This is a genomic window from Corallibacter sp. (assembly GCF_048381695.1).
Taxonomy (GTDB): Bacteria; Bacteroidota; Bacteroidia; order Flavobacteriales; family Flavobacteriaceae; genus Corallibacter; species Corallibacter vietnamensis.
Genome location: NZ_JBLXHI010000010.1, coordinates 1 through 57,671, shown reverse-complemented (window position 1 = coordinate 57,671; position 57,671 = coordinate 1). Strand labels below are relative to the sequence as shown.

Annotated in this window: 57 protein-coding genes, 2 tRNA genes and 1 pseudogene (1 of these 60 running past the window's edge); 38 read left to right on the top strand and 22 right to left on the bottom strand. The window is 32.2% G+C overall.

Annotation, left to right across the window (positions count from 1 at the left end; all coding sequences use genetic code 11):
* On the bottom strand, positions 1-583 hold the 5' portion of the coding sequence (tatC, locus tag ACN5J3_RS12320) for a twin-arginine translocase subunit TatC (RefSeq protein WP_417289512.1). It extends 233 nt beyond the left edge of the window; only the first 583 of its 816 coding nucleotides appear in the window; it begins with the start codon at positions 581-583; its stop codon lies beyond the left edge, outside the window.
* Positions 583-1,500, bottom strand: a complete 918-nt coding sequence (locus ACN5J3_RS12315) for a KpsF/GutQ family sugar-phosphate isomerase (RefSeq protein ID WP_418511962.1) — start codon at positions 1,498-1,500, stop codon at positions 583-585. The genes tatC and ACN5J3_RS12315 overlap by 1 nt, the downstream gene beginning before the upstream one ends.
* A gap of 247 nt (positions 1,501-1,747) precedes the next feature.
* Between ACN5J3_RS12315 and ACN5J3_RS12310 the strand changes: the two genes are divergently transcribed.
* The 3 genes from ACN5J3_RS12310 (at position 1,748) to ACN5J3_RS12300 (ending at position 5,718) form a co-directional block, all read left to right on the top strand.
* Positions 1,748-3,949: a RecQ family ATP-dependent DNA helicase gene (locus ACN5J3_RS12310; RefSeq protein ID WP_418511930.1), complete on the top strand. Its 2,202-nt coding sequence runs from the start codon at positions 1,748-1,750 to the stop codon at positions 3,947-3,949.
* 74 nt (positions 3,950-4,023) lie between these two features.
* Positions 4,024-4,956, top strand: a complete 933-nt coding sequence (locus tag ACN5J3_RS12305) for a peptidylprolyl isomerase (RefSeq protein WP_418511929.1) — start codon at positions 4,024-4,026, stop codon at positions 4,954-4,956.
* Between the two features lie 93 nt (positions 4,957-5,049).
* Positions 5,050-5,718, top strand: coding sequence for a tetratricopeptide repeat protein (locus ACN5J3_RS12300; protein WP_418511928.1), 669 nt, complete (start codon positions 5,050-5,052; stop codon positions 5,716-5,718).
* 90 nt (positions 5,719-5,808) lie between these two features.
* On the opposite strand, the gene ACN5J3_RS12295 is transcribed toward ACN5J3_RS12300, so the two are convergent.
* Entirely contained in the window at positions 5,809-6,363 is a 555-nt protein-coding gene (locus tag ACN5J3_RS12295) for a thioredoxin family protein (protein WP_418511927.1), read from the bottom strand.
* A 48-nt stretch (positions 6,364-6,411) separates the two neighbouring features.
* Here ACN5J3_RS12295 and ACN5J3_RS12290 point away from each other — a divergent pair, with 48 nt between their 5' ends.
* The 3 genes from ACN5J3_RS12290 to ACN5J3_RS12280 are packed head-to-tail and all read left to right on the top strand — an operon-like array spanning position 6,412 to position 8,693.
* Positions 6,412-6,747 carry a tRNA-binding protein gene (locus tag ACN5J3_RS12290; protein ID WP_418511926.1) on the top strand — a complete coding sequence of 112 codons (336 nt, stop codon included), beginning with the start codon at positions 6,412-6,414 and terminating at the stop codon, positions 6,745-6,747.
* A 3-nt stretch (positions 6,748-6,750) separates the two neighbouring features.
* Positions 6,751-7,659, top strand: a complete 909-nt coding sequence (locus tag ACN5J3_RS12285; RefSeq protein ID WP_418511925.1) for a bile acid:sodium symporter family protein — start codon at positions 6,751-6,753, stop codon at positions 7,657-7,659.
* Positions 7,659-8,693 (top strand): 1-acyl-sn-glycerol-3-phosphate acyltransferase, encoded by a 1,035-nt coding sequence (locus ACN5J3_RS12280; protein WP_418511924.1) that lies wholly within the window; start codon positions 7,659-7,661, stop codon positions 8,691-8,693. Before ACN5J3_RS12285 ends, ACN5J3_RS12280 begins: the two co-directional genes overlap by 1 nt.
* Positions 8,694-8,763: 70 nt before the next feature.
* On the opposite strand, the gene ACN5J3_RS12275 is transcribed toward ACN5J3_RS12280, so the two are convergent.
* Both ACN5J3_RS12275 and ACN5J3_RS12270 read right to left on the bottom strand, forming a co-directional pair.
* The gene (locus ACN5J3_RS12275; protein ID WP_417289505.1) at positions 8,764-9,150 is read right to left on the bottom strand and encodes a PUR family DNA/RNA-binding protein; all 387 of its coding nucleotides are present in this window, start codon (positions 9,148-9,150) and stop codon (positions 8,764-8,766) included.
* Between the two features lie 111 nt (positions 9,151-9,261).
* A complete protein-coding gene (locus ACN5J3_RS12270) occupies positions 9,262-11,025 on the bottom strand; it encodes an ABC transporter ATP-binding protein (protein WP_418511923.1) in 1,764 nt (587 codons plus the stop codon).
* Positions 11,026-11,168: 143 nt separating this feature from the next.
* Between ACN5J3_RS12270 and ACN5J3_RS12265 the strand changes: the two genes are divergently transcribed.
* The 4 genes from ACN5J3_RS12265 to yajC all read left to right on the top strand — a co-directional run bounded on the left by ACN5J3_RS12265 (position 11,169) and on the right by yajC (position 14,142).
* Positions 11,169-12,272: a Leu/Phe/Val dehydrogenase gene (locus tag ACN5J3_RS12265; RefSeq protein WP_418511922.1), complete on the top strand. Its 1,104-nt coding sequence runs from the start codon at positions 11,169-11,171 to the stop codon at positions 12,270-12,272.
* A gap of 84 nt (positions 12,273-12,356) precedes the next feature.
* Complete coding sequence (gene nusB / locus ACN5J3_RS12260) at positions 12,357-13,301, top strand: transcription antitermination factor NusB (RefSeq protein WP_418509530.1); 945 nt, start codon at positions 12,357-12,359, stop codon at positions 13,299-13,301.
* A gap of 57 nt (positions 13,302-13,358) precedes the next feature.
* On the top strand, positions 13,359-13,844 hold the full coding sequence (locus ACN5J3_RS12255; RefSeq protein WP_417289501.1) for a DUF1573 domain-containing protein: 486 nt from the start codon (positions 13,359-13,361) through the stop codon (positions 13,842-13,844).
* A gap of 4 nt (positions 13,845-13,848) precedes the next feature.
* Positions 13,849-14,142: a preprotein translocase subunit YajC gene (gene yajC, locus ACN5J3_RS12250; RefSeq protein ID WP_344729174.1), complete on the top strand. Its 294-nt coding sequence runs from the start codon at positions 13,849-13,851 to the stop codon at positions 14,140-14,142.
* 57 nt (positions 14,143-14,199) lie between these two features.
* Here yajC and ACN5J3_RS12245 read toward each other — a convergent pair whose 3' ends face one another.
* Positions 14,200-14,784 carry a YdeI/OmpD-associated family protein gene (locus ACN5J3_RS12245; RefSeq protein ID WP_418511921.1) on the bottom strand — a complete coding sequence of 195 codons (585 nt, stop codon included), beginning with the start codon at positions 14,782-14,784 and terminating at the stop codon, positions 14,200-14,202.
* A gap of 196 nt (positions 14,785-14,980) precedes the next feature.
* Here ACN5J3_RS12245 and ACN5J3_RS12240 point away from each other — a divergent pair, with 196 nt between their 5' ends.
* On the top strand, positions 14,981-17,368 hold the full coding sequence (locus tag ACN5J3_RS12240) for a TonB-dependent siderophore receptor (RefSeq protein ID WP_418511920.1): 2,388 nt from the start codon (positions 14,981-14,983) through the stop codon (positions 17,366-17,368).
* A 68-nt stretch (positions 17,369-17,436) separates the two neighbouring features.
* Here ACN5J3_RS12240 and pepT read toward each other — a convergent pair whose 3' ends face one another.
* Positions 17,437-18,681, bottom strand: a complete 1,245-nt coding sequence (gene pepT, locus ACN5J3_RS12235; RefSeq protein ID WP_417289498.1) for a peptidase T — start codon at positions 18,679-18,681, stop codon at positions 17,437-17,439.
* A 120-nt stretch (positions 18,682-18,801) separates the two neighbouring features.
* Here pepT and ACN5J3_RS12230 point away from each other — a divergent pair, with 120 nt between their 5' ends.
* The 5 genes from ACN5J3_RS12230 (at position 18,802) to guaB (ending at position 23,616) form a co-directional block, all read left to right on the top strand.
* Positions 18,802-19,818, top strand: coding sequence for a quinone-dependent dihydroorotate dehydrogenase (locus ACN5J3_RS12230; RefSeq protein ID WP_418511919.1), 1,017 nt, complete (start codon positions 18,802-18,804; stop codon positions 19,816-19,818).
* 2 nt (positions 19,819-19,820) lie between these two features.
* Positions 19,821-20,438 (top strand): LysE family translocator, encoded by a 618-nt coding sequence (locus ACN5J3_RS12225; protein WP_418511961.1) that lies wholly within the window; start codon positions 19,821-19,823, stop codon positions 20,436-20,438.
* A 51-nt stretch (positions 20,439-20,489) separates the two neighbouring features.
* Entirely contained in the window at positions 20,490-21,353 is an 864-nt protein-coding gene (locus tag ACN5J3_RS12220; RefSeq protein WP_418511918.1) for a hydroxymethylglutaryl-CoA lyase, read from the top strand.
* 15 nt (positions 21,354-21,368) lie between these two features.
* On the top strand, positions 21,369-22,070 hold the full coding sequence (locus ACN5J3_RS12215; protein WP_418511917.1) for an Insecticidal toxin complex protein: 702 nt from the start codon (positions 21,369-21,371) through the stop codon (positions 22,068-22,070).
* 73 nt (positions 22,071-22,143) lie between these two features.
* Positions 22,144-23,616 carry an IMP dehydrogenase gene (gene guaB, locus ACN5J3_RS12210; RefSeq protein ID WP_344729186.1) on the top strand — a complete coding sequence of 491 codons (1,473 nt, stop codon included), beginning with the start codon at positions 22,144-22,146 and terminating at the stop codon, positions 23,614-23,616.
* On the opposite strand, the gene ACN5J3_RS12205 is transcribed toward guaB, so the two are convergent.
* The 3 genes from ACN5J3_RS12205 to ACN5J3_RS12195 are packed head-to-tail and all read right to left on the bottom strand — an operon-like array spanning position 23,617 to position 24,614.
* Positions 23,617-23,919, bottom strand: a complete 303-nt coding sequence (locus ACN5J3_RS12205; RefSeq protein ID WP_418511916.1) for a DUF3784 domain-containing protein — start codon at positions 23,917-23,919, stop codon at positions 23,617-23,619.
* Positions 23,920-23,923: 4 nt separating this feature from the next.
* On the bottom strand, positions 23,924-24,166 hold the full coding sequence (locus ACN5J3_RS12200) for a hypothetical protein (protein ID WP_418509538.1): 243 nt from the start codon (positions 24,164-24,166) through the stop codon (positions 23,924-23,926).
* Positions 24,159-24,614, bottom strand: coding sequence for an SRPBCC family protein (locus ACN5J3_RS12195; protein ID WP_418511915.1), 456 nt, complete (start codon positions 24,612-24,614; stop codon positions 24,159-24,161). The genes ACN5J3_RS12200 and ACN5J3_RS12195 overlap by 8 nt, the downstream gene beginning before the upstream one ends.
* A 142-nt stretch (positions 24,615-24,756) precedes the next feature.
* Here ACN5J3_RS12195 and ACN5J3_RS12190 point away from each other — a divergent pair, with 142 nt between their 5' ends.
* From ACN5J3_RS12190 to ACN5J3_RS12140, 11 genes and pseudogenes are all read left to right on the top strand, one after another.
* A complete protein-coding gene (locus ACN5J3_RS12190; protein ID WP_418511914.1) occupies positions 24,757-26,709 on the top strand; it encodes a peptidylprolyl isomerase in 1,953 nt (650 codons plus the stop codon).
* A 1-nt stretch (position 26,710) separates the two neighbouring features.
* A complete protein-coding gene (locus ACN5J3_RS12185; RefSeq protein WP_417289489.1) occupies positions 26,711-27,568 on the top strand; it encodes a peptidyl-prolyl cis-trans isomerase in 858 nt (285 codons plus the stop codon).
* A complete protein-coding gene (locus ACN5J3_RS12180) occupies positions 27,531-28,985 on the top strand; it encodes a peptidylprolyl isomerase (protein ID WP_417289488.1) in 1,455 nt (484 codons plus the stop codon). The genes ACN5J3_RS12185 and ACN5J3_RS12180 overlap by 38 nt, the downstream gene beginning before the upstream one ends.
* Before the next feature lie 8 nt (positions 28,986-28,993).
* A complete protein-coding gene (locus ACN5J3_RS12175) occupies positions 28,994-29,947 on the top strand; it encodes an AAA family ATPase (RefSeq protein WP_418511913.1) in 954 nt (317 codons plus the stop codon).
* Positions 29,948-30,184: 237 nt separating this feature from the next.
* A complete protein-coding gene (locus tag ACN5J3_RS12170; protein WP_417289486.1) occupies positions 30,185-32,962 on the top strand; it encodes a bifunctional aconitate hydratase 2/2-methylisocitrate dehydratase in 2,778 nt (925 codons plus the stop codon).
* A 199-nt stretch (positions 32,963-33,161) separates the two neighbouring features.
* Positions 33,162-35,423, top strand: a complete 2,262-nt coding sequence (locus tag ACN5J3_RS12165) for an aconitate hydratase (protein WP_418511912.1) — start codon at positions 33,162-33,164, stop codon at positions 35,421-35,423.
* 230 nt (positions 35,424-35,653) lie between these two features.
* Positions 35,654-35,974: pseudogene (locus ACN5J3_RS12160) on the top strand (Crp/Fnr family transcriptional regulator); the annotation flags it as partial.
* 96 nt (positions 35,975-36,070) lie between these two features.
* On the top strand, positions 36,071-36,232 hold the full coding sequence (locus ACN5J3_RS12155; protein WP_418511960.1) for a helix-turn-helix domain-containing protein: 162 nt from the start codon (positions 36,071-36,073) through the stop codon (positions 36,230-36,232).
* Between the two features lie 68 nt (positions 36,233-36,300).
* On the top strand, positions 36,301-36,540 hold the full coding sequence (locus ACN5J3_RS12150; RefSeq protein WP_418511911.1) for an anti-sigma factor: 240 nt from the start codon (positions 36,301-36,303) through the stop codon (positions 36,538-36,540).
* 24 nt (positions 36,541-36,564) lie between these two features.
* Positions 36,565-37,167: a hypothetical protein gene (locus ACN5J3_RS12145; protein WP_418511910.1), complete on the top strand. Its 603-nt coding sequence runs from the start codon at positions 36,565-36,567 to the stop codon at positions 37,165-37,167.
* Between the two features lie 67 nt (positions 37,168-37,234).
* A complete protein-coding gene (locus ACN5J3_RS12140) occupies positions 37,235-37,789 on the top strand; it encodes a TlpA family protein disulfide reductase (protein ID WP_418511909.1) in 555 nt (184 codons plus the stop codon).
* Positions 37,790-37,810: 21 nt separating this feature from the next.
* On the opposite strand, the gene ACN5J3_RS12135 is transcribed toward ACN5J3_RS12140, so the two are convergent.
* From ACN5J3_RS12135 to ACN5J3_RS12115, 5 genes are all read right to left on the bottom strand, one after another.
* Entirely contained in the window at positions 37,811-39,220 is a 1,410-nt protein-coding gene (locus tag ACN5J3_RS12135) for an MBL fold metallo-hydrolase (protein WP_418511908.1), read from the bottom strand.
* Positions 39,221-39,285: 65 nt separating this feature from the next.
* A complete protein-coding gene (locus ACN5J3_RS12130; protein WP_417289480.1) occupies positions 39,286-40,077 on the bottom strand; it encodes a sulfite exporter TauE/SafE family protein in 792 nt (263 codons plus the stop codon).
* Positions 40,078-40,150: 73 nt separating this feature from the next.
* The gene (locus ACN5J3_RS12125) at positions 40,151-40,783 is read right to left on the bottom strand and encodes a Crp/Fnr family transcriptional regulator (protein ID WP_418511907.1); all 633 of its coding nucleotides are present in this window, start codon (positions 40,781-40,783) and stop codon (positions 40,151-40,153) included.
* Between the two features lie 79 nt (positions 40,784-40,862).
* A tRNA-Leu gene (locus ACN5J3_RS12120) sits at positions 40,863-40,947 on the bottom strand.
* A 77-nt stretch (positions 40,948-41,024) separates the two neighbouring features.
* Positions 41,025-41,097: transfer RNA gene (locus ACN5J3_RS12115), tRNA-Lys, on the bottom strand.
* A gap of 195 nt (positions 41,098-41,292) precedes the next feature.
* On the opposite strand from ACN5J3_RS12115, the gene ACN5J3_RS12110 reads away from it, so the two are divergent.
* Positions 41,293-41,811: a shikimate kinase gene (locus ACN5J3_RS12110; RefSeq protein WP_418509549.1), complete on the top strand. Its 519-nt coding sequence runs from the start codon at positions 41,293-41,295 to the stop codon at positions 41,809-41,811.
* Here the strand turns inward: ACN5J3_RS12110 and ACN5J3_RS12105 are convergent.
* Together ACN5J3_RS12105 and ACN5J3_RS12100 are read right to left on the bottom strand one after the other, a co-directional pair.
* The gene (locus ACN5J3_RS12105) at positions 41,803-42,306 is read right to left on the bottom strand and encodes a phosphoribosyltransferase family protein (protein ID WP_344729221.1); all 504 of its coding nucleotides are present in this window, start codon (positions 42,304-42,306) and stop codon (positions 41,803-41,805) included. The two genes, ACN5J3_RS12110 and ACN5J3_RS12105, sit on opposite strands and share 9 nt — an antisense overlap.
* A gap of 44 nt (positions 42,307-42,350) precedes the next feature.
* The gene (locus tag ACN5J3_RS12100; protein WP_344729223.1) at positions 42,351-42,722 is read right to left on the bottom strand and encodes an RNA-binding S4 domain-containing protein; all 372 of its coding nucleotides are present in this window, start codon (positions 42,720-42,722) and stop codon (positions 42,351-42,353) included.
* 82 nt (positions 42,723-42,804) lie between these two features.
* On the opposite strand from ACN5J3_RS12100, the gene ACN5J3_RS12095 reads away from it, so the two are divergent.
* Positions 42,805-43,869: an FKBP-type peptidyl-prolyl cis-trans isomerase gene (locus ACN5J3_RS12095; RefSeq protein ID WP_418509550.1), complete on the top strand. Its 1,065-nt coding sequence runs from the start codon at positions 42,805-42,807 to the stop codon at positions 43,867-43,869.
* Positions 43,870-43,922: 53 nt separating this feature from the next.
* On the opposite strand, the gene ACN5J3_RS12090 is transcribed toward ACN5J3_RS12095, so the two are convergent.
* The 4 genes from ACN5J3_RS12090 to ACN5J3_RS12075 are packed head-to-tail and all read right to left on the bottom strand — an operon-like array spanning position 43,923 to position 47,074.
* Positions 43,923-44,510 (bottom strand): outer membrane beta-barrel protein, encoded by a 588-nt coding sequence (locus ACN5J3_RS12090; protein ID WP_418511906.1) that lies wholly within the window; start codon positions 44,508-44,510, stop codon positions 43,923-43,925.
* 47 nt (positions 44,511-44,557) lie between these two features.
* Positions 44,558-45,511, bottom strand: a complete 954-nt coding sequence (locus tag ACN5J3_RS12085; protein WP_418511905.1) for a transketolase family protein — start codon at positions 45,509-45,511, stop codon at positions 44,558-44,560.
* A gap of 27 nt (positions 45,512-45,538) precedes the next feature.
* Positions 45,539-46,228 (bottom strand): hypothetical protein, encoded by a 690-nt coding sequence (locus ACN5J3_RS12080; protein ID WP_418511904.1) that lies wholly within the window; start codon positions 46,226-46,228, stop codon positions 45,539-45,541.
* Positions 46,229-47,074, bottom strand: coding sequence for a transketolase (locus ACN5J3_RS12075; protein WP_418509554.1), 846 nt, complete (start codon positions 47,072-47,074; stop codon positions 46,229-46,231).
* A gap of 168 nt (positions 47,075-47,242) precedes the next feature.
* Here ACN5J3_RS12075 and tgt point away from each other — a divergent pair, with 168 nt between their 5' ends.
* The 9 genes from tgt to ACN5J3_RS12030 all read left to right on the top strand — a co-directional run bounded on the left by tgt (position 47,243) and on the right by ACN5J3_RS12030 (position 57,230).
* Complete coding sequence (tgt, locus tag ACN5J3_RS12070; RefSeq protein WP_344729235.1) at positions 47,243-48,373, top strand: tRNA guanosine(34) transglycosylase Tgt; 1,131 nt, start codon at positions 47,243-47,245, stop codon at positions 48,371-48,373.
* A gap of 3 nt (positions 48,374-48,376) precedes the next feature.
* A complete protein-coding gene (locus ACN5J3_RS12065; protein WP_417289472.1) occupies positions 48,377-49,453 on the top strand; it encodes an LptF/LptG family permease in 1,077 nt (358 codons plus the stop codon).
* Positions 49,440-50,345 carry a DMT family transporter gene (locus ACN5J3_RS12060; RefSeq protein ID WP_418511903.1) on the top strand — a complete coding sequence of 302 codons (906 nt, stop codon included), beginning with the start codon at positions 49,440-49,442 and terminating at the stop codon, positions 50,343-50,345. Before ACN5J3_RS12065 ends, ACN5J3_RS12060 begins: the two co-directional genes overlap by 14 nt.
* Before the next feature lie 149 nt (positions 50,346-50,494).
* Positions 50,495-51,448 (top strand): acetyl-CoA carboxylase carboxyltransferase subunit alpha, encoded by a 954-nt coding sequence (locus ACN5J3_RS12055; RefSeq protein ID WP_418509556.1) that lies wholly within the window; start codon positions 50,495-50,497, stop codon positions 51,446-51,448.
* 168 nt (positions 51,449-51,616) lie between these two features.
* Positions 51,617-53,158 (top strand): replicative DNA helicase, encoded by a 1,542-nt coding sequence (dnaB, locus tag ACN5J3_RS12050; RefSeq protein WP_344729243.1) that lies wholly within the window; start codon positions 51,617-51,619, stop codon positions 53,156-53,158.
* Between the two features lie 49 nt (positions 53,159-53,207).
* Positions 53,208-54,230: an AI-2E family transporter gene (locus ACN5J3_RS12045; protein ID WP_418511902.1), complete on the top strand. Its 1,023-nt coding sequence runs from the start codon at positions 53,208-53,210 to the stop codon at positions 54,228-54,230.
* 44 nt (positions 54,231-54,274) lie between these two features.
* Complete coding sequence (locus ACN5J3_RS12040; RefSeq protein WP_418511901.1) at positions 54,275-55,201, top strand: aminotransferase class IV; 927 nt, start codon at positions 54,275-54,277, stop codon at positions 55,199-55,201.
* Positions 55,185-55,922: a sulfotransferase family protein gene (locus ACN5J3_RS12035; protein ID WP_418511900.1), complete on the top strand. Its 738-nt coding sequence runs from the start codon at positions 55,185-55,187 to the stop codon at positions 55,920-55,922. Before ACN5J3_RS12040 ends, ACN5J3_RS12035 begins: the two co-directional genes overlap by 17 nt.
* 51 nt (positions 55,923-55,973) lie before the next feature.
* The gene (locus tag ACN5J3_RS12030) at positions 55,974-57,230 is read left to right on the top strand and encodes an asparagine synthetase B (RefSeq protein WP_418511899.1); all 1,257 of its coding nucleotides are present in this window, start codon (positions 55,974-55,976) and stop codon (positions 57,228-57,230) included.
* A gap of 71 nt (positions 57,231-57,301) precedes the next feature.
* Here the strand turns inward: ACN5J3_RS12030 and rplT are convergent, their stop codons facing one another.
* Positions 57,302-57,646 (bottom strand): 50S ribosomal protein L20, encoded by a 345-nt coding sequence (rplT, locus tag ACN5J3_RS12025; protein ID WP_344729253.1) that lies wholly within the window; start codon positions 57,644-57,646, stop codon positions 57,302-57,304.
* Positions 57,647-57,671: the final 25 nt, after the last annotated feature.

The following is a 57,671-nucleotide window of genomic DNA, read 5'->3' as shown; positions in this document are numbered from 1 at the left end:
ATATAAGACCAGAAGCTAAAGCAGATGATCTAACTAAAGCAATATATGAGCTAATATCAATTTGGTTATCAACAACATCTGAAATATTGTAATTTGCTAAAAAGTTTATAGACAAAGGTGTTACAATGTAGTAACCAAACAGCACGCCTAGAAAAAATAATAGAGATGTAACAATGATAAAACCACGAGAATGTTTTTGTTCGTTAGGATGTAATCCGGGTTTTAAAAACGACCAAAATTGATAAACAACATACGGGAATGCCACTACCAATCCGGTATAAATTGAAGTCCAAATATCTGCAGAAAATTGTCCGCCCATGGTTCTGTTTTGTATCATCATGGGTAGTGTTTCACCACAAAAACTAGTTTCAACATTTATTAAGTTAGCACATTTACATAGAAAGCTATAGGTAGGAAAAGTCATATCTAACGGTGCAAATATGATGTGCTTAAAAATCTCTTTACTAAAAATAAATGCTACAGTAGCAACAATAAGAATTGCTAAAGTAGCTCTGATAAGGTGCCAACGTAGATCTTCCAGATGATCTAAAAAAGACATGTTGTTGATATCCTTTTTTGCCATTATATAATACCTTCTCTTATTAAATCATGTAAGTGTACAACGCCTGCATATTTGCCATCTTTTTCAACCAATAATTGAGAGATGCCATTAGCTTCCATAGTATCTTTGGCGTCAACAGCCATAGCATTAGCTTTGATACGTTTTGGGTTGGTTCCCATAATATCTTTAGCGGTTAGTGAAGAAAAATCATCAGTTTTTGTAAGCATTCGTCTTAAATCACCATCGGTAATAATACCTACAATTGCATCGTTTTCAACAACAGCCGTTACACCAAGCATTTTTTCAGAAATTTCAATAATGATATCCTTTATATTGGTATTTGGTGTTACTGCAGGTTTTTGATTGGCTTCAGACATGTCGCTAACGCGTAAGTAAAGTTTTTTACCTAAAGCACCACCAGGATGATATTTAGCAAAATCATTACTTGAGAAGCCTCGTAATTCTAATAAGCAAACCGCAAGTGCATCACCTATTACTAACTGTGCAGTAGTACTAGTAGTAGGAGCTAAATTGTTAGGACACGCTTCTTTTTCAACAAAAGCATTCAGAACAAAATCAGCTTGTTTACCTAAAAAAGAATCTGGATTGCCGGTAATGGCAATCATTTTATTTTTTGCATTTTTTATAAGCGGAACAAGAACTTTAATTTCAGGAGTGTTTCCACTTTTAGAAATACAAATAACAACATCGTCTTCTAGAATTAGCCCTAAATCACCATGAATAGCATCAGCAGCATGCATAAAAACAGCTGGAGTTCCTGTTGAGTTTAATGTAGCAACTATTTTTGTAGCTATAATAGCACTTTTACCAATACCTGTGATAATAACACGACCTTTAGAATTATATATAAGTTCTACAGATTTTGAAAAATTTGTATCGACAAGTTGCGATAAATTTAAAATTGCCTGGCTTTCCATCTCTATGGTTTTTTTGGCAATATCTATGATTGAATTTTGACTGTTCAAAATTTAATAATTTTTTAGGTTGATGCTTTTAAAGTTTTTGTTATCTTTAAAATATCGTTGAAAATAGAATAATTTTTTGTTACCTTTTAAGTATGCTACAAAGCTAACAAAAAAATTATGAGGGTTCTTTATATGCATTCTTAATTAATTCAAAAAGTATTGCGTTTTTAGAATCTTAAAAATTAATTAATAGTAATTCATGTCTACAGTACAAACAGACTTGCATGCCGCATTAAAAAAATATTTTGGTTTTAGTAAGTTTAAGGGCCTGCAAGAAGCCGTTATTAAAAGCATTCTTTCAAAACATAACACATTTGTGATTATGCCCACAGGCGGTGGTAAATCATTATGTTATCAATTGCCAGCATTAATGCAAGAGGGAACAGCCATTATTGTTTCGCCATTAATTGCACTTATGAAAAATCAAGTAGATGCCATAAGAGGTATTTCTAATGATGAAGGCGTTGCTCATGTATTAAATTCTTCCCTAAATAAGACTGAAGTTAAGAAAGTAAAGCAAGATATCGTTGATGGTGTTACCAAGTTACTTTATGTTGCTCCAGAATCATTAACAAAAGAAGAGCATGTTGATTTTTTACGTTCTGTAAAAATATCATTCATGGCTATAGATGAAGCTCACTGTATAAGTGAATGGGGACATGATTTTAGGCCAGAATACAGGAATTTAAGACACATTATAAAACGTATTGGAGATGATATTCCTATAATAGGACTAACAGCTACAGCTACTCCAAAAGTACAAGAAGATATTCTTAAAAATTTAGGAATGAATGACGCAACAACTTTCAAAGCGTCGTTTAACCGTCCTAATTTATATTATGAAGTACGTCCTAAAACAAAACAAGTAGATGCTGATATCATTCGTTTCATAAAACAAAACGATGGCAAATCAGGAATTGTTTACTGTTTAAGTAGAAAGCGTGTTGAAGAACTTGCACAAACACTTCAGGTAAACGGTATAAATGCAGTGCCTTATCATGCAGGATTAGACGCAAAAACACGAGCCAAACATCAAGATATGTTTTTGATGGAAGATGTTGATGTTGTTGTTGCAACCATAGCTTTTGGAATGGGAATAGATAAACCTGATGTACGTTTTGTAATTCATCATGACATTCCAAAAAGTATAGAAAGCTACTATCAAGAGACAGGACGTGCAGGTAGAGATGGTGGCGAAGGCCATTGTTTAGCATTTTATGCATATAAAGACATAGAGAAATTAGAAAAATTTATGTCAGGAAAACCAGTTGCTGAACAAGAAATAGGGCACGCTTTGTTACAAGAAGTTGTTGCATATGCAGAAACTTCTATCTCTAGACGTAAATTTATTTTGCACTATTTTGGTGAAGAGTTTGATAACGAAACAGGCGAAGGTGGCGATTTAGATGATAATGTTAGGCATCCTAAAAAGCAACATGAAGCTAAAGAGGATTTGGTATTACTTTTAGAAACTGTTTCAAAAACAAACGAGAAGTATAAATCTAAAGATCTTGTAAATGTTATAATAGGAAAGGAAAATGCGCTAATAAAATCTCATAAAACAAATGAGCAGCCGTTTTTTGGAAAAGGAAAATATAAAGAAAACACCTATTGGATGGCGTTAGTTCGTCAAGTTTTGGTAGCTGGCTACTTAAAGAAAGATATAGAAACTTACGGTGTTATAAAACTTACAAAAGCAGGAGCAGATTTTATTAATAATCCGAAGTCTTTTATGATGACTGAAGACCATGTATTTGATGAAAGTAATGATGATAGTATCATAACGGCATCAAAATCTGGAGGCGCATCGGCAGACGAAAAGCTTATGGCAATGCTAAAGGATTTAAGAAAAAAGAACGCTAAAAAACTAGGCGTACCTCCTTTTGTTATTTTTCAAGATCCTTCTTTAGAAGATATGGCATTAAAATACCCAATTACATTAGAAGAGTTAAGTAATGTACATGGTGTAGGAGATGGAAAAGCTAAAAAATACGGAAAAGACTTTGTGAATTTCATAGCAAAGTACGTTGAGGATAACGATATAGTACGTCCAGATGATATGGTCGTAAAATCTACAGGAAGTAATTCAGCAATAAAATTATACATCATTCAAAATGTTGATAGAAAATTACCTCTTGATGATATAGCTTCAGCAAAAGGTATGGAGATGAAAGACTTTATAAAAGAAATGGAAGCCATAGTATTTTCTGGAACCAAATTAAATATTGATTATTGGATTAATGAAATTTTAGACGAAGATCAGCAGGAAGAAATTCATGACTATTTTATGGAGGCTGAAACCGATAAAATAGATATTGCCATAGAAGAGTTTGATGGAGACTATGATGATGAGGAACTACGCTTATACCGTATTAAGTTTATTAGTGAAGTGGCCAATTAATAAATTATATAAAGGTTTAAATTCTTCTTTCTAAAATCATTCCGTATCTTTGCACTTTATTAAAAAATAATACAATGCAAGACGGTTTATACGCAAAATTTAATACAACAAAAGGTAACATTCTTGTTGCACTAGAGTTTGAAAAAACACCAGGAACAGTAGGTAACTTTGTAGCTTTAGCAGAAGGAAATTTAGAAAATTCAGCAAAAAAACAAGGAACACCTTATTATAACGGATTAAAATTTCATCGTGTTATCCCAGATTTTATGATTCAAGGAGGTTGCCCTCAAGGCACAGGAACAGGAAATCCAGGGTATCAATTTGATGATGAGTTTCATCCAGATTTAAAACATGATGGTCCAGGTATATTATCTATGGCAAATGCAGGTCCAGGAACTAACGGAAGTCAATTTTTTATTACACATGTAGAAACACCTTGGTTAGATGGTAATCATACAGTTTTTGGTAAAGTAGTAGAAGGTCAAGATGTTGTTGACGCAATTGCTCAAGGCGATGTTATAGATAGTTTAGAAATAGTTAGAGTAGGAGCAGATGCTGAAAATTTTAATGCTATAGAAGCCTTTAGAACATTTGAAGGAGCTAGAGAAAAACGCGTTGCAGCAGAAAAAGAAGCACGTGAAGCTGAATTAGATAAATTAGCTGCAGGTTTTGAAAAAACAGACAGTGGTTTACGCTACCAAATTTTACAAAAAGGATCAGGAGTTAAAGCTGAAAAAGGAAAAACAGTAGCCGTACATTACAAAGGCCAATTAGCTGACGGAACAGTTTTTGATTCTTCTTATAAGCGTAAGCAACCGTTAGAATTTCCTGTAGGAATGGGACAAGTTATTGCTGGTTGGGATGAAGGTATTTGCCTTTTAAATGTTGGTGATAAAGCACGTTTAGTAATCCCTAGTGATTTAGGTTATGGTAGCCGAGGTGCTGGTGGTGTTATTCCTCCAAATGCAACATTGATTTTTGATGTTGAACTTGTGGATGTTAAATAACATAAAGCACGTAACAAAATTTATAAAAAATCGTCTCATTAATTAATGAGACTTTTTTTTTGTCCTTATTTTTATTAAATGAAAAACTTATATATGATTTTTTTTAAGAGACATCAATATTTACGTACAACACTTGCCTTGGTTTGTTTGACATTAGTAACAATAAGCTGTTCTAAAAATATCAACTATACAACCCAACATATAAAAGAAACATCTGGACGCTATTTGTATAATCAAGAAGAGTTAATAGAAGTGTTTTATAAGGACAATAACCTTTTTTTAAAATGGAAAGGCGCAGAGCAAATAAAGCCAGTTGCGCTAGATGAGAACACTTTTTTCGTAGCAGATATGTATCAAAAATTACAGTTTGTTAAGCATCCGGAAACCCAAAAACGGTATTTATCTATTATTCCAGAAGACGGTGGTGACTCATCAATAACCTATGATTATTTAAAGGTGTCAGATACATTTAGAACGCCAAGTATGTATTTAAAAGATAAAGTTTATGATAAAGCACTTGAAGGTTATTTAGCAATTCAAAAACAAGATTCAACAAGTACATTCTTAGACGAGCGTGCATTTAATAGCTTGGGTTATTCGCACTTACGTAAGCAGGAACACAAAGATGCCATTGCAATATTTAAAATGAATGTAGCACTGCATCCGGAAAGTGATAATGTTTATGATAGTCTAGCAGATGCATATTTACAGTCAGGAGATAGCTTACAAGCATATACAAACTATGAAAAGCGTTACAACTAAATAGCGGTAACAAACGCGCTAAAAAGTTTGTAGAGACTTATAAAGCTAATAACTAGGTAGGTTTTATTTAAACATCTTTGTTACTTGATGTTATTTCCACTTAATATTACAACCAATACTTGGTTTTTGAGGGTTTGAGTTTTCTTTGTTGTTAAGCAAACAATTTAAAGCATGACGCATATCGCTTCCTGTCACAGGAATATTGTTTCCAGGTCTTGAGTCGTCTAATTGGCCACGATATACTAATTTTGATTCTTTATCAAAAATGTAAAAATCAGGTGTACATGCAGCATCATATTTTTTAGCGATTTCTTGAGTTTGGTCATATAAATACGGAAAAATAAACGCTTGCTCAATAGCATTAGCTTTCATTTTATCAGGAGCATCCTGCGGGTAGTTTTCAGCATCATTACTAGAAATTGCAATGCAATTAATACCTTTACTTTTATAATCTTTTGCTAACTTGGCAAGCTCACTATTTACATGTTTAACAAACGGACAGTGATTACAAATAAACATTACAATAGTACCATGTATTCCTTTTAAATCGTTAAAAGATAGTGTTTTATTAGAAACAGTGTCTAGCAATGAAAATTCAGGAGCTTTTGTTCCTAGCGGAAGCATGTTTGATGGTGTTTGTGCCATAATATGTCGTATTTTATTAATGTTCGTTAAAATTAGTACTTTTAAAAAATGAATTCTATTATAAACTTTGAAGATTTTGTTAAAGTTGATCTTCGTGTCGGAACTATTATTGCAGTTGATGATTTTCCAAAAGCAAGAAAACCTGCTTACCAGCTAACTATAGACTTTGGTGCTTTAGGTGTAAAAAAAACATCAGCACAAATTACAACACTTTATAATAAGGAAGCATTATTAAACAGACAGATTGTAGCTGTTGTTAATTTTCCTAAAAAACAAATAGCAAATTTCATGAGTGAGTGCCTTGTTTTGGGAGCTGTAAATGGAAAAGATGTTATTTTATTAAATCCGGATCAAGTCGTAAAAAACGGCTCTACAGTTGCGTAGTCTATGCTAAAACTTGACGATGTTACTATTCATTTTGATACCAATAATCTTTGGGTCTTAAACATAGCGCTTGCAGTGGTTATGTTTGGAGTTGCTTTAGGTATTACTCTAAACGATTTTAAACAACTACAAAAACAACCAAAACCTATTATTGTAGGACTGTTGTCTCAATTTGTTTTGTTGCCATTTCTAACTTATGTTGTTATACGTTTAGTAAATCCGCAACCAAGTATTGCATTAGGTATGATGATGGTTGCTGCTTGTCCTGGTGGAAATATATCTAATTTCATGACGCATTTGGCAAAAGGAAATACTGCTTTGTCAGTTAGTTTAACTGCTTTTTCTACGTTTTTGGCAATGATTATGACACCTTTTAATTTTGAGTTTTATGGGCATTTATATGCACCTACAGCAAGCTTGCTTAAGCAAGTAGCATTAAGTCCGTATGAGTTAGTAAAGCTTGTTTTGTTAGTTCTTGGCGTGCCATTGCTTTTAGGAATGCTCATGAGATATTATTTTAGTGCATTTTCAGAAAAACTATCACGCGTATTAAAGCCATTTTCAATTATAGTATTTATAGCAATTGTTGTAATTGCTTTTTCTAATAATATGGATGTGTTTAATAATTATATACATCATGTTCTAGGAATTGGAATTATACATAATTTATTAGCTCTTTTATTAGGTTTCTTCATAGCTAGAGCTTTTAAGTTGTCATTCAAAAACCAAAAAACATTAGCTATTGAAACAGGAATTCAAAATTCAGGATTAGGACTATTGCTTATATTTATGTTTTTTAATGGTTTGGGAGGTATGGCAATTATAGCAGCTTTTTGGGGTATTTGGCATATTATTTCGGGCTTGACATTATCATTATTTTGGGCCTACCAAAAGAAAACTAAATTACAATAATGCTACACAAACTTTGGTTACATACTATTCGGTGTTATTTACAATTAGGCCTTTTTTTTTATTACAAAAGGATTCATGTTGTAAACAAAGAAAATGTTCCCAAAAAAGGTGCAGTCTTGTTGTTGTCTAACCATCAAAATGCATTAATAGACGCGCTTTTAATTGCTGCAAAATTAGGTAGATTCTCTTATTTTTTAACAAGAGCAAGCGTATTTTCTGGTTCGTTCACTGATAAGTTTTTAAAAAGTTTACAAATGCTTCCGGTATATCGTGTGCGAGACGGTTGGAAAACAATATCTAATAACAATTTAGTTTTTTCTAAATGTGCTAAATTACTTTATGAGAGCAAGGCAGTAGCGCTTTTTCCAGAAGGAAACCATAGTTTACAGCGCACGGTTAGAAATTTAAGTAAAGGATTTACTCGTATAGTTTTTAAAGCACTTAAGCTGTATCCGGATACTAACTTACAAATAGTGCCTATTGGGCTTAATTTTCAAAATGCTGTAGCTTTTGGAGATAGTGTTTCTATTTATTTTGGAAAACCAATAGATGCTAAAAATTATTTGCTTGATGATGAGAATGCTGCAATTGGAGTTTTAAAAAGAGATGTACAACAGCAACTCTCAACTTTAACAACTCATATTCCGTCAGATGGTTATGATGCAGTTCTTAATGAGTTGACACTAAATAAAGTGAATTTTCTACATCCTGAAAACGTGAATACGTGTATCTCATCAAACTTCAAAGACTGTGAATTGCAACAAACACCTAGGTTTGTAGCGATAAAAAAAGTCTTTAAGTTTTTAATGATTATTACATTGTTTGGTCCTTATTTGATATGGAAATTTAAGGTGTACCCAAAAATAAAAGAACCTGAATTTGTGGCGACATTTAGGTTTGCTATTGTAATTACTTTAGTCCCTATTTGGTTATTGTTGTTAGGATTTACTCTAGCAGTTACTTTTGGTTTAAATATGGCTGTTTTATTTGTGACTGTTAGTCTGTGTTTAGCCTTACTTGCAGTAAAATTATAGGTTGTTTTATCAAACTATTACAATAAAAAAAAGCCTTTACAATTTGTAAAGGCTTTTTTATTTATTGTTTTTAAATATCATCAAAATCGATATCAGTAAATTTTTCAGCAGAAGGTGTTTCAGCATGAACATTTTCATCAGTTGTTTGATCATATTCTTTTTTGAAATCTTTTTGGTGACGTTCACTAATTACTTCGTCTCCTTTTTCGCTTATGATATAATCAGTCATTTCAGCTAAAATGCTATTAAATTCAGAAAAATCTTCTTTATATAAATAGATTTTATGCTTTTTATAATGGTAAGAACCATCATCGTTTGTAAACTTTTTACTTTCTGTAATTGTTAAATAGTAGTCACCTGCTTTTGTAGATCTAACGTCAAAGAAATAGGTTCTTCTTCCAGCTCTTAAAACTTTTGAATAAATTTCTTCTTTCTCCATCATGTCATTAGAATTCATAGTCGTGTTTTATTTTAAGATTTTATTGTTGCATCAAAAATCTAAAAAAAAGAATTACCAACCAACAAATTATTACATTTCTTTTAGTGAGTAATCGCTCTTGTTTTGTTGTTAAGAATCGTGATTTGTAGTATCACTAATTTGTTCTAAATATAAACTTTTGTAATAACCATCTATAGTTACAAGCGTTTCGTGAGAACCAGCTTGTGTGATTTTTCCGTCATCTAAAACAAGTATTTTGTCTGCATTTTTAACAGATGATATACGGTGACTAACTATAATGGTGGTTTTCCCTGTAGAAACCTTTTTTAAGTTTTTTAAGATTTTCTCTTCAGTTTCTGTATCAACGGCAGATAAGCAATCGTCAAATAATAAAATATTAGGGTTTTTAATGATGGCTCTAGCTATAGATACACGTTGTTTTTGTCCGCCAGATAAGGTAATACCTCGCTCTCCTAAAACAGTATTATATCCTTTAGAGAATTTTATTATGTTTTTATGTACTTGAGCTTGTTTTGCTGCTTCTATAACTTCTTCGTCGGTAGCGTCTTCTTTACCAAATTTAATATTATTGTTTATGGTATCAGAAAATAAAAAAGCATCTTGTGGTACGTAGCCTATTTGCTCTCTTAAACTGGTAAGGTTTACACTTGTAATAGGTGTGTTGTCTATTAAGATATCTCCAGAGTTAACATCATATAAACGCCCTATTAGATCTAAAATAGTAGATTTTCCAGAGCCTGTTTTTCCAATAATAGCTAAAGTTTCTCCTTGTTTTATGTTGAAAGAAACATTCTTTAAGGCTTGAATATTAGTATCATCATAAGTAAATGATACATTTTTAAATTCAATGTTGCCAATAATATTTGTAGGCTCAACATTGTTGTTTTGAATTTCGGGTGTAATATCTAGAAACTCATTAATGCGTTTTTGTGAAGCTTCTGCTTGCTGAATAATAGATGTAACCCAACCAACTGTAGCCACAGGCCAAGTTAGCATGTTTACATAAATGATAAATTTTGTAATAACACCCAAACTTATTTCTCCAGCCATGTATTGTAAACCACCAATATAAATAACAATAATGTTACTTATACCTATTAATAGAATCATCATAGGAAAGAAAAAAGCATTTACTCTTACTAAATCTAACTGTTTTTGTTTGCTGTTTGCAGCAAGTTCATTAAAATTGCTAGATACTTGAGACTCCATGCCATAAGCTTTTATGATAGAAATACCACTAAATGATTCTTGCGTAAATGATGATAATTTAGAAAGGTATTGCTGAACTATTGTACTGCGCTTATGAATGGTTTTACTTAATTTATAAATAATTACCGATAGAATAGGTAATGGTACTACTGTGTAAAGCGTAAGCATAGGAGCTTGCTTATACATAAAACCAATGGCAATAATAAAAAGAGTGATTGTATTTATACTGTACATAATGGCTGGTCCAGCATACATTCTTACACGACCTACATCTTCACTTATTCTATTCATCAAATCACCAGTTCTATTTTTTTTGTAAAAGTTTAGTGCTAAAACTTGATATTGATGATAAACTTCATTTTTTAAATCATACTCAATATAACGAGATACATTTATAATGGTTTGTCTCATAAAAAAGGTTAGTATGCCCGTTATTAGAGCAGCACCAATTATATAAGCGATATTTATAAGAAGTTCTTGTTTTACAATTGATAAATCGGTAATAGTTCCTTGTCTATATTCATTTACCACATCAATTGAAGAGCCAATAAGCTCTGGCGTAAACAAAAGGAAAATTTTAGAAATAATGGTAATTAATATACCTACAATTAAACGATACTTATATTTTAAAAAATATTTATTGAGGTGTTGTAATGCTTTCATTTAAGAGCTAATATGGCTTGGGTTCTTGATAAATTAATATTTTTACAACATTATTATTGTTTAAACATTAATATTAGTTTAATTTTGCGCGTTGTTTTTAAAAATTATTTAAAACACATATCATAACTATAAAAAGATATAACATGGTTTCAGATATTATAAGTGCAAAAGATCTTCATAAAGTAGATCCTGTTTTTGGTCAACTTTCATTCGATAATCACGAGCAAGTCGTGTTTTGTAATGACAAAGATACAGGATTAAAAGCAATAATAGGTATTCACAATACAGTATTAGGACCTGCACTTGGAGGTACAAGAATGTGGCAATATGCAAATGAATGGGAAGCACTAAATGATGTATTACGTTTGTCTCGTGGAATGACTTATAAATCAGCTATTACGGGTTTAAATTTAGGCGGTGGTAAAGCAGTAATTATAGGAGATGCTAAAACACAAAAAACTCCAGGGCTTATGAAAAAGTTTGGAGAGTTTGTACATTCTTTAAGTGGTCGTTACATCACAGCAGAAGATGTTGGTATGGAAACAGCCGATATGGATTTAGTTCGTGAAGTTACTCCATATGTTACAGGTATATCAGAATCTAAAGGTGGTGCAGGAAACCCATCTCCAATTACAGCTTATGGTGTATTTATGGGAATGAAAGCTGCAGCTAAATATAAATTTGGTAGTGATATTCTAGAAGATAAAACAATATTTGTTCAAGGAATTGGGCACGTTGGTGAATCATTAGTAGAGCATTTAGTAGATGAAGGAGCAAATGTGTTTATAGCTGATATAAACCAAGAGCGATTAGAAGAAGTACGTTCAAAATACGGAGTAACTATTTATGGAGGAAGCGATATTTATTCTGAACCTATGGATATTTATGCACCATGTGCTTTAGGAGCTACAATAAATGACGATACCATAAACAAATTACAAGCAAAAGTAATTGCAGGAGCAGCTAATAACCAATTAGCAACCGAAGAGAAACATGGTAAAATCTTACAAGAAAAAGGTATTGTTTACGCACCAGACTTTTTAATAAATGCAGGAGGTATTATTAATGTGTATGCAGAGTTAGAAGGATATGATAAAAAAGAAATCATGCGTAAAACCGAAAACATTTACAATACTACATTAGAGATTTTAGATAATGCAGAAAAAAATAACATCACAACAAACCATGCTGCATTAAATATAGCTCAAAATAGAATTGAAGAAAGAAAAAACGAAAATTCAAACTAATACTTTTTAAAATAATAGTATTTTTGCGAGGCGAAAGTTTACAAACTTTCGCCTCTTTAATTAAATAAAAAGTTCTTTGTAAATATGCTAAATAGAAGACATATTAGAATAAAAGTTATGCAAGCTATCTATGCCTTTAAAGGAGGCGAAAGTGATAGTTTTGATAAAGAGCAAAAGTTTTTACTTTTTAGCTTAGACAACTTGTACAATTTGTATCTACTACAACTATCACTGCTTATAGAGTTACAAAAAAAAGCCGAAGACCGCTTAGAAAAAACACGAAACAAACTTTTAGCAACCAAAGAAGAGAAAAACCCAAACAAAAAGCTTGTAAATAATGAGTTCTTATTACTATTAAAAAATAATGAACCATTACAAGACGCCTTAAACCAATACAAGATTACCAACTGGGAGCTAGATGATGAGTATGTTGATGTTATTTTTAAAGACATACTTGCTAGTGACTTGTATAAGGAATACATGCAAACTAAAACATCAGACTTTAAGGAAGATAGAAATTTTATAGTTGATGTTTTTAAAGAAATTGTAGCTCCTAATGATAAGCTGTTTGACTATATAGAAGACAAAAACCTAACTTGGGTAGACGACTTACCGTTAGTAAACACAGCTATCCTTAAACTTATTAGAAAATCTAAACCATCAGTAGCTTCAAATTACTTTGTGCCAAAGCTGTATAAAGATATAGAAGATAAGCAGTTTGCTATAGAATTGTTTAAAAAGACATTGCTTAACAGGACGGCCTTAAACGAAGAAATTTCTGGTAAAACAAAAAATTGGGATTCAGATCGTATAGCTTCAATAGACTTTGTGTTATTACAAATGAGTATTTGTGAGCTTAATAAATTCCCGTCAATTCCTGTAAAAGTAACTATAAATGAATACCTTGAGATAGCCAAAGAATACTCAACACCAAAAAGTAGTATTTTCATTAATGGTATTTTAGATAAGTTAGTAAAAGAATATCATGACGAGGACAAACTAAATAAAACAGGAAGAGGGTTGATGTAGTAAGAAATAATTACTACTTTTACAATTAAAATAAAATTTTACATAAAATAATTTATTATGAAAAAAGTAATATTAGGGTTAACAGCTCTATGTATGATCGCCTTAACATCTTGTAAGGAAGATGCTTCAAAAAAAATTGATGACAAAAATGTAGCAGAAGCGGCACAAAGAGATGCAAATTCTTCTAAATTTCCTGTACTATCTTTTGAAAAATCAGAGCATGATTTTGGTGAAATTGAGAAAAACACTCAAGTAGAAACAGTATTTAACTACACTAACACAGGAGAAGCTCCATTAGTAATTACTGATATAAAAAGTACTTGTGGATGTACTGTACCTAAAGATTGGAGTAGAGAGCCTTTACAACCAGGTGAAACAGGTAAGTTTACAGTAAAATACAACGGATCAGGAAAAAACAAAGTTTCTAAAACTATTACTGTTACAGCAAACACAGAAAAAGGAAAAGAAACTGTTAAGATTACAGCTTTTGTTAAGCCAGATCCTAATGCACCAGTTCAAGCTGCTGCTCCTCAAGTAAAGTAATTTCATGGGAGAAGGACTAGGAAGTTTTTTGCCGTTTATTTTAATATTTGTGGTCTTTTATTTTTTTATGATTGCTCCACAAATGAAACGTCAAAAACAAGAAAAGAAATTTGCAGCCGAATTAAAACGAGGTGACAAAGTAATTACCAAAAGTGGTATGCACGGTAAAATTGTAGACCTTAATGATAAAGATCAAAGCTGCGTTATTGAAACTTTAGCTGGTAAAATTAAGTTTGATCGTTCTGCCATTTCTATGGAAATGAGTAAGAAATTAAACGAGCCTGCTAAAACAAAATAAGAGTTTTATAACTTCAATAAAAAAAGCCATTCTTTTAAAGAATGGCTTTTTTTATTATTAGCAGTTTTTATATTTATCATGTAAGCCAACACCTTGTAGTATCAAAGGCGTTATTTTTTCAAGACGAGATTCTTTTGTAGCTTCACGTTTGGCACTTGCAATATGCTCGCAGTATTCACGTTGTTTGCCTGGTGTTAATGCGCTAAAAGCAGCTTTTAAATCGCTGTTTGTTTTTAATTTTGCATTCAGAGCTTCAGGAATATTAACTGTCTTTCCTTTTTTTTCAGGTTTTAATTCTTTTCCAAGTTTTTGATTTTCAATAGCTTCTTTAGCATAAGCCAATACAGTATCTTCATCAATATCATTTATAGATTCAAAACGCATTTGACGTAAAGCTTTGGTCTTCTCTTGAGCAGTTACAAGTAGCTTTTTTTCGTCTTTTAGAAATACACCATTAAAAAACCAAATGCAAAAATGCTTTTTAAAAGCAGCCAAACCTATAACGTTTTTACCATTTATAGTATAAACAGGAGCGCTCCATTTCAAGCTCTCTTCTAATTCTGTTTTTAATAAAATATTTCTTAATAAAACTAAAGAATCTTTATATTTTACTTGGCTTTCTATATACTTGTCAACATCCATATTTTTTTTCTTAATAAATCATAATTATACTGGTAAAAATACACCTTTTTCAGGGCTTTATAATAATCAAAAGCTATTGTTTTGTATCTCAATATTATATGAAAAATTATTTCAATTTAGTCTAAATAAGCTTTTTTATTATGTAAGTCAAAGTTATATTTGCACTTTATTTATATTAAATCTAAATACTGCTATAATGAAAAAAATACTATACTTACTATTTTTGATTGCTTGCCAGTTTACGTTCGCTCAAACAAAAATTACTGGAACTGTTGTTGATGAAAACAGCAAGTCAGTTGCTAATGCTAATGTATTATTGCAAGCCACAAATATTGGAACTTCAACAAATGAAAATGGCTATTTTGAATTAGAAGGTATAACACCGGGTGCTTATACAATTACAATATCATTTGTAGGCTTTAAAACGTTATTCAAAGATGTTAATGTGAAAAATAATGAAGTTTTAAACTTGACTTTTCAATTAACAAATGACGCAGAACTTGATGAAGTTGAAGTTTTTGGTAATAGATATAAACATCCAGATAAAATAGAAGCTATTACCAGATTACCATTGGAGCCCTATGAACAAATTCAAAGTGTTTCCATTATTTCTGATAAGTTAATAACTCAACAAGGTAACTTAACAATATCAGATGCAACCAAAAATGTACCAGGCGTGTATACTTTTGCAACTTATGGAAATAAAAGAGAAAGTATGTCATCTCGTGGTTTTAGAGGGATTCCAATTCTTAAAAATGGTGTTCGAGTTCATTCAGATTTTAGAGGAACAGGAATTTTAACCGATATGCAAGGTGTTGATAATATACAGGTTTTAAAAGGATCTTCAGCTATAACACAAGGAGTAGCAACAGATTTAGGAAGTCCAGGTGGCGTTATTAATATTGTTACAAAAACACCTAAATATCATTTTGGTGGTAATGCATCTTTAAGAGTTGGAAGTTTTGGTCAAGGTCGTGCAACCTTTGATGTTTACGGTCCACTAACAGAGACCGAAAATGTTGCCTTTAGAATAAATGGAGCATTAGAACGCGCCGATGGTTATAGATCAGGTATATCTTCAGAGCGTTTTTATATAAACCCTTCATTAGAATGGAAGATTGATGACAAGTCTACACTAACATTAGAAATGGATTACTTTGATGATAGTCGTACACCAGATGTTGGAACTGTAAATTTAGCTGAAAACGATACAAAAGCTATTTATGATTTACCGTACAATCAATTTTTAGGCTTTGAAAATGATAAATCATTAACAAAAAATACAACATATTCTATTCGATTTAATAGACAGTTAAATGATAAATTAAGCTTAAAAGCTGCCTTTTACAAGTCTAACCTAGAGTTAGATGATAAAGGAGCAAGTTTGGGAAGAGTAATTGTAGATGATATAACAGGAGACCCTATTTATAATTTAAGATCAAGAGGCTATGCAACATCTACAAGAAAGGATAACAATGCTGTATTGCAGTTTGATGTAGTTGGAGAAGAAGTAAAAACAGGCCGTATTTCTCATACATTTCAAGTAGGTTTTGATTATAGAACCACAACGTATGATACATACTCAAGAAGCGCTTCTTCAGTTGATGTTATAAATGTATTTGCTCCAAACACTAGAATATTACCCCAAAATAGCGAGTTAAACTTTGGAGACCCAAATATAGGTGGAGCAAGTTCACGAGCTATAGGTTTTGTGGCACAAGACGTTGTAACTTTTAACAAGTGGTTAAAAACCTTTTTAGGAATTCGATATAGTAAAACTCAAACAGATGCTGATACACAAACAACAGAGAGTGATGCTTTCAACCCTTTAGCAGGAGTCATTATAACTCCAATAAAGAATATTAATGTCTTTGCTTCTTATACCAATAGTTCTAACCCACGTACAGCTACTCGATTAGATATCAATGGTGAAGAATTAGGGAATGAACGATTTGACCAAATAGAAGCAGGTATAAAAACAAATTGGTTTGATAGTAGACTGCGTTTTAATTTTACTTTCTTTAAAATAAATAATAAAGATATTAATTTACCTGTTTATGATGAAAACTGGGTAGCAACTGGTTTTTACCAAAAAGGCGGAAACGATGAACGTAAAGGTGTAGAAATTGAGTTAAGTGGGCGTATTTTAGAAAACCTAGAGGTTATCACTGGGTATTCATATATTGATGCACAATATAAGGAGCATACATCGTTTGTATATGGGTCAGCACCATTAAATACACCATCTCACACCTTTAATACTTATATAAATTATAGTTTTAATAATGCTCTTAAAGGTTTATCTGTAGGAGCAGGAGCATACTACACAGGAAAAAGACCAATAAATGACTGGAGTGCAGGAGCAGTAACACACGAAGGTATTGTTCCTAACCAGAGGCCATTTGAAGTTGATGCCTACACATTAGTAAATGCTCAAGTTGCTTATCGCTTTAATGACAATTGGAATTTTAGAGTATTACTAAATAATATATTTGATGAAATAGGCTATAATGCATATAGAACACGCTATATAAACCAAACAGATCCACGTAATTTTGCAGGTGTGCTTACATACACATTTTAAATTAAATAATTAGTCATAAAAAAAAGCCGCTCAACCGAGCGGCTTTTTTTTATGATATATAAAAGTGATTATTTTTTATATTTTTCAGCAGTAAGTTCAGCTATTTTACATATTACTTCTGTAGCTTTTATCATACTTTCTACAGGAACATATTCATATCGTCCATGAAAATTATGTCCGCCAGCAAAAATATTAGGACAAGGTAGTCCCATGTAGCTTAATTGAGAACCATCAGTACCACCACGTATAGCTTTGATAAGTGGTTTAATATCTAACTGTTTCATGGCTTCTTCAGCAATGTCAACAATATGTATTACAGGTTCTACTTTTTCTTTCATATTAAAGTACTGATCCTTTATGTCTATTGTGATTACTTCACGCTCGTATTGCGAGTTTAATTCAAAAGCTAGTTTTTGCATAACTTCTTTTCTAGCTTCAAAATGTCCTTTATCGTGATCTCGAATTATATATTCTAGTGTTGTTTTGTCTACTTCTCCATTAATAGCACATAAATGGAAAAAGCCTTCGTAGCCTTCAGTATGTTCTGGTGTTTCAAGTCTTGGTAGTGAATTTATAAACTCTGTAGCAATGTACATGGAATTTACCATTTTGCCTTTTGCGTAACCAGGGTGTACTATCTTCCCTTTTATAGTGACTACTGCACCAGCAGCATTAAAATTCTCGTACTCTAATTCTCCTATTTGGCTACCATCCATGGTGTAAGCCCAATCTGCACCAAACTTTTCTACATCAAATTTGTGTGCACCACGACCTATTTCTTCGTCAGGTGTAAAACCAACTTTTATGTCACCATGCTTTATTTCAGGGTGGTCTATGAGGTATTTCATAGCGGTAATTATTTCAGCAATACCAGCTTTGTCATCAGCACCTAAAAGTGTAGTTCCGTCTGTTGTGATGATGGTTTGTCCTTTGTATAAAAGCAAGTCTTCAAAATAATCAGGAGATAGTATAATATCCTCTTCGGCATTTAACACAATGTCTTTCCCATCATAATCTTCAATAATTTGAGGTTTAACATTAGCTCCTGTAAAATCTGGTGTTGTATCAAAGTGTGAAATAAATCCAATTGCAGGTACTTTGTGATCTACATTACTAGGTAGTGTAGCCATAATGTAAGCATTATTGTCTATTGTAACATCTTTCATACCTATAGCAATAAGCTCTTTGGTTAAAGCATGAGCTAAATCCCATTGCTTGGCAGAGCTAGGAGTTGTTTCGGAGTTTGGGTCTGCTTCTGTGTCAACGGTTACATAGCTTATAAATCGGTCAATTATCTCTTGTTTATTTATCATTAGTCTTTTTTTTAGGCAAGATTTGTTAATAACGTATTCAAAAATACCAATAATTTATAAAACTAATGTTAGCATTATTCATGAAATACGTCCTATTTTTGCACCACAACACAACCAATTATGTACAAACTATTAATAAGACCAGTCTTCTTTCTTTTTGATCCAGAGCGTATTCATTATTTTACTTTTTCTCTTATTCGTTTTTTAAATAGATTACCATTTATGCCGAGTCTTTTTAGAAGCTTATATACAGTAAAAGATAAGCGTTTAGAAAAAACACTTTTTGGATTAACTTTTAAAAATCCAGTAGGGTTAGCCGCAGGATTTGATAAGGATGCAAAACTATTTAATGAGTTAGGAAATTTAGGGTTTGGTTTTGTGGAAATAGGAACATTGACACCAAAACCGCAATCAGGAAACCCTAAAAAGCGTTTGTTTAGACTTAAGGCTGATGCAGCCATAATAAATAGAATGGGATTTAATAATGGTGGCGTTTTTGAAGCTGTAGAACGTTTAAAGAATAATTCGGGTGTTTTAATAGGCGGAAACATAGGTAAAAACAAGGTAACACCTAATGAACACGCTGTTGAAGATTATAAAATATGTTTTGAAGCTTTATTTGATTATGTTGATTATTTTGTTGTAAACGTAAGTTCTCCTAATACACCTAATTTAAGAGCACTTCAAGATAAAGAGCCATTAACAAAGCTGTTACAAACATTAAAAAATCTTAACGCAGATAAGGAAACACCAAAACCTATTTTGCTAAAAATTGCTCCAGATTTAAGTGATGATCAATTAATGGATATTATTGATATTGTTGCTGAAACTAAAATAGATGGCGTTATAGCAACCAATACAACAATATCTAGAGAAGGATTAAAATCTGAAAACAAAAAAGAAATTGGAGGTTTAAGTGGAAAACCATTAACAAACAGATCTACAGAGGTAATTAGATTTTTATCAGAAAAAAGTAATAAGGCTTTTCCTATTATAGGTGTTGGAGGAATTCATTCAGCAAAAGACGCGCTAGAGAAAATAGATGCTGGTGCAGATTTAGTACAACTTTACACAGGTTTTATTTATGAAGGCCCTAAATTGATACGAGATATCAATAAAGCATTATTAAAAAGATAAACCTGAACTACGAGATACTCATATCGTTTGTTTTTGCTACAGCAGCTTTGGCTATATCGCCAGGACCTGATAATATATATGTTTTAATACAAAGTGTTACCCATGGCAAAAAGTATGGTTTGGCAACTGTTGCAGGACTTATCTCTGGATGTATAATACACACAACACTTTTAGCTTTTGGCGTTTCGGCAATTATCAAACAAAGTGAAAGTTTGTTTTTTGCTATCAAGCTTTTAGGTGCTTTGTATTTAGTGTATTTGGCTTATCAAGTATATAAATCTGATGGTAGCCTAGAAGTGTCAGATGATAATGTTCCTAAAAAAACAACAACACAGTTGTTTAAACAAGGGTTTATTATGAATGTGTTAAACCCTAAAGTAACCATATTCTTTTTAGCATTTTTTCCGGGGTTTTTATTTAGTAATACATTAAGTACAGTAATTCAGTTTTATGTTTTAGGGTTTCTTTTTATGGGTGTTTCATTACTTATATTTTCAGCTATAGCAATACTTTCAGGACATATATCAAGTTATATAAAATCGCACAAACACATAGGAGGTATTTTAAAATGGTTACAAATAGTTGTTTTTATTGCAATAGCCATTTTGATTTTAATTTAGTTTTAAAGAAAACGTTTTCGTTCATGTTTTTCTTTACTATCTTTGACAGTAATGAGCAACACAGTAAAAATTATTGAATGCCCTAGAGATGCTATGCAAGGCATTAAGGCTTTTATTCCTACAGAAAAAAAAGTACAATACATCCAATCGTTATTGCGTGTTGGTTTTGATACCATAGACTTTGGAAGTTTTGTATCACCAAAAGCGATACCGCAAATGGTAGATACTGCAAATGTTTTATCTCAATTAGATTTAAGTAATACAAAAAGTAAGCTGCTAGCAATTATAGCCAACGTCAGAGGTGCTGAAGATGCTTCAAAGCATAAGCCAATACAGTATTTGGGATATCCGTTTTCTATCTCTGAAAACTTTCAAATGCGTAACACACATAAAACCATAGCGCAGTCTGTAGTGACTTTAAAAGAAATATTAGAAATAGCTGATAAGTCTAATAAAGAAGTTGTTGTTTACATTTCAATGGGCTTTGGTAATCCATACGGAGATCCTTGGAATGTAGAAATAGTAGGTGAGTGGACAGAACGACTTGCTAATATGGGAGTAAAAACTCTATCATTGAGCGATACTGTAGGAACCTCAAATCCTGAAAATATTGATTATTTGTTTTCTAATTTAATACCAAAATACCCTAATGTTGAGTTTGGTGCACATTTGCATACAACACCAACTACTTGGTTTGAAAAAGTAGATGCAGCTTACAATGCAGGTTGTAGGCGTTTTGATGGTGCAATTCAAGGTTTTGGAGGTTGCCCAATGGCAAAAGATGACCTTACAGGTAATATGCCTACCGAAAAATTATTATCTTACATGACAAGTAAAAAAGCATCTGATTTGCAAGCGATGAGTTTTGAAAGTGCTTATAACGAAGCAACAAAAATTTTTAGTGTATACCATTAATAGTAAAAACATGTAATGAAAAGCCTTGTCTGTTTTGTGTTATTTGCAAGTTGTTTTTCTGTATCTGCTAAAGAATGGAATAGCTTAAGATCATATCAAAAAGAAACAGGCCTCACAACTTTACAGCCTTCAGATTGGTTAAAACATGATCGAAAAAAAAATACACTAACTTGGCAAAAAGCAAACCTTTTTAATTTACAAAACAATCGTCCACACGAATATGCAACTATAAAACAGCGACGTGATTTTTATGAGTGGTTGTATAAAGATTTAGAAGAAAAAGGATTTGAAGTAATGTGGCCAAAAATGGCTTATTATATTTCTAACAAACTGCGTCTTACAAAAGCATTTCCCTTTAGTGTTTTTACTACAAAAGATGTAAAATTGTATGCTTATAAAGGAAGTGTAACAGTTTTTGATGAAGCATTTACTTACTTAAATCAGCTTTATTATGGTAACGTTTTAAAAGATAAAGAGGCTTTGCATTGGGATAAAAATATGCTTTATCAAGAACAATATTATTGGCTTCAAGATATTTATAATGATGTAGGCGATAAAACACTAAAAACAATTTCTAGAATGGCAAAAGGAAAAGGGTTTTATAAGTTAGTAGTGCCTAAAGCGATTAGATTTCATGGTGATATTTCTAATCAAGATGAGCGTTATAATTATGCGCTATCCACACTGCGTATTTACTGCAAATCATATTTTAAATAATTTTACAGTAACTTAAAATTATTATAGCATATAAAATCGTATATTTGCATGCAATTATAACTGTAATTGCATCATGACAGCACACGACAATAAAATTCTAGGAGAAGGACTTACTTATGACGATGTCCTTTTAGTACCAGCTTTTTCAGAAGTTTTACCACGCGAAGTAAGTATTCAAACAAAATTTACAAGAAACATCACGCTTAATGTTCCAATCGTATCAGCAGCAATGGATACGGTTACAGAAAGTAGAATGGCAATAGCCATTGCTAGAGAAGGTGGTATTGGTGTTTTGCATAAAAACATGACTATTGAGCAGCAAGCTACAAAAGTACGTCGTGTAAAACGTGCTGAAAGCGGTATGATTATAGACCCTGTAACATTACCACTTACGGCAATCGTACAAGATGCAAAGCAAAACATGGCTGAACATAGTATTGGTGGTATTCCTATTGTTGACGAGTCTGGAACTCTAAAAGGTATTGTTACAAATAGAGACTTACGCTTTGAGAAAAACAATAGCAGACCTATAATTGAGGTTATGACTTCAGAAAACCTTGTTACAGCAGGAGAAGGAACTTCATTACAAGATGCTGAAGTGATTTTACAACAAAATAAAATTGAAAAATTACCAGTTGTTGATGATAACTATAAACTTATAGGTTTAATTACCTTCAGAGATATTACAAAACTAACACAAAAGCCTATTGCTAATAAAGATCAATATGGTCGTTTACGTGTTGCAGCTGCCATAGGCGTAACAGGTGATGCAGTTGATAGAGCAGAAGCGTTAGTTAATGCAGGAGTAGATGCTGTTATTATTGACACAGCTCATGGGCATACAAAAGGAGTTGTAGCTGTTTTAAAAGAAGTAAAATCTAAATTCCCTAATCTGGAAGTTGTAGTAGGAAATATAGCCACTGCTGACGCTGCTAAATATTTAGTTGAAGCTGGAGCAGATGCCGTAAAAGTAGGAATTGGACCTGGTTCTATTTGTACAACGCGTGTTGTGGCAGGAGTAGGATTTCCTCAATTTTCTGCAGTTCTTGAAGTAGCAGCTGCTATAAAAGGATCTGGAGTTCCTGTAATTGCTGATGGAGGCATTCGTTATACCGGAGATATTCCAAAAGCCATAGCAGCAGGAGCTGATAGTGTAATGTTAGGTTCGCTTCTAGCAGGAACAAAAGAAAGCCCAGGAGAAACGATTATTTACGAAGGAAGAAAGTTTAAATCTTATCGCGGAATGGGATCTGTTGAAGCTATGAAACAAGGTAGTAAAGATCGCTATTTTCAAGATGTTGAAGATGATATCAAAAAGTTAGTACCTGAAGGTATTGTAGGTCGCGTTCCTTATAAAGGTGAATTATTTGAAAGTATTCACCAATTTATTGGAGGTTTACGTGCAGGTATGGGATATTGTGGAGCAAAAGATATTGAGACTTTAAAAGAAACAGGAAAGTTTGTAAAAATAACGTCAAGTGGTATTCATGAAAGTCATCCACATGATGTAACTATTACTAAAGAAGCTCCTAATTATTCTAGATAATTATTTTCTATACTTTTTAGAATTACTCATAATTAAAAGATAGGGTAGTCCAATTAAAATAGAGGTAAACATTCCAAAGATTTTTATCTTTGGAATGTTTAGCAAACTAGCTAAACCATAGCTTATAAGTATACCTACTGCCATAGCTATCATAACATTCCTAAATAAAGTCGCTATTTTTTCAATATCGTATTTGGCTTTTTCTTCAGGAGACATAGTATTGTAGCCAGCTATTAAGTTGTACATTTTTCCGTGCTTAATAACTATTCCTATAAGTATAAATAAGGCTGCTGTAAAAATCATACTATCACACTTCTTCGTTATAAACTTGACCTCTATGTGGTTTTAAAGCGTCTCTAATAGGTCTCATATCATTTTCATCAACAACCATATAAGCTATGGCATGCATTTCAGAAAGAGGTTCAAAACCTGTGATGTTACAAGCTATCTTTTCAATTTTTATATAATCTTTTAGGTGAATTTCATGGTGTTTTGCAGTGTTTAAAGCAGCAGGACCACGAAAATCCCATATAAGTTTCAATTTACGCATTAGCTACAGATATTCCATTTTCAGCAAAATTTTTAAAGTTTTGCATATATTTTTTAGTTTGTTTTTTGAAAGCATTTGGTATAACAAGAGTTGCCATTCGTAACATAAATGTTGTTGGAATAAATTCACTTTTAGAAGTCCATTTTGTAAAGCCATCTGGAGTTTCCTCAAAATAATTTTCTTGCACGTTATGCATGCCTTTAGTATCATAAGTTAAATGTAATTCATTGGGAAGTTTTGTGTGTAAAATTGTTTCAACAAGTTCCATACTACGGTTTCCTAATTTGTAATTCAATCTCATTTTAGAGCCTATTTGTCCTGGTGTGCCAGAAATATGCTCATAATCTATTAATCCTTCTTGCCAATGTTTCATGTTTTCTGGTGAGTTTAACTTTTTAATAAACTCACTTAAAGAGAGTTTTATAATTATTTCAGTGGTGTATTTCATAATTATATGTCTTACAAAGCATTATTGTTAATGCAAAATTAAAGATACTAAAAAACTTTAATAAGCGTTTGTTAATGCAACTTGTATTATGGTTTAATATTCCTATTTTTGCTTCTATTCAAAAATAAAATTCTATTACACAATGGTTAAATATTTTTTTGCATTTGTTTTTTTAGCAACCTTTTATTTGGGTAATGCACAAGTAAAAAAATCTGAAGTATTATTTTCTGTAAATGAAAGTCCTGTTTATGTTAATGAATTTGTCAGAATTTTTAATAAAAATATAGACCTAGTAAAAGATGAGTCTCAAAAAGATGTTGATGAGTATTTAAAACTATTTATTAACTATAAATTGAAACTGAAAGAAGCTGAAGCCTTAAAACTAGATGAAAAGTCGTCTTATAAAATAGAATTACAAAGCTATAAAAAGCAGTTAGCTAAAAATTATTTAACAGATAATAAAGTAACTGACGCCTTAGTTCTTGAGGCATATAACCGCATAAAGCAAGAAGTAAAAGCAAGCCACATATTAATTAGGCTAGATGAAGCTGCCAAACCAGAAGATACTTTAAAGGCCTATAATCAACTTTTAGAGTTAAGAGAACGCGTTAAAAAAGAAGGATTTGATAAAGTAAAACAAGATGTTCATAATGGTAGAACAGTTTATGCTGAAGATTTAGGGTATTTTAATGGTTTTAAAATGGTTTATAAGTTTGAAAATGCTGCTTATAATACTAATGTAGGAGATATTTCTATGCCTTTTAAAACCCGATTTGGGTATCACATTGTTCAAGTTTTTGATAAGCGAGAATCTAGAGGAGAACGCACCGTTGGTCATATTATGATTAGTAATAAAAAAGACCCTAAATTAGAAAGTTCAGAAACCCGTATTAATGATATTTATGCAAAATTAAAGCAAGGCGAGGCATTTGAGTCTTTAGCAAAGCAATTTTCTGAAGATGCAAGTTCTGCAAAAGTGGGTGGGAAATTAGCACCTTTTAGTGGAGGACAATTAAGCTCGTCTGAATTTGAAGATGCAGCATTTGCTCTAAAAAATATTGGAGATGTGTCAAAGCCAATACAATCAGCTTTTGGTTGGCATATTATAAAACTTTATGATATAAAACCAGTTCCTTCATTTGATGAAATGAAATCTGAACTTGAAGTAAAAGTAAAAAGAGACTCAAGATCTCAATTAATCAATACTTCTATTGTAAACGACTTAAAAGAGCACTATAAAATTCCTTCTCAAAAACCAGAAGGATTGACTTATTTTGAGCATATTTTAACCAATGATTATTATAACGGAACATGGAGTTTACCAGAAAACTTTAAAGCCGCAGAGCAATTGGCGGTTATAAACGATAAAAAAATCACCAATGCAGATTTTGGAAACTACTTGTTAAAAACACAACAAAGAAGTAAAACAGTAGAACCTTTAAATAAGATTATTGCTGAAAAATATGATGCTTTTTTAGGGCAAGAGTTAATACAATATCGTGAGGAAAATTTAGAAAATGAAAATGAAGATTACGCCAATATAGTTTCAGAATACAGAGATGGTTTATTGCTTTTTGATTTAATGGAAACCCAAATTTGGAATACTTCAAAAACAGATTCGTTGGGAATTCAAGAGTACTACAATGCTCATAAAGATGACTACTATTGGAATAAAAGAGCCGATGCAGTGGTTGCTTCTTCAGCTGATAAAAAAACTATAAAAAAAGTAGAAAAGCTTCTTAAACAGGGAGAATCTCCAGAAACTATAAAAGAAAGTTTAAATAAAAACGGAAAGGTTAATGTGATTTTTACTTCAGAAATAATGGATAAAGAACACCAAGCTTTACCAAAAACATTTGAGTTTAAAGAAGGACTATCTGGTGTTTACAAGCACAACAATGCTTTTAGTATAGCAAAAGTTAATAAGGTTTTGCCAAGAACACTTAAAACTTTTGATGAAGCAAAAGGAAATATTATTAGCGATTACCAATCTTATAAAGAAGCTTTATGGCTTGATGGTTTACACAAAAAATATCAAGTTACTATAAATGAATCTGTTTTAGAAAAAGTAAAAACTCAAATCAATAAACAATAAATTGCAACCCAAATACTACATACTATTAGCGCTTGTATTTCTTACATCTTGTACATATTTTTATAAACAAGAAGATGACAGAGTTCCTATTGCCAGAGTAAATGAGAGTTATCTTTATCATGATGATATTAAAGATCTTATTAAAGAGGATGCTATCTCTAAAGAAGACAGCATTGTAAAAGTTACTAATTTTATAAACAGATGGGCTACACAACAACTATTGGTAGCAGGAGCAGAACGCAATTTGGCAGAGAATACTCAAAACGAGTTTAATAAATTAGCAAAAGAGTATAAAAACGATTTATATGCAACGGCTTACCTAGAAGCTTTAGTAGCAAGAAGTATTGATACTGTTGTAACACAAGAAGAAGCCAAAGCCTATTATGACGAAAACAAAGAAATCTTTAAACTCAATGAAGACTTAGTAAAATTTCGTTACATAAATATAGATGAAAACAGATTAGATTTTTCTCAAGTAAAAGAACAATTCAAGCGTTATAATAATAAAGACAAAAGAACACTAGATTCCATTGCAATACAATTTAAATCCTACTCACTTAACGATTCAATTTGGATTAAAACAAACCAAATTATAAGTAAAATACAGGTGATTAATAATGAAAATAAAGATGAATTGTTAAAAAAATCTAATTTTATACAACTCAAAGATTCATTAGGATTATATTTGATGCAAATTAACGATGTTTTATTGCGTAATAGTACGGCACCATTAGAATATGTTAAGCCTACTATAGATCAAATCGTTATAAATAAACGAAAACTCGAACTCATAAAAGAATTAGAAAAAGATATAACTAAAGATGCTATTAAAAATAAACAATTTGAAATCTATAATTAATATCAAACACTTAATGGCATTAGGTCTTATAAGCTGTTTGTCAAGCAATCTTTCTGCTCAAGAAATTATAAACGATGAAGTAAAAGATGCAACAAAAACATCAGACAGTGTTTTAAAAACTGTAGGAGCAAAAAAAATAGATGGTGTTGCTGCTGTAGTTGGTGATTTTGTAATTCTAGATACAGATATAGATCGTACAATTCTTCAATTAAAAGCTCAAGGAGCATCAATTGAAGGTGTAACTCGTTGCCAGTTATTTGGTAAACTTTTAGAAGATAAGTTGTATGCGCACCATGCTATACAAGATAGTATTGTTGTTTCAGATGCTGAAATTCGTGCCAATGTAGATTATCAAGTTGAGCAATTTTTAGCACAATCAGGTAAAAGTATGGATGAGCTTCTTGCTTTCTATAATAAACCAGATGAAAGAAGTTTCAGGGAGGAAATGTACGAAATCAATAAAAGCAACAAACTTGCTAGCGAAATGCAAAACAAAATTGTTGATGAGATTGAAGTAACACCAGAAGAAACAAGACAGTTTTTTAACAGAATACCTGAAGATCAAAGACCAACTTTCGGAACCGAACTAAAAGTATCAAGAATAGTCATAGAACCAAAAACTTCTGAAGCAGAAGAACAACGTGTTATAGACCAGCTTAAGCAATTTAGAGTTGACGTTCTTGAAAACGGATCTAGCTTTAGATCAAAAGTTGTATTATATTCTGATGACAAAGCATCAATACCTAACGGAGGTTTGTATACATTAAACAGAAAAAAACCAAGAATGGTTAAAGAGTTTAGAGATGTAGCCTTTTCATTACAAGAAGGAGAAATATCAGAACCTTTCAAATCAGATTTTGGTTATCACATTATCTTTTTAGAAAAAATAAGAGGACAAGAGTATGATGTAAGACACATTTTATTGATACCTAAAGTAGCAGAATCTGCAGTATTAGCAGCTAAAGAAGAACTTGAGCGTGTAAGACAACGTATTACAGATGGAGAAATTACTTTTGAAGATGCAGCTAGAGAATATAGTGATGAAAAAGAAACAAAAAGTGAAGGAGGTTTCTTGATAAACCCTGTAACACAAGATTACAATTTTGAATTAACAAAAATGGACCCAGAGTTATACGGGCAAATTCAAAACTTAAAAGAAGGAGAAATTAGTTTAATACAAGCAGACAGAGACCATACAGGCAACGTGAAATTTCAAATTTTACGTGTAACAGATAGAGTAGATGAGCATGTAGCAGACTACTCTAGAGATTATTTAAAAATAAAAGAACTAGCCTTAAACGAAAAAAGATTTAAAGCTATTGACAAGTGGCAAACAGAGAAAATTTTAGATACTTATATTAAAATAAACGGAGAATACAGAGATTGTGAATTCACAAACAACTGGTTAAAAAAATAAACTATTATATGTCTGATGTCGCTGCAGTTGAAACATTTGTAAAAAAATACCAAGCTTTAAAATCTGAAATAGCCAAAGTCATTATTGGCCAAGACCATATAATAGATCAAATTTTGATTTCTATTTTTTCGGGTGGTCATTCACTTTTAGTAGGTGTTCCTGGTTTGGCAAAAACCTTAATGGTAAATACAATTGCTCAAGCTTTAGGATTAGATTTTAAAAGAATTCAATTCACACCAGACTTAATGCCTAGTGATATATTGGGTAGCGAAATTTTAGATGAAAACAGACAGTTTAAGTTTATAAAAGGTCCAATATTTTCTAATATAGTTTTAGCTGATGAAATAAACAGAACACCTCCAAAAACGCAAGCTGCTTTATTAGAAGCTATGCAAGAGCGCGCTGTTACTGTGGCTGGACATCAGTATAAACTAAATTTACCTTATTTTGTTTTAGCAACACAAAACCCAATTGAGCAAGAAGGAACATATCCGTTACCAGAAGCTCAATTAGATCGTTTTATGTTTTCTGTAAATCTTGAATACCCTAGCTTTAAAGAAGAGGTAGAAGTTGTAAAGTCTACAACATCTGTAAACAACCCAACAATCAATGCTTTGTTTACAGCAAAAGAAATTGTTGATATACAACAACTAACAAGACGCATACCTGTAGCAGATAATGTAATAGAATATGCTGTGCGCATGACAAGTAAAACAAGACCTAATACTGAAACTGCATCAGATTTAGTAAAACAATATATAGATTGGGGTGCTGGTCCTAGAGCTTCACAAAATTTAATTCTGGCTGCAAAAACTCACGCAGCAACTCAAGGAAAATTCTCACCAGATATTGAAAATGTTCAAGCAGTAGCAACAAGCATTTTTAGACACCGAATTATCAAAAATTATAAGGCCGAAGCCGAAGGAATTTCTATAGAAAAAATCATAGAAAGCCTATTTTAAATCGTTCTAAATAGCGGTATTGATAATTTAAGACTAATAAATTGTTAATTTATTATTTTTTAAATGTCAGAATTGAGTATTTTGTAATATATATATCAAAAAGTCTTTTTTTGTTGAATATTATTCATTGATATTACTATTTTATTACATATTTTCAAATACTCTTTATAATTTGTATTTTTGTGAGCCTTTATTTTTCATAATGGCAGTTTATTTATTAATAGTAAAATAACTTTTATGCAAACATACAATGATTACATCAAGGAGATTGAAGAAAGAAAATCTCAAGGATTGCATCCTAAACCAATTGATGGTGCTGAATTAACCAGCGAAATTATCGCACAAATTAAAGATGTAAATAACCCAAATAGAGAAGATTCTCTAAACTTTTTTATTTACAATACCTTACCAGGTACAACAAGTGCAGCTGGAGTAAAGGCAAAATTTTTAAAAGAGATTATCCTTGGTGAATCTGTTGTAGAAGAAATTACGCCTGCTTTTGCATTTGAGCAATTATCGCACATGAAAGGTGGTCCTTCAATTGAGGTGCTTTTAGATTTAGCTTTAGGAAACGATGAAGCTATTGCTTTAGAAGCTGCCAAGGTTTTAAAAACACAAGTGTTTTTATATGAAGCTGATACAGAGCGATTAGAAACTGCTTTTAAAAACGGAAGCACTATCGCAAAAGATATTATTGAAAGTTACGCTAAAGCGGAATTTTTCACAAAACTTCCAGATGTAGAAGAAGAAATCCAAGTAGTAACGTATATTGCTGGTGTTGGTGATATTTCAACCGATTTATTATCACCTGGTGCAGACGCACACTCGCGTTCAGATCGTGAATTACACGGTCAGTGTATTTTTGAGCATAATAAAGATATGCAACAAGAAGTGTTAGCTTTAAAAGAGCAGCATCCAGATAAACGCGTGATGTTAATTGCAGAAAAAGGAACAATGGGTGTAGGATCATCTCGTATGTCTGGAGTAAACAACGTAGCACTTTGGACAGGAGTTTCATCATCACCATACGTACCATTTATTAATATTGCGCCGGTAATTGCTGGTACAAATGGTATTGCTCCAATTTTCTTAACAACAGTTGGTGTTACAGGAGGTATTGGTATCGACTTAAAAAACTGGGTAACTAAAAAAGATGCCGATGGAAACACGGTTTATGATAAAGATGGTGAGCCAGTTTTAGAACAAGTGTATTCTGTTGAAACAGGAACAGTACTTACTATAAATACAAAAACAAAAAAACTATACAACGGCGATAAAGAACTAAAGGACATTTCTACAGCTTTAACACCACAAAAAATGGAGTTTATTAAGGCAGGTGGTTCTTACGCAGTTGTTTTTGGTAAAAAATTACAAACCTTTGCTTGTGCAGCTTTAGGTATTGATATTCCTCAAGTATATGCTGCATCAAAAGAGATTTCTATTGAAAACCAAGGGTTAACAGCAGTAGAAAAAATATTCAACAAAAATGCCGTTGGTACGACACCAGGAAAAACATTACATGCTGGTTCTAACGTACGAGTAGAAGTAAACATTGTAGGCTCTCAAGATACTACAGGTTTAATGACGTCTCAAGAATTAGAAATGATGGCAGCTACGGTTATTTCACCAATTGTAGATGCAGGTTACCAATCGGGTTGTCATACAGCTTCTGTTTGGGATGATAAGTCAAAAGCAAACATTCCACGTTTAATGAAGTTTATGAACGATTTCGGTTTAATTACTGGTCGTGACCCTAAAGGTCAATACCATGCTATGACAGACGTTATTCACAAGGTGTTAAATGATATTACTGTGGATGATTGGGATATCATTATTGGTGGAGATTCGCACACACGTATGTCGAAAGGTGTTGCTTTTGGTGCCGATTCAGGTACTGTAGCATTAGCTTTAGCAACAGGTGAAGCGACTATGCCAATTCCGGAATCTGTTAAGGTAACATTTAAAGGAAACATGAGAAGCTACATGGATTTCCGTGATGTGGTGCATGCAACACAACAGCAAATGTTAAAGCAGTTTGAAGGTGAAAACGTATTCCAAGGTCGTGTTATTGAAGTGCACATTGGTACATTAACATCTGATCAAGCTTTCACATTTACTGATTGGACAGCTGAAATGAAAGCTAAAGCGTCTATCTGTATTTCAGAAGATGAAACGTTAATCGAATCATTAGAAATTGCACGCGATCGTATCCAAATCATGATTGAAAAAGGTATGGATAACGAAAAGCAAATGCTACAAGGTTTAGTTGATAAAGCAAACAACAGAATTCAAGAGCTTAAAACTGGTATTAAATCGGCTTTAAAACCTGATGCAAGTGCAAAGTATTATGCTGAAGTGGTTATCGATTTAGATGAAATCGCAGAACCAATGATTGCTGATCCAGATGTAAACAACGAAGATCCTTCAAGACGTTATACGCACGATACTATTAGACCATTATCATACTATGGCGGAACAAAACAAGTAGATTTAGGTTTCGTAGGATCTTGTATGGTACACAAAGGCGACATGAAGATTTTAGCGCAAATGCTTAAAAACATTGAAGCACAACAAGGTAAAGTAGAATTTAAAGCACCATTAGTTGTAGCGCCACCAACATACAATATTGTTGATGAGTTAAAAGCTGAAGGTGATTGGGAAGTGTTACAAAAATATTCAGGTTTTGAGTTTGATGATAATGCACCAAAAGGATTGGCTCGTACTAAATATGAAAACATGTTGTATTTAGAGCGTCCAGGTTGTAATCTTTGTATGGGTAACCAAGAAAAGGCAGAACCAGGAGATACCGTTATGGCTACATCAACGCGTTTATTCCAAGGTCGTGTAGTAAAAGATTCAGGTGAGAAAAAAGGTGAGTCATTATTGTCATCAACGCCAGTGGTTGTGTTGTCTACTATTTTAGGAAGAACACCAACTATGGAAGAATACGAAAAAGCAGTAGATGGTATTGTGCTTACTAAATTCAAACCATCACAAAAACAATTAGTTCTATAATAACATAGAAAACTAGTATATATTTTAAAGCCCGAATGTTTCATTCGGGCTTTTTTATTAACCTTTTTTTATGAAAGTTTGAGTTATATTTTAGTAACTTATAACAAGTCTAAATTATAGTGATATCATAGTATATGCAGTACTTTATCGCTTTTTTTTAATAAATTTAATACATAAAAAAACCAAAAAAACTAATCATATGGCATTTGACATTGAAATGATAAAAAACGTTTACTCTAAAATGGCAGAACGTGTTGATAAAGCACGAGAAGTTGTAGGTAAACCATTAACACTTTCAGAAAAGATTTTATACGCACATCTTTGGGATGGAAATCCGGAAAAAGCTTTTGTTAGAGGCAAGGATTATGTAGATTTTGCACCAGATAGAATAGCATGTCAAGATGCAACAGCACAAATGGCTTTGTTGCAGTTTATGCAAGCAGGTAAAGCAAAAGTAGCAGTACCAACAACGGTACATTGTGACCATTTAATTCAAGCAAAACAAGGTGCTGCACCTGATTTAAAAAGAGCAAATGAAACAAGTAATGAAGTATTTGATTTCTTGGCTTCAGTATCTAATAAATATGGTATTGGCTTTTGGAAACCAGGAGCAGGAATTATTCATCAAGTTGTTTTAGAAAATTATGCTTTTCCAGGAGGTATGATGATTGGTACTGATTCTCACACAGTTAATGCAGGTGGTTTAGGAATGGTGGCCATTGGAGTAGGAGGCGCAGATGCTGTTGATGTTATGGCAGGTATGCCTTGGGAGTTAAAATTTCCAAAACTCATAGGTGTTAAGTTAACAGGAAGCCTGAACGGTTGGACTTCTGCTAAAGACGTTATTCTTAAAGTAGCTGGTATTCTAACGGTAAAAGGAGGAACAGGAGCTATTGTTGAATACTTTGGACCTGGAGCAAAAAACCTATCATGTACAGGTAAAGGAACTATTTGTAATATGGGAGCCGAAATAGGAGCAACAACATCTACATTTGGATATGATGATTCAATGGAGCGTTATTTACGAGCAACAGATAGAAGTGATATTGCTGATGCAGCTAATAAAATTCGTGAGTATTTAACTGGAGATGATGAAGTTTATTCTAATCCTGAATCATATTTTGATCAAGTTATAGAAATAGATTTAGATACATTAAGACCACATTTAAATGGACCTTTCACACCAGATTTAGCTACACCAGTTGGTGAATTAGGTAAGAAAGCAAAAGAAAATGATTGGCCAATAAAAGTTGATTGGGGATTAATAGGGTCTTGTACCAATTCTTCTTATGAAGATTTAACGCGTGCAGCATCTATCGCAAAACAGGCGGTAGATAAAAAAATTAAATCAAGAGCTGATTTTGGTATTAACCCAGGATCAGAGCAGATTCGTTATACAGCAGAGCGTGACGGTATTTTAAAGATTTTTGAAGATCTTGATGCAACTATATTTACAAATGCTTGTGGACCATGTATAGGACAATGGGATAGAAGTGATTTAAAAGGAGAAGAAAAAAACACCATTGTACATTCATTTAATAGAAACTTCTCAAAAAGAGCAGATGGAAACCCTAATACGCATGCCTTTGTTGGTTCACCTGAAATGGTTGCTGCAATTGCAATTTCTGGACGTTTAGATTTTGACCCAATGCATGACACATTAATTAATGAGGATGGTGAAGAAGTAAAACTAGATGAACCACAAGGAATAGAATTACCACCACAAGGTTTTGAGGTGGAAGATGCTGGTTATGTTGAGCCATTAGAAGATGGTAGTGGTGTTACGGTTACAGTAAATCCTAAATCAGAACGCTTACAATTACTAACACCTTTTGAGCCAATTGGTGATGAAATAAAAGGCGCGAAACTGTTGATTAAAGCTTTTGGAAAATGTACTACAGATCATATTAGTATGGCGGGACCATGGTTACGTTTTAGAGGTCATTTAGATAACATTTCTAATAACTGTTTAATAGGTGCTGTAAATGCATTTAATAAAAAAACAAATTTTGTAAAGAATCAGTTATCTGGTGAATATGAAGGCGTTCCTGATACAGCAAGAGCTTACAAAGCAGCAGGCGTAAAATCTGTAGTTGTAGGTGATCATAACTATGGAGAAGGATCATCTAGAGAGCATGCAGCTATGGAGCCTAGACATTTAGGTGTTGCCGCTGTAATTGTTAAATCATTTGCTCGTATTCATGAAACAAATCTTAAAAAACAAGGATTATTAGGCCTAACTTTTGTCAATGAAAATGATTACGATTTAATTCAAGAAGACGATACATTCAACTTTTTAGATCTTAATGAATTTGCACCAGATAAACCTCTAACAATAGAGCTGGTTCATGCAGATGGTAGTAAAGATGAAATAAAAGTTAATCACACTTATAATGATGCTCAAATAGCATGGTATAAAGCAGGTTCGGCACTAAATTTAATTGCTGCTGAAAATGCTTAATGCCTTAATATAGATGAGAATACTAATTAAAAAGCCCTTAAATTAAGGGCTTTTTTTATTGCATAAATTGTAAGGGGGTTTTCTATTTAGCGACAGTTTATATAGCTAACAAAAACTCTTAAAAATAAAAATCTCTTTGGTTTTTTGAAGATGTAAATCTTTTTACAGTCTTATGTCCTCACAAATTTAAAACCTACAAAAAGCAACACACTTTTGATGCTTATAAAAAGAAAGATTACATTTATTTTGAAGAAGACTCTGCAAATAAAGTTTATCTCATAGAAAAAGGAAAGGTTAAAATTGGTTACTATAATAATGATGGTACAGAGGTAACTAAAGCAATTTTAACAAAAGGTGAGCTCTTTGGGGAAAAAGCCATTCTAGGCGTAGAAAAGCGAGACGGATTTGCTCAATCACTAGATAATAATACATCAATATGTCCTATAGGTGTAAATACCATGCACGAATTAATGAGAGATAATCAAACCTTTAGCTTTAAAATTTACAAGTTTATAGGCTTTAAGTTTAAAAAGTTAGAAAGGCGATTATAATTACTACTTTTTAAAGACTCAAAAACGAGACTTTTAGAATTTTTAAATGAATTATGTACAGAGTATGGTTATAATTGAGAACAAACGGGAAATCAAATTATAAAACATCCATATACTCAAAAAGATATTGCTTCTTTAATAGGAACATCTAGACCAACACTCAATATTTTAATGAACGAATTAAAAGATGCTCATATTATTGATTTCAACAGGAAAGAAATCAGAATTTTTAAAAAATGCGTAATGTTAGTTAGCTAATATTTTTAGTTATTGCTTTAAAACACTTTTGATAAAGAACTTTAAAAAATAAAAGCAATGATTAAAAAATGATTTTTTCAGTTGTAGCGCTATCAGCCTTAATAACATCTTGTAGTAGCGACTACGATAGTTTAGTTATATTACCAGGAGCACAAACATCAGACTTAACTTTAAACTTAAACGGACTAGAAGCTTTAGGTGACGATTTTGTTTATGAGGGCTGGATAATTGTAGATGGAGAACCAGTATCTACAGGTACATTTTCAAGTGTAACTTTTCCACAAACGTTTTCAGTAAACACCGCGTAATTAAATGCAGCAACAACTTTTGTGTTGTCCATAGAACCAGCAATAGATTTAGATCCAGCTCCAGCAGATACAAAAATTTTAGTTGGTGATTTTTCAGGAGATACTGCAAATGTTAATTCTGGTATTGTAGGAGATTTTTCTAGTGCAGCAGGAGCTTTCTTTTTAAGAACTCCAACAGATGAAACAGGTATAAATAATGGTAACGATCAGTATGGTGTCTGGTTTGGAACACCAGGAATGCCTCCAGTTTCTAATTTTAATTTGCCAGAGCTTCCAGATGGTTGGGCTTATGAAGGTTGGGTTGTTGGCGATTCAGGGCCATTAACAACAGGACGATTTAACGTGTTTAATATGGCAGATGATAGTGCGCCATTTAGTGAAACATCACAAGCTGGACCACCAATACCAGGAGAAGATTTCTTTATAAATGCACCAATGGGCGAGACGTTTCCTTTAGATATAAGAAACAGAACGGTGGTTATTTCGGTAGAACCAGTTCCTGATAATTCTCCAGCACCATTTTCTATAAAACCATTATTAGGAACAGCAGGAATGGAAACAGCACCATCAACACACAATTTTATGCAAAATTTAAATTCACTTCCAACAGGAATGGTGACTAGATAAAAGTAAATTTTTGTTAGTTTTAGAGCATGATCACCTTACTGGTGGTTGTGCTTTAATATTTTGAAAAATGAAATTAAAAACAAGTAATATTATATTAATAGTTGTTATTGTATTATTAATAGTTCCCCAAACGCGAAAACCCATTCAAGTTTTTTTAAACAAAGGATTAGCAATGATTAGTCCATCTGTAACTGAAGTTTCTGAAAGAGCTTCTGTAAATAATTATGACTGGAAGTTGCTAGATGCTACGGGAGCAATATATAATTTTAATGATGCTAAAAACAAAGTGGTTGTTGTAAACTTTTGGGCTACTTGGTGTCCGCCATGTATTGCTGAAATGCCAAGTTTATATGCGTTATATGAAGATTATAAAGATGAAGTAGTGTTTTTGTTTGTTTCTAATGAGTCAGTGGATACTACAACAAAATTTTTAAGAAAGCATCAATATCAGATTCCAACATTTCAACCAAAAACTACCATTCCTAGTGTGTTTCAAGTGAGTTCTATACCCAGAACATTTTTAATAGACAAAAAAGGAATGATAGTGGTTGATAAGACTGGTGCCGCAAATTGGAATAGTAAAGCAATTACATCAACAATAGATAAATTACTTTTAGATTAATTATAGGCAACTAGGCTTATTTTATTTTAAAGTAGAAGGACAAACTTCATCAGTAACAGGGATTCCAGCTTTTTTTATAGCACCAAATCCTCCAGCTACATCTATTAAATTATGGATACCACGACTTTTTAAAATTGAAGCAGCAATAACGCTTCTATATCCGCCAGCGCAGTGCACATAAAAAGTATCATTTTTAGGGAATTCGGCTAAATGATCGTTTAAAAAATCTAAAGGGGTTAAATGTGCATCTTTAATGTGAGAAGACAGGTATTCACCTTGTTTTCTTACATCAAAAACAGGAATATCATTATTAAGAGCTTCTTTAAATGTTTCTGCAGATATAGATTCGATTGTATCAATATCTTTTCCTGCTTTTTCCCAAGCATCAAAACTGCCATTTAGGAAACCTAAAGTGTTGTCAAAACCAACGCGTGATAACCTTGTAACGGTTTCTTCTTCACGACCTTCAGGTGTAACTAATAAAATAGGTTGCTGAACATCGGCAATTAAAGCACCAACCCAAGGAGCAAACCCACCATCTATACCAATAAAAATAGATCTAGGAATATGTCCTTTAACAAAATCTTTTTGATGTCTAACATCAAGTACAATGGCTCCAGAATCATTTGCTATAGCTTCAAACTCATAAGGGCTTAAAGCTCTAGTACCGCGCTCTAAAACATCATCTATGTCATCGTAACCTTCTTTGTTCATTTTTACATTAAGCGGAAAATATTGAGGCGGAGGCAATAAACCATCAGTGACTTCCTGAATGAATTCATCTTTTGTCATGTTCTCTCTAAGGGCATAATTGGTCTTTTTTTGTTCTCCAATTGAGCCAACCGTTTCTTTGCTTAAATTTTTACCACAAGCAGAGCCAGCACCGTGAGCTGGATACACAATCACATCATCAGCTAGTGTCATTACTTTAGTTCTTAAGCTTTCATAAAGTGTGCCTGCTAATTCTTCTTGTGTCATGTCAGCGGCTTTTTGTGCTAAATCTGGACGTCCTACATCACCTAAAAATAGCGTGTCTCCACTGAAAAGCGCATAGTCTTTACCATTTTCATCAATGAGTAAATAGCAAGTACTTTCCATAGTATGGCCAGGTGTATGAATGGCCTTTATCGTTATGTTGCCTAATTTAAATTCTTGTCCATCTTTTGCTATAATTGCATCAAAAGCAGGGTTTGCCATTGGTCCGTAAACAATAGGAGCTCCGGTTTTTTTAGAAAGTGTTACGTGTCCGCTAACAAAATCAGCGTGAAAATGCGTTTCAAAAATATAGGTGATTTTTGCGTTAGCTTTTTCGGCTTTTTTAATGTAAGGTTCTACTTCTCTTAATGGGTCAATAATAGCAACTTCGCCATTACTTTCAATGTAATAAGCGCCTTGAGCTAAACAACCTGTGTATATTTGTTCAATTTTCATAATCTTACTTTTTTAACTTCAACATCAATCTTAACAATACAAAAATACTATATGTATTGTGATTTTTAAATAATCTCTTTTATTATAATATAGATGGCCATAATCATGATAAACCATCCAAAACTTTTTTTAAGTTTTTTGTTAGATACATATTTTGAGTAATAACCACCTATAAGTATTCCTATTATGGTTATTAATGAAAACGTTAGTAGGAAACCCCAATGCATTTCAGAGTGGTGTACATCGCCTAAAAAACCAATCAGTGAGTTTATAGCTATAATTACAAGAGATGTTCCTACGGCTTTTTTCATAGGCAATCCAGCCCAAAGCACTAGTGCAGGGACATATAAAAAGCCACCACCAGCGCCTATAAGTCCGGTTATGGTTCCAATAACTAATCCTTGAATAAACGTTTTATAATATGATTGTTTGGTTATTGGTGTCTCAATCTCTTTTCTTCCTTTTATCATTGATATAGATGCAAAGAACATAACTATGGCAAAAAATATCATAATAGCCATATTTTTTGTTAGCACTAATCCGTTAACTTCAAAAAGACTTTCAGGAATAAGAGGAAGAAAATAACGTCTAGAAATATACACAGCTAAAAACGATGGAAACGAGAATGCAAATCCTGTTTTAAAATCAACTAATTGCTTTCTATGCTTTTGAAAAACACCAATAATAGACGATGACCCAACAACAAAAAGAGAATAGGCTGTAGCAACAACTGGGTTAAATCCTAGTAAATAAACCATTAAAGGCACTGTTAATATAGAACCACCACCGCCAATAAGTCCTAGAACAATTCCTATAATTAAGGCGCCTACATATCCTAAAATGTCAATTAAACTCATTTGGTGTTATTCTTAATTTTTAAGCAAAGGTAAATACGAGTTAGCACATAAAAAGTAACTTATGTTACAAAGCTTAAAGTTCTTTTAAAATTATATGGTTACGATGTAGTTCTATTTTATTGAGGGTTTCAAGTTTTTTTAATAATCTTGAAATAACAACACGAGAAGTGTTTAGCTCATAGGCTATTTCTTGATGTGTATTGTGTATTGTGTTAGTGTTGTTAATTTTTGATTTATCATTAAGATATTTAAGAAGTCGGGCATCCATTTTTAAAAAAGCAATGCTATCAATAGTTTCTAGCATTTCGTTGAGTCTATCATGGTAGCTTTTAAACACAAAGTTTCTCCAGCTCTTATATTTAGCAGACCACAACTCCATTTTTTCAATAGGAATCATAATAAGTTCGGTTTCATTTTCAGAAATGGCTCTTATTTCGCTTTTAGTTTGTCCTAAACAGCATGTGAGTGTCATGGCGCATGTGTCTCCTTTTTCAAGAAAGTAGAGTAGAAGTTCATTTCCATCATGGTCTTCTCGCAATATCTTAATAGCACCAGATATAAGTAAAGGCATACTTTTGATATATTGACCAATTTCAATAAGCTGAAAATTTTCAGGGATTTTCTTGTAAATACCAACTTGGTTTAGTTCAGATATTAAATCCTTTTCTAAAAGGTGACCGTAGTTTTCTTGTAGCTTCTCAATCATGAAACGAAGATACTATTTTCTATAGGTATGATTGTAAAATAATAGAAGTATTCGTGGAAAAAGATAGAAAAGAAAAAAGTGCGCACGAGAAGATTCGAACTTCCACATCCTAAACGGATACTGGCCCCTCAAGCCAGCGCGTCTACCAATTCCGCCACGTGCGCTTTTATTATTGCTAAAAGTAGAGTTTAATATAATTTTAGGCAAAAAAAAACCTTGTTAAAATTAACAAGGTTTTTTGTGACCGGGCTGGGGCTCGAACCCAGGACCCTCTCCTTAAAAGGGAGATGCTCTACCAACTGAGCTACCCGGTCTTGCAAGGCTTTGTTTGCGTTTGCGGGTGCAAATATAAGAGCTTTATTCAATTAAACAATACTTTTTTTTAATAATTTTTTAATTTTTTTTTAATGAGACGGCTATCCTTTTAATAATCAATTTATAGCGATAAAAATTTTTTTTTAATTGTAGCTTTATTTTTATTTGTGCACTGCTTAAATGAAGTAATTGTTATGAAAATTATACTAATAGGATATATGGGTTCTGGAAAATCTACCATAGGAAAAGCGCTAGGCTTGCTTGTTAATATTCCTTTTGTAGATTTAGATAGTTATATAGAAGAAAAAGAAAAACAAACCATACACGACATTTTTAAAACTAAAGGTGAAGTGTATTTTAGAAAGCAAGAACATTTTTATTTAAAAGAGTTATTACAAGCAGATGGTCCTATGATTTTATCTTTAGGTGGCGGTACACCTTGCTTTATAAATAATGAAAAGCTACTGTTTGACAACACAAGCTATAAAACTGTATACCTAAATGTATCTGTTAAAGAACTTGCAGATAGGTTATTGATAGATAAAGCGTCAAGACCTTTAATATCTCACATAAACTCGTTAGAAGAAATGCAAGAGTTTGTAGGCAAACATTTGTTTGAGCGAACTGTTTTTTATAATAAAGCAGAAGTTGTTATAGATGCGAATAAAGATCAAAAAACAATTTTAGAAAAGTTAGTTATGATGTTATTCTAAATAAGCTTCAAAGGTTTTTCCTTCTAGCACAACATCAATATGTTCATGTAGAGATGTTGATAAAGAAAGACCTTTAAAATCAGCTTTAACAGGATATTTTTTATGGTTTCTATTAACTAAAACAGCGGTTTTAAATTGTTTTAAAGGAACTTCAAGAAAGTGTTTTACACCATAAATTAGGGTTGTTCCAGAGTTTAAAACATCATCTATTAGTACAACAGATTTGCCTTCGTAATCACTAGGAGCAATAGAGGTTTTAATTATATTTCTAGGATTCTTTTTATCAATTTCTACTTTACAAAGAATGGGCTTTATGTCAGAAATTTTTGATAACATTAGCTTCAGTTTTTTAGCTAAAATATAACCGTTACTATCTATTCCGGCAAGAATAACTTCCTTTTCATTAACGTTACTTTCATATATTTGATAAGCAATGCGTCTTATTTTGTGAGTTATTTCTTCGTGATTTAAGATAATATTTTTTGTAGCACTCATTGTGAAAATAGATTTAATTCAAAGATACAGGAGAAATTTAATACTTATTCATTTTCATCGTAAAAATCATCAATATCTCTTCGGTCTTTTTTGGTGGGTCTACCAGTTCCTTTTTTGCGGTAATAATCTTTTGAGTATTTTAGCAACTCTTGAGCATCAAAAGCTTCTTTTGGAGTTGTGTCAATACGATAAATATCTACCAGTTTTGCGCCAACACGATTAGGAGGAATATCATTAACAGTAAGTTTATAGTTGATTTGATCTTTTCTAACTTCAATAGTATCAGTAGGAAAAACCTCTCTACTAGGCTTTACTGAATCGCCATTTACTTTTATGTGACCTTTTTTGCAAGCTGCAGTAGCCAGACTTCTGGTTTTAAAATACCTAACACACCATAAATACTTGTCTATTCGCATATAATAATTGTAAAAACTACGTTAATCTTTTTGTGCAAAACTATTTTTATATTGTATCTTGCCGGCTCAAAAATAAGCAAAAATGAATTTAAGAAAACTAACGTTAGCAACGCTTTCTATAATAACTATAGTGGTATCTTGTAATAATGATGATGATGAAACCTATTACACAGTGCCAGATAGAGATAGAACAGAAGTTTATAACGAAGATATTGCAAAAATAGAAGAGTATTTACAAACACACTTTTATAATTACGAAGACTTCGATTTTTCTGATCCTTACGGTGTAGCTAATGATGATTTTGAAATTGTATTTGATACTATAGCAGGAGATAATAGTGACAAAACACCTTTGATAGATCAAGTAGGTTATAAAGTTGCTTTTTCTTATAGTGACGAAATAGAGTATAGACTATACTATCTAAAAGTTCGAGAAGGGCAAGGCAAGGAATTATATCCAACAGACCAAGCCTTTTTAGATTATGAAGGTTCAAGACTTACAGATGGGTATGTGTTTGATAGCACAGCTAACCCAACACTTTTAAACTTAACAACTGTAAGTACAACAACAACAGGTGTAATTGATGGTTTTAGACAAGGATTAACAGAGTTTAAAACAGCTACAGAAGTATCAGATAACGGAGACGGAACAGATGCATATAGAGGGTTTGGAATAGGCGCTATATTTATTCCTTCAGGATTAGGATATTTTTCTTCTCCTACAACAACAATACCGGCATATTCATCTTTAATCTTTAAAATTGGATTAAAAGGATCTGTGCATACAGATTATGATTTTGATGGTGTACCATCATATTTAGAAGATTTAAATGCTGATGATGATGCCTATACTGATGATACTGATGGCGATTTAGTAGCAAATCTTATTGATAACGATGATGATGGAGATGGTGTTTTAACTATTGATGAAGTAGAAGTGAAGTCTTATACTGAAGATGAAACTATGACTCCTTTTGCATCTCAAGCAGATGCTCAAACTTACTTTGACAACAATGCTGAAGCAAATGAGTATTTTGTTAGTATTGTAGAGAGTAATGATGGCACTATAATAACACTTAACACGGTAGTTTTAACAGATTCTAACAATGATGGAACTCCAGATTATTTAGATAGTTCTGTGAACTAATAATATATTTAAAGTAAAAAAAGCCACTTGTTTTACAAGTGGCTTTTTTTTTATTATAAAATTAATGAAACGCCCAAAATAAGCTGTTCCTGCCTAGTATCTAATCTACTTATACCTATGCCATTATTACTAATAAAAGTGGCTTCATTATTACTAAAACCACGCTCATAGCGTAAATCTATACCTATGCGGTTAAAGCTAACACCAACTCCGAAGTTTAGACCAACAGTAAAGTCGTTTTTTACATCAGATATTAAAACTCTATTTTCAAAATCAGAAGCTATAATATATTGAAAGGAAGGACCAACAAAAGCATTAAATAGTTTTAAGAAATTGACACCAACCAATAGTGGAGCATCAAGTTTTTGCATAGTAAAACTGTTGTTTACGTAATCACTTTTGGTATTTGTAAAGACTAATTCAGGTCTAAAAAATACATTTTTACCAATTTTTCCAAAGATACCAAAATGATAACCTATGTTTCTGTCAGGATGTTCGGCATTACTTATTGCAGATTCGTAGTAATTGCCATTGCCGTTATAGTTTAAACCAGCTTTAAAGCCAAAACCATTGGCATTTTGCGCTTGCAATCCTATTGTTGTTAATAGGATTGCGATAGCGCTAATGAGGACTTTTTTCATAATTATTCATTTTAAATTGATGTTTATAAAACGAATAATTAAGGTAATTATTTTCTTTTTATAACAGTTTGGCAAGCTTTTACAATAGCATCGCTATTTAAACCATACTTCTCCATTAGTTGAGCAGGAGTACCAGATTCTCCAAATGTATCATTGGTAGCTATAAACTCTTGCGGAGTTGGTTTGTGAGTAGCTAAAGTTCTTGCTACACTTTCTCCTAAACCGCCAAGGTAGTTATGCTCTTCTGCAGTTACAATGCACCCTGTTTTAGAAACAGAATCAATAATGGCTTTTTCATCAAGAGGTTTTATAGTATGTATATTTATAACCTCTGCAGAGATGCCTTGTTCTTGTAATGCTTTTGATGCTTCTAAAGCTTCCCATACCAAATGTCCGGTAGCAACAATAGTTACATCGGTACCTTCAGTAAGTTGAATAGCTTTACCTATCTCAAATGTTTGATTTTCAGGAGTGAAATTTGCAACTTTAGGTCTCCCAAAACGTAGGTATACAGGACCATGATGTTTTGCTATTGCAATTGTAGCAGCTTTGGTTTGATTGTAATCACATGGATTTATAACAGTCATACCAGGTAGCATTTTCATTAAGCCTATATCTTCTAGTATTTGATGAGTAGCTCCATCTTCACCTAGAGTTAAACCAGCGTGTGAAGCACAAATCTTTACATTTTTATCAGAGTAAGCAACGCTTTGGCGAATTTGGTCATAAACACGACCAGTAGAAAAGTTAGCAAAGGTTCCTGTAAAAGGAATTTTACCGCCTACTGTTAAACCAGCTGCAAGACCTATCATATTAGCTTCTGCAATTCCTACTTGGAAAAAACGTTCTGGATGATTGGCTTTAAATTCGTCCATTTTAAGAGAGCCAATTAAGTCGGCACAAAGAGCAACGACATTCTCGTTAGTTTTTCCTAGCTCTGTTAATCCCGCTCCAAAGCCTGAACGTGTATCTTTACTTCCTGTATTTGTGTATGTTTTCATTGTTTAATATGATTATGTTGTGTTGTTTTATCTTTTAGGATAGACTTCATCAATTTTAAATTTAAAATCGAAATCAACTATCTTTTTAGATATATATTGAGTTTCAAGCCATATTTTGCCATCTTTCAAGTGTAATATTTTTTCTAATTCTTGATTATCAGCAATTCTTAAACTATGATTTTCTAAAATATAGTTTTTAAAATTAGAACTACTTGTACCATCATAAATATTATTAACACTTAAAAAATGATAATGCTCAGAAATAATCTTTTTTCTTTTTTTGTTTTTAAAACGGGTTAAATGAACAATTGTCTTGTTATTGATGGAATCTAATTCATATTCAAAATCTTCAGTAGAATTTTTATATGATTTATGTTTACTGTGTACAACTACTGTAAATAATTTAGAGTTACTTAATTTATTAAGATCATCGATAGTTTTGTAATCAAAATCTTCATCCACATCAAATTTGATAATCTGTTTCTTTTTTCGATCATTTAATGTTGCTTCATTATTTAAGCCATTAACTTTAATAAAAAGATTGTAAGTCGAATCTTTTTGGTTTATAAAATCAATAATTTTTCCCATAAACCCATGTGAGTAATCTTTAACGTTTGAAATAGTGACTAAATCAAAATGATAGTTCCTCTCCAAATCTTGAGAGTAAGAGGAGTTTATGGCTAAAAAAGCTAATACTATTAAAAGTATTCTTGTCATTTAATAATCTCCCAAAGTTTCAGGGTTTTGTTCTAATCCAATAGCTAATTGTTCGTCATTAGGTGCTTTACCATGCCAAGCATGAGTATGCATCATAAAATCTACACCATTACCCATTACTGTTTTTAGTAATACGCAAACAGGTTTTCCTTGTCCAGTTTTAGATTTAGCATCAGCCATTCCTTTTAAAATAGCTTCAATGTTATTTCCTTCTTCTATTTCTACAACAGTCCAACCAAAAGCTTCAAATTTACCTTTTACACTTCCCATTGGTAATACATCGTCTGTAGAACCATCAATCTGTTGTCCGTTTAAATCTATAGTAGCAATAATGTTATCTACTTTTTTGGCAGCAGCATACATAATAGCTTCCCAGTTTTGACCTTCTTGTAATTCGCCATCACCATGTAAGCTATATACTAAATGAGAATCGTTGTTTAGCTTTTTTGCTTGTGCAGCACCAAGTGCTACAGACATTCCTTGACCTAATGATCCAGAAGCAATTCTTATTCCTGGAAGACCTTCGTGAGTAGTTGGGTGTCCTTGTAAACGAGAGTTTATAATTCTAAAAGTGTTTAGCTCTTCAACAGGGAAATAGCCTGCTCTAGCTAATACGCTATAATAAACTGGTGAAATATGACCGTTTGATAGAAAGAAAATATCTTCACCAATTCCATCCATATCAAATGTGTCGTTTGTGGTCATGATTTCGTTGTAAAGCGCTACAAAAAATTCAGCGCAGCCTAAAGAACCTCCAGGATGTCCAGAGTTTACTTTGTGTACCATACGTAAAATATCTCTACGTACTTGAGTAGTTAAATCTTCTAGTTGTTGTGTGTTTGGCATTTTAAAGTTGTTAATTTTTCCGTTGCAAAAATAGTGCTTTATATATATTTAAGGAAAGAGTTAAGAGGCTTTTATTAACTAAAATCATGCATTTGCTAACAATTTTGTTTTTATTAAGAAGTTCATCACGTTTTGTTAATTATATTTGCCAACTGATGACTTTAGGATATGACATTTGAATTAAAAGGAAAAGATCAACAATCAAAAGCTAGAGCTGGTGTTATTACCACAGATCATGGTGTTATAGAAACACCAATATTTATGCCTGTAGGTACAGTAGCTTCAGTAAAAGGTGTGCACCAACGAGAACTTAAAAATGATATCAACCCAGATATTATTTTAGGTAATACCTACCATTTATACTTACGACCACAAACAACTATTTTAGAAAAAGCTGGTGGTTTGCATAAGTTTATGAATTGGGATAGAAATATACTTACCGATTCTGGTGGTTACCAAGTATATTCACTTTCGGCCAATAGAAAAATTAAAGAAGAAGGTGTTAAGTTTAAATCGCATATAGATGGTAGTTATCATACATTTACACCAGAAAATGTTATGGAAATTCAGCGAACAATAGGCGCTGATATTATTATGGCTTTTGATGAATGTACACCATATCCATGTGATTATAACTATGCTAAAAGATCTATGCATATGACCCATAGATGGCTAGATAGATGTATTAATCATTTAGAAAAAGTACCATTTAAGTATGGCTATAGTCAGGCATTTTTTCCTATAGTTCAAGGAAGTACTTACAAAGACTTAAGAAAACAATCTGCTGAGTATATTGCAAATGCAGGCGCTGTAGGTAATGCTATAGGAGGTTTATCAGTAGGAGAACCTGCAGAAGAAATGTATGCCATGACAGATGTTGTGTGTGAGATTTTACCTGAAGATAAGCCAAGATATTTAATGGGTGTTGGTACACCAATTAACATTTTAGAGAATATAGCATTGGGTGTAGATATGTTTGATTGTGTTATGCCAACCAGAAATGCTAGAAATGGTATGCTGTTTACTGCTCATGGTACAATTAATATCAAAAATAAAAAGTGGGAAGCAGATTTTTCTCCTATAGATGATATGGGGATTACCTATGTTGATACAGATTATACTAAAGCCTACTTAAGACATTTATTTAGCGTAAACGAACGTTTAGGTGCACAAATAGCAACTATTCATAATTTAGGGTTTTATTTATGGTTGGTTAGAGAAGCAAGAAAGCATATATTAGCAGGAGATTTTAGAACCTGGAAAGATATGATGGTAAAACAAATGGATAAGCGTTTATAAACTGTGAAAATATTAGATTGGTACATACTTAAGCGTTACTTGTTTACATTTTTTGTAATGCTTCTACTGTTTATACCTATAGGAATTACAGTTCATTTAGCAGAAAAAATAGGAAAAATACTAGAAAACAATGCGCCTCTTGATGCGGTTTTATTGTATTTCCTAGATTTTACAATCTACTTTGCTCATTTACTATTCCCTTTATTTTTATTTCTTTCAGTTATATGGTTCACGTCAAAGTTGGCTAATAATACAGAAATAGTAGCTTTTTTAAGTTCTGGCGTATCATTCACAAGGTTTTTAAGGCCTTACCTAATAGGTGCTTTTATAGTATCCTTATTAGCATTAGCTTTAGGTATGTATTTAGCTCCAGAAGCAAGTAAAGGTTTTAACGATTTTACTTATAAATATTTAAAGAAAGGTCAAACCGCTGTAGATACAAAAAACGTTTACAGACAAATAAATGATAACGATTATATTTATGTAAGTAATTTTGATATTAATCAAAAACGAGGTACAAACTTTACTATAGAGCATTTTGAAAACAATAAAATGGTTTATAAAATAAGTGCCAATACCATTAGATATAATGAGAAAGATTCTACATATAGATTACTATCTTATGTAAAAAGAAAAGTTGGAGAACGCGACGATATTCTAGAAGTAACTAGAAGAAAAGATACCATTTTTCCTTTTGATTTAGAAGATTTAACACCTGTAGAATACATTGCAGAAACGTTATCTTATAAGGAACTAGATAAGTTTATAAAAAAAGAAGAGGAAAGAGGATCATCAAATATAGGAAGGTATAAACTTGTAAAATACAGAAAGTGGAGCTTACCTGTATCGGTTTTTATTCTAACTATAATAGCGGTGGCAGTATCATCTATAAAACGTCGTGGTGGAATGGGTGTAAATTTAGCCTTCGGTATCTGTATTGCTATGGTTTTTGTGTTTTTTGATAAAATATTTGGTGTTATGGCTTCACAATCAGACTTTTCTCCGTTGGTTGCTGTGTGGTTTCCAAATGTTATATTTGGTATATTAGCCATATATCTTTTATACAATGCAAAACGATAAGTTTAAGAACTACTTACATCTTCATTTATTAGTTTTTATTGCCGGATTTACTGCAATTTTAGGAGAATTAATATCTATAGAGGCTGTTTCATTAGTATGGTTTAGAATGCTCATGGCTACCATCTTGATGGGACTTTACATTGTGTTTTCCAAAATAAATATAAGAGTTACCAAGCAAACACTACTTAAGTTTGCAATAGCAGGTATAATTATTGCTTTGCACTGGCTTACTTTTTTTGGCTCAATAAAAGCAGCAAATATATCTATTGCTTTATCCATGTTTTCTACAGGAGCTTTTTTTGCCTCTATAATTGAACCTATTATATATAAGCGTAAAATTATTCCTTACGAAATCATTTTTGGAATTATTGTTATAATAGGAGTTTTCATAATAACTCAAAGTGAAATACATTATTTATACGGAATCATTTTAGGTATCGTTTCTGCCTTTTTATCATCGTTATTTTCTGTGCTAAATGGTAAGTTTTTGCAAAGTCACACAGCAACAGTTATATCGTTTTATGAGTTTATATGCGGTGTCATTTTTATAACATTATTCATAGGTGTTATGAATTCAGGAGTCCCAGAAAATTTCTTTTCATTAAGTATATCTGATTTTTCATATCTATTCATTTTAGCATCTATTTGTACCGCTTATGCATTTATTGCTTCTGTTCATGTTATGAAACATATAAGTCCTTACACTGTAGTGCTAACATATAATTTAGAGCCAATTTATGGTATCATATTAGCTTTAATAATCTTTCCAGAAAAGGAACAAATGAGCACATCTTTTTATGTGGGAGCCTTTATTGTTATTGGTGTTGTGTTAATGAATGGTATTATAAAAAACATTAATAAAATGAAAAACAAAAAGCTTATGGCTAATTAGTTTATAAAGTTTTTATATTTACCGCTTAAAGCAGAGAATGTTAATAACCTTTTTAGAAATTATATTTTTTTTCAATTTGAAACTAAATTCTAAACGAAATAAAATATGTAATTTTGTGAGCTAACTGAAATTAAAAACTATCAATTCCGATGGAATATTTAGAATTTGAATTACCTATAAAAGAACTTGAAGAGCAATTAACAAAATGTCAAGTTATTGGAGAAGAGAGTGATGTTGATGTATCTGAAACTTGTAAACAAATTGAGAAAAAACTTCAAGCAACAAAAAAGGAAATATATAAAAGCCTAACACCTTGGCAGCGTGTACAATTATCACGTCATCCTAATAGACCATATACATTAGATTACATAAAAGCACTTTGCGGAGACTCTTTTTTAGAGCTTCATGGAGATAGAAATGTAAAAGATGATAAAGCCATGATTGGCGGTTTAGGAAAAATAGGTGACCAAACCTTTATGTTTATAGGGCAACAAAAAGGCTATAATACCAAAACAAGACAATACAGAAATTTTGGTATGGCAAATCCTGAAGGATATAGAAAAGCACTACGCTTAATGAAGTCGGCTGAAAAATTTGGAGTTCCTGTTGTAACTTTTATTGATACACCTGGTGCATATCCAGGATTAGAAGCTGAAGAGCGTGGGCAAGGAGAAGCCATTGCTAGAAACATTTTAGAAATGTCTAGATTGAAAGTGCCTGTTATATGTATTGTAATAGGAGAAGGAGCTTCTGGTGGAGCTTTAGGTATTGGTGTAGGTGATAAATTTTTAATGTTAGAAAACGCTTGGTTTTCTGTAATATCTCCAGAAAACTGTTCTTCTATACTTTGGAGAAGTTGGGAGTATAAAGAGCAAGCAGCAGATGCACTAAAACTTACCGCAAAAGATAGTAAGCGTATCAAAGTGATTGATGATATTATCAAAGAACCACTTGGTGGCGCTCATAGCGATAGAGAAACTACATTTAAAGCAGTTCGTGATGCAATTATTAAATCTTACGATGAATTAAAAAACTTATCACCAAAAGATCTAGTAAATACACGTATGGAGAAATATACTGAAATGGGAGTTTATAAAGGGTAATCCTTTTAAACAAACAACTCTAATAAAAAACTGAAGGGTAACCTTCAGTTTTTTTATGCTTATTAACAATAAAATTAAGTTATTAACAGTTAGATTGTTAACTTGTGGTTAACAATGAACAATAAAAAAAAATAAAAAGTAAACATTGTTTTATTTACTTTCGTGACAATGAAACAACCAAACCAAATACAGGGATACCAAGTAGATAAGAATAAAATTATCGCTTTAGAAAAAGGGAAAATACCACCTCAAGCAATTGATTTAGAGGAGGTTGTGATTGGTGCTATGATGATTGATAAAAAAGGTGTTGATGAGGTTATTGATATTTTAAACACAGATGCTTTTTACAAAGATGCGCACAAGTATATATTTGAAGCCATTTTTCAATTGTTTGAAAATAGTGAACCTATTGACTTATTAACCGTTTCTAGCCAATTAAAGAAAAACGGAAAGTTAGATTTAGCTGGTGGTGATTTTTACCTCATTTCTTTAACGCAAAAGGTATCGTCTTCAGCGCATATTGAGTTTCATGCACGTATTATTTTACAAAAATATATTCAGCGAAGTCTTATTAAAATTTCAAATGAAATTATTGAAGACTCTTACGATGAAACAAAAGATGTATTTGATTTATTAGACAAAGCCGAATCAAAACTATACGAAGTTACACAAGGTAACATCAAAAAATCTAGTGAAACAGCTCAAGAATTAGTTATCCAAGCCAAAAAGAAAATTGAAGAAATATCTAACAAAGAAGGCTTGAGTGGTATTCCAACAGGGTTTACAAAATTAGATAAGTTAACATCAGGTTGGCAACCATCAGATTTAATTATTGTTGCTGCTCGTCCAGGTATGGGTAAAACAGCCTTAACCTTATCTATGGCAAGAAATATAGCTGTAGATCAAAATATGCCTGTAGCATTTTTCTCTTTAGAGATGGCGTCTGTACAGCTTATTACGCGTTTAATATCTAGTGAAACAGGATTATCTTCTGAAAAGTTGCGTACAGGGAAACTAGAAAAACATGAATGGGAGCAACTTAATGTAAAAGTAAAAGATTTAGAAAAGGCACCTTTATTTATTGATGATACGCCGTCACTTTCTATTTTTGACTTAAGAGCAAAAGCCAGACGTTTATCATCTCAACATGGTATAAAGCTTATCATGATAGACTACTTGCAATTAATGACAGGTGGTAATAGTCATGGCGGTAACCGTGAACAGGAAATTTCTATGATTTCCAGAAACTTAAAGGCATTAGCAAAAGAATTAAATGTTCCTGTTATAGCTTTATCACAGTTATCTCGTGCGGTAGAAACACGTGGTGGTAGTAAACGACCTTTACTTTCAGATTTACGTGAATCTGGAGCTATTGAGCAGGATGCAGATATTGTATCATTTATTTATAGACCAGAATACTATAAAATTGATGAATGGGATGATGAGGAGCGATCTCCTACAGAGGGTCAAGCCGAGTTTATTATTGCAAAACACCGTAATGGTGGTCTTGAAAACATTCGACTTAAATTCTTAGGGCATTTAGGTAAGTTTGACAACCTTGATGATTTTGATTCACCATTTGATAATGAGTTTCATTCTAAAATGAATGCAGCTGCAAATGACGATACATTCAAGTCAAGTAATTTCCCATCGGCTTCAGACGCTTTTGATGCTCCTGAAATGCCAGATGATAATGATGTACCTTTTTAATTTTAATTAAAAATATACTTCCAAATATTTTAAGTACTTAATCTAGTTTATGGATCAAAGAAGAACCACAAATATATTACTACTAGTAATAGTTATACCTTTAGTGTTTTACTTACTAAAACAACTATCTTTTATATTTGTACCATTAGTTTTTTCAATGTTTATAGCATTATTGTTTTTACCATTAATGCGTTGGTTAGGGAAAAAGAAAGTACCAAAACCAGTAAGTATTCTTATAGTTATTTTGCTAATTATTGGAGGTCTTAAAGTTGGTTTTGAATTAATAGAGCTATCTAGCAAACAAATTTTAGGTTCAGATTCTGAATTTTTTGTAAAGGCTGAAGAAAAATTTGAGATTATTTCAAAATCACTTCAAGATAATTTTGGAGTAAAAATTGACACAGATAAAAATATATTATCTCAAATTATTCATAAAGATAATATAGGGTCAACTTTTGATTTTATCAGGAAATTTTTAACAGCAATTTTAATGACCGCTTTTTTTGTTGTCTTATGGTTGGCAGAGTCTATAAACTTTCAAAAAGTATTAAATAGTACCATACTTAAAGGAAAACATGCTTCGGTTAAAACCTTCAGAAAAATAGAAAAAGATCTTATAAAATTTATTAAAGTAAAATTTCTAGTAAGTCTAGCAACAGGAATAGGAACAGGTTTAGCTTGCTTATTTTTTGATGTAAGCTTTCCTATTTTTTGGGGATTGTTCGCTTTTGTGATAAATTTTGTTCAAATGGTTGGATCTATAATTACTGTAGTAATGCTATCTGTTTTTGCTATTATAGAGCTTGATCCTACAAGTACATTATTCTTCTTTATTATGTCTATTACTGGAGTTCAAGTGTTATTTGGGTCTATTTTAGAGCCTATATTTATGGGGAAATCTTTTTCTTTAAATGTTATCACTGTTTTAGTTATGCTTATGTTATGGGGATACATTTGGGGTGTTCCAGGTTTAATTATGGCAATTCCTATTACCGTATTTGTTAAAATAATTTTAGAACAGTTCCCTAACACTAAAGTAATTTCTAAATTACTGTCTGCAAACCAGAACTAAAATTTAAGTATCTTACGGTTTTATTTATAAACCTTAATTAAGATATGGTTCATGGTACTCATAACGCGCTAGATGATGCGCGTAATAATGATATTAAAATTTACATAAACGGGGAGTTTTTTTCTCGTAATGATGCCAAAATTTCTGTTTTTGACAGTGGCTATTTAGTAGGAGATGGCATTTGGGAAGCTTTAAGGCTTCACAAAGGAGTGTTAGTTTTTCTAGAAGATCACCTTAACCGATTATGGGAATCTGCGGCAACTGTAGGCATGACTTTTGGTTTTTCTAAAGAAGAGCTAGTACAAAACATAAAAAAAACACTGCAAATTAATAATATGTATGATGATGTTCATGTGCGTATTATGATTACTAGAGGAATAAAAAAAACACCTTCACAAGACCCAAGGCTTACTATTTCGGGGCCTAATGTTGTTATAATTCCAGAATACAAAAAAGCATCAGAAGAAAGTAAAGAAAAAGGTATCACACTTTTCACTAGTACTATCAGACGTGGTTCTCCAGATTATTTAGATCCAAGGCTAAACTGCCATAGTAAGCTTCACGAAGTACAAGCATTAATTCAAGCAATTGAAGCAGGAGCAGACGAAGCATTAATGCTTGATGTCAACGGTTTTGTTTCTACATGTAATGCTACTAATTTTTTTATTGTTAAAAATAATGAAGTTTGGACTTCAACAGGTCAATATTGTATGAATGGTATTACCAGAGCAAAGGTGATAGAGGTTTGTAAACAAAATAATATTGTGTGCAAGCAAAAGAACTTTTCACTATTTGATGTTTATGGTGCCGATGAGGCTTTTGTAACAGGAACTTTTGGGGGATTAACTCCAGTAACAAAAATTGATGGAAGAACCATTGGTACAAAATCTTATGGTGATTTTACTAGAAAAGTAAGCGGTTTATATCAAGATTTAATTATTGCAAGTGTAAATAATGAACTCAAAAAATAACAACATTACAAGAATTTGCCTGTGGTCTGGCCCTAGAAATATTTCAACAGCTTTAATGTATTCATTTGCCCAGCGAGAGGATACTTTGGTGTTTGATGAACCACTATATGGTTATTATTTAAAAAATACCAAAGCAAAAGAATATCACCCTGGAGCAAAAGATATTTTAGATTCATTAGACAATAACGGTGAAAATGTAGTAAACAAAATGATGCATGAAGACAGAAAGCCTGTATTGTTTTTTAAAAACATGACACATCATTTATTAGATTTAAACCGTGATTTCATGAAAAATGTAGTAAATGTTATCTTAACAAGACATCCAAAAGAGATGATTCCTTCCTTTGCAAAAGTTATAACAAACCCAACAATTCAAGATATAGGTTATGCAGATCATAGCAATTTGTTAGATTTTTTTGAAAAGGAAGCAATTACACCTATAGTTTTAGATTCTACCAAATTGTTATTAAATCCTGAAAATACATTAAGAAAATTATGTGAAAAATCGCAAATACAATTTTATGATTCTATGTTACAATGGCAAGCAGGAGCAAGACCAGAAGATGGTATATGGGCAAAATATTGGTATGATAATGTGCATAAATCTACAGGATTTTCAAAGTATAAACCCAAAACTGAACCATTTCCTGAATATTTAAAGCTATTACTGCAAGAGTGTTTACCTCATTATAACAGATTATTGCCTTATGCAATAGGTTAAAATTGTTTAAAAGCATAAATCAAAGGCACAAAATTTGAGTATCTTTCAACTATGAAAAAGACCCTTATATTATTACTTTTATTAATTTCACTACCCAGTTTTGCATCTTACATACTTATTCCTATGGATGCCGAATCTCAAAAAAATCATTTGAAAGCGTATGGAATTACCTATTGGACATTAGAAAAACAATTAAAAGTAAAGTGGCTGCTTAATTACCGTGGCGGTTCATTTTTACTTCCAGATACAGAAGACATACAAAGAGAATGTCAGATTAGAGGTGTGTCATTTGAAGTTATTTCAGATTCTAAAACTGAATCTATTCTTCAGGAAATAAGCAGTCCTAGCAAAAACATGGAAGCAGTCGTTTTAGAAAAAGCTCCTAAAATAGCTGTTTATACACCCAAAGGAAAACTGCCTTGGGATGATGCAGTAACTATGGTATTAACGTATGCAGAAATACCGTATGAAACTGTTTACGATGAAGAAGTGCTAAATGATGCTTTATTACTTTATGATTGGTTGCATTTACATCATGAAGATTTTACAGGACAATATGGTAAGTTTTATAGAAATTATAAAACAGCAGCTTGGTATATAGAAGAAAAAAAGGAAGCAGAAGCTTTAGCATTCAAATTAGGCTATAGTAAAGTGTCTCTAGAAAAACTTGACGTAGCAAAAAAAATACGAGATTATGTTATAGGAGGTGGTTTTATGTTTGCTATGTGTAGTGCAACAGATAGTTTTGATATTGCATTATCTGCAGATGGCGTTGATATTTGCGAACCTATGTTTGATGGTGATGCAAGTAGCCCAAACTATCAAAGTAAGATAGATTATAGTCATACTTTTGCTTTTAAAAATTATACGTTAGAAAGAAACCCAAATGTTTATGAGTTTTCTTCTATTGATATGACACAGAAGCGTCAAATTCCTAAAGAGACAGATTATTTTACTTTAATGGATTTTTCAGCAAAATGGGATCCTGTTCCTACAATGTTATGCCAAAATCATACAGCTTTAGTAAAAGGGTTTATGGGTCAAACAACGGCGTTTACACGAGATGAAATAAAAAGTAACGTGCTTGTTATGGGAGAAAATAAAACAAATGGCGAGGCTAGATATATACACGGAATAAAAGGAAAAGGCTTTTTTACTTTTTATGGTGGACATGATCCAGAAGATTATACACATAGAGTAGGAGACCCAAGAACAGAATTAGATCTACATCCTACATCACCAGGATATCGCCTTATACTCAATAATGTTTTGTTTCCTGCTGCAAAAAAGAAAAAGCAAAAAACATAAAATAAAAAAATCCGACTCTTACGAGTCGGATTTTTTATAAGCGAAATATGTTATACAATAGGCGAAACGCCTTATTTTACTTTGTTTACTATGGCTTCAAAAGCTTCAGGGTTGTTCATAGCTAAATCTGCTAAAACCTTACGGTTTAATTCGATATTGTTAGCTTTTAATGCACCCATAAACTTTGAATAAGACATACCATGTTGTCTAGCTCCAGCGTTAATACGTTGAATCCATAAAGCACGGAATGTTCTCTTTTTGTTTCTACGGTCTCTGTACGAGTATTGCATCGCTTTATCAACCGCATTTTTTGCTACTGTCCAAACGTTTTTACGACGTCCAAAGTAACCTTTTGCTTGTTTAAGAACCTTTTTTCTTCTGGCTCTTTTTGCTACAGAATTTACTGATCTTGGCATAATTTTAAATTTTTTTGTAGTAGGC

Bases quoted from the DNA above. Each gene is read 5' to 3' on its own strand.
- ACN5J3_RS12315 (WP_418511962.1), bottom strand. From the start codon at position 1,500: ATGGAAAGCCAGGCAATTTTAAATTTATCGCAACTTGTCGATACAAAT.
- ACN5J3_RS12310 (WP_418511930.1), top strand. From the start codon at position 1,748: ATGTCTACAGTACAAACAGACTTGCATGCCGCATTAAAAAAATATTTT.
- ACN5J3_RS12305 (WP_418511929.1), top strand. From the start codon at position 4,024: ATGCAAGACGGTTTATACGCAAAATTTAATACAACAAAAGGTAACATT.
- ACN5J3_RS12300 (WP_418511928.1), top strand. From the start codon at position 5,050: ATGATTTTTTTTAAGAGACATCAATATTTACGTACAACACTTGCCTTG.
- ACN5J3_RS12295 (WP_418511927.1), bottom strand. From the start codon at position 6,363: ATGGCACAAACACCATCAAACATGCTTCCGCTAGGAACAAAAGCTCCT.
- ACN5J3_RS12290 (WP_418511926.1), top strand. From the start codon at position 6,412: ATGAATTCTATTATAAACTTTGAAGATTTTGTTAAAGTTGATCTTCGT.
- ACN5J3_RS12285 (WP_418511925.1), top strand. From the start codon at position 6,751: ATGCTAAAACTTGACGATGTTACTATTCATTTTGATACCAATAATCTT.
- ACN5J3_RS12280 (WP_418511924.1), top strand. From the start codon at position 7,659: ATGCTACACAAACTTTGGTTACATACTATTCGGTGTTATTTACAATTA.
- ACN5J3_RS12275 (WP_417289505.1), bottom strand. From the start codon at position 9,150: ATGAATTCTAATGACATGATGGAGAAAGAAGAAATTTATTCAAAAGTT.
- ACN5J3_RS12270 (WP_418511923.1), bottom strand. From the start codon at position 11,025: ATGAAAGCATTACAACACCTCAATAAATATTTTTTAAAATATAAGTAT.
- ACN5J3_RS12265 (WP_418511922.1), top strand. From the start codon at position 11,169: ATGGTTTCAGATATTATAAGTGCAAAAGATCTTCATAAAGTAGATCCT.
- nusB (WP_418509530.1), top strand. From the start codon at position 12,357: ATGCTAAATAGAAGACATATTAGAATAAAAGTTATGCAAGCTATCTAT.
- ACN5J3_RS12255 (WP_417289501.1), top strand. From the start codon at position 13,359: ATGAAAAAAGTAATATTAGGGTTAACAGCTCTATGTATGATCGCCTTA.
- yajC (WP_344729174.1), top strand. From the start codon at position 13,849: ATGGGAGAAGGACTAGGAAGTTTTTTGCCGTTTATTTTAATATTTGTG.
- ACN5J3_RS12245 (WP_418511921.1), bottom strand. From the start codon at position 14,784: ATGGATGTTGACAAGTATATAGAAAGCCAAGTAAAATATAAAGATTCT.
- ACN5J3_RS12240 (WP_418511920.1), top strand. From the start codon at position 14,981: ATGAAAAAAATACTATACTTACTATTTTTGATTGCTTGCCAGTTTACG.
- pepT (WP_417289498.1), bottom strand. From the start codon at position 18,681: ATGATAAATAAACAAGAGATAATTGACCGATTTATAAGCTATGTAACC.
- ACN5J3_RS12230 (WP_418511919.1), top strand. From the start codon at position 18,802: ATGTACAAACTATTAATAAGACCAGTCTTCTTTCTTTTTGATCCAGAG.
- ACN5J3_RS12220 (WP_418511918.1), top strand. From the start codon at position 20,490: ATGAGCAACACAGTAAAAATTATTGAATGCCCTAGAGATGCTATGCAA.
- ACN5J3_RS12215 (WP_418511917.1), top strand. From the start codon at position 21,369: ATGAAAAGCCTTGTCTGTTTTGTGTTATTTGCAAGTTGTTTTTCTGTA.
- guaB (WP_344729186.1), top strand. From the start codon at position 22,144: ATGACAGCACACGACAATAAAATTCTAGGAGAAGGACTTACTTATGAC.
- ACN5J3_RS12205 (WP_418511916.1), bottom strand. From the start codon at position 23,919: ATGATTTTTACAGCAGCCTTATTTATACTTATAGGAATAGTTATTAAG.
- ACN5J3_RS12200 (WP_418509538.1), bottom strand. From the start codon at position 24,166: ATGCGTAAATTGAAACTTATATGGGATTTTCGTGGTCCTGCTGCTTTA.
- ACN5J3_RS12195 (WP_418511915.1), bottom strand. From the start codon at position 24,614: ATGAAATACACCACTGAAATAATTATAAAACTCTCTTTAAGTGAGTTT.
- ACN5J3_RS12190 (WP_418511914.1), top strand. From the start codon at position 24,757: ATGGTTAAATATTTTTTTGCATTTGTTTTTTTAGCAACCTTTTATTTG.
- ACN5J3_RS12180 (WP_417289488.1), top strand. From the start codon at position 27,531: ATGCTATTAAAAATAAACAATTTGAAATCTATAATTAATATCAAACAC.
- ACN5J3_RS12175 (WP_418511913.1), top strand. From the start codon at position 28,994: ATGTCTGATGTCGCTGCAGTTGAAACATTTGTAAAAAAATACCAAGCT.
- ACN5J3_RS12170 (WP_417289486.1), top strand. From the start codon at position 30,185: ATGCAAACATACAATGATTACATCAAGGAGATTGAAGAAAGAAAATCT.
- ACN5J3_RS12165 (WP_418511912.1), top strand. From the start codon at position 33,162: ATGGCATTTGACATTGAAATGATAAAAAACGTTTACTCTAAAATGGCA.
- ACN5J3_RS12150 (WP_418511911.1), top strand. From the start codon at position 36,301: ATGATTTTTTCAGTTGTAGCGCTATCAGCCTTAATAACATCTTGTAGT.
- ACN5J3_RS12140 (WP_418511909.1), top strand. From the start codon at position 37,235: ATGAAATTAAAAACAAGTAATATTATATTAATAGTTGTTATTGTATTA.
- ACN5J3_RS12135 (WP_418511908.1), bottom strand. From the start codon at position 39,220: ATGAAAATTGAACAAATATACACAGGTTGTTTAGCTCAAGGCGCTTAT.
- ACN5J3_RS12130 (WP_417289480.1), bottom strand. From the start codon at position 40,077: ATGAGTTTAATTGACATTTTAGGATATGTAGGCGCCTTAATTATAGGA.
- ACN5J3_RS12125 (WP_418511907.1), bottom strand. From the start codon at position 40,783: ATGATTGAGAAGCTACAAGAAAACTACGGTCACCTTTTAGAAAAGGAT.
- ACN5J3_RS12110 (WP_418509549.1), top strand. From the start codon at position 41,293: ATGAAAATTATACTAATAGGATATATGGGTTCTGGAAAATCTACCATA.
- ACN5J3_RS12105 (WP_344729221.1), bottom strand. From the start codon at position 42,306: ATGAGTGCTACAAAAAATATTATCTTAAATCACGAAGAAATAACTCAC.
- ACN5J3_RS12100 (WP_344729223.1), bottom strand. From the start codon at position 42,722: ATGCGAATAGACAAGTATTTATGGTGTGTTAGGTATTTTAAAACCAGA.
- ACN5J3_RS12095 (WP_418509550.1), top strand. From the start codon at position 42,805: ATGAATTTAAGAAAACTAACGTTAGCAACGCTTTCTATAATAACTATA.
- ACN5J3_RS12090 (WP_418511906.1), bottom strand. From the start codon at position 44,510: ATGAAAAAAGTCCTCATTAGCGCTATCGCAATCCTATTAACAACAATA.
- ACN5J3_RS12085 (WP_418511905.1), bottom strand. From the start codon at position 45,511: ATGAAAACATACACAAATACAGGAAGTAAAGATACACGTTCAGGCTTT.
- ACN5J3_RS12080 (WP_418511904.1), bottom strand. From the start codon at position 46,228: ATGACAAGAATACTTTTAATAGTATTAGCTTTTTTAGCCATAAACTCC.
- ACN5J3_RS12075 (WP_418509554.1), bottom strand. From the start codon at position 47,074: ATGCCAAACACACAACAACTAGAAGATTTAACTACTCAAGTACGTAGA.
- tgt (WP_344729235.1), top strand. From the start codon at position 47,243: ATGACATTTGAATTAAAAGGAAAAGATCAACAATCAAAAGCTAGAGCT.
- ACN5J3_RS12060 (WP_418511903.1), top strand. From the start codon at position 49,440: ATGCAAAACGATAAGTTTAAGAACTACTTACATCTTCATTTATTAGTT.
- ACN5J3_RS12055 (WP_418509556.1), top strand. From the start codon at position 50,495: ATGGAATATTTAGAATTTGAATTACCTATAAAAGAACTTGAAGAGCAA.
- dnaB (WP_344729243.1), top strand. From the start codon at position 51,617: ATGAAACAACCAAACCAAATACAGGGATACCAAGTAGATAAGAATAAA.
- ACN5J3_RS12045 (WP_418511902.1), top strand. From the start codon at position 53,208: ATGGATCAAAGAAGAACCACAAATATATTACTACTAGTAATAGTTATA.
- ACN5J3_RS12040 (WP_418511901.1), top strand. From the start codon at position 54,275: ATGGTTCATGGTACTCATAACGCGCTAGATGATGCGCGTAATAATGAT.
- ACN5J3_RS12035 (WP_418511900.1), top strand. From the start codon at position 55,185: ATGAACTCAAAAAATAACAACATTACAAGAATTTGCCTGTGGTCTGGC.
- ACN5J3_RS12030 (WP_418511899.1), top strand. From the start codon at position 55,974: ATGAAAAAGACCCTTATATTATTACTTTTATTAATTTCACTACCCAGT.
- rplT (WP_344729253.1), bottom strand. From the start codon at position 57,646: ATGCCAAGATCAGTAAATTCTGTAGCAAAAAGAGCCAGAAGAAAAAAG.